The sequence below is a fragment of the Bradyrhizobium sp. in8p8 genome, from assembly GCF_000426845.1.
GTDB lineage: Bacteria > Pseudomonadota > Alphaproteobacteria > Rhizobiales > Xanthobacteraceae > Bradyrhizobium > Bradyrhizobium japonicum_C.
This window is the reverse complement of the sequence record NZ_AUGD01000003.1, coordinates 1-56306: the sequence shown is the minus strand read 5'-3', so window position 1 is coordinate 56306 and position 56306 is coordinate 1. Positions and strand designations below refer to the sequence as shown.

The following is a 56306-nucleotide window of genomic DNA, read 5'->3' as shown; positions in this document are numbered from 1 at the left end:
ACCACCGCGGTCGGCATCGGCGGCGACCCGGTCAAGGGCACGGAATTCATCGACGTGCTGGAAATGCTGCTTGCCGATCCCAAGACCGAATCGATCATCATGATCGGCGAAATCGGCGGCTCCGCCGAGGAGGACGCCGCCCAGTTCCTCAAGGACGAGGCCAAGCGCGGGCGCAAGAAGCCGATGGTCGGCTTCATTGCCGGTGTGACCGCCCCTCCCGGCCGCCGCATGGGCCATGCCGGCGCGATCATCTCGGGCGGCAAGGGTGATGCCGGCTCCAAGACCGAGGCGATGAAATCGGCAGGGATTACAGTGTCCCCGTCGCCCGCGCGGCTCGGCCACACGCTTGCCGAAAAGTTGAAAGGCTAATTCAGTTCTTCGTGCTTTTCCGGGCGAAGTTTCGCAGCAAATAGGGTAAAGGGTGCCTGTCGCGCCGAGCCTCTGCCGGGGAGCTCGGCGCCAGCGCCGTTTGTTATGCGCGAACCTAAATCGCCAGGAACTCCATATGTCTCGCCAGGACGCGAACGCAGCCTTTGCCTTGTCATCCTTTTTGCAGGGCACAAACGCCACCTACATTGACGAAATCTACGCCCGCTACGAGAAGAACCCGTCTTCGGTCGATCCCGAGTGGCAGGAGTTCTTCAAGAGCCTGAACGACGCGCCCGCCGACATCAGCAAGAACGCGGAAGGTCCGTCCTGGGAGCGCGACAACTGGCCCCTGACGCCGCAGGATGATCTGACCTCCGCCCTCGACGGCAATTGGGCCGAGGTCGAGAAGGCGGTCGGTGCCAAGATCGCCGCCAGGGCGCAGGCGAAGGGAAGCGAGAAGGGCGCCGACTTCTCCTCTGCCGACCTGCTCCAGGCCACGCGCGACTCCGTCCGCGCCCTGATGCTGATCCGCTCCTACCGCATGCGCGGCCACTTCCATGCCAAGCTCGATCCGCTCGGCATCGAAGCCCCACGCAACCGCGAAGAGCTCGATCCGCGCACCTACGGCTTCACCGAGGCCGATTTCGACCGCAAGATCTTCCTCGATCACGTGCTCGGTCTCGAATACGGCACGCTGCGCGAGATCACCGCGATCTGCGAGCGCACCTACTGCCAGACGCTCGGCGTCGAGTTCATGCATATCAGCAACGCCGCGCAAAAGGCCTGGATCCAGGAGCGCATCGAGGGACCGGACAAGGAGATCTCGTTCACCCGCGAAGGGCGCCGCGCGATCCTGCAGAAGTTGGTCGAAGCCGAGGGCTTCGAAAAGTTCTGCGACACCAAGTTCACCGGCACCAAGCGCTTCGGCCTCGACGGCGGCGAAGCCCTGATCCCCGCGCTGGAGCAGATTATCAAGCGCGGCGGCAATCTCGGCGTGAAGGAGATCGTGCTGGGCATGCCGCATCGCGGCCGCCTCAACGTGCTGACGCAGGTGATGGGTAAGGCGCACCGCGCCCTGTTCCACGAGTTCAAGGGCGGCTCGGCCAATCCAGACGCGGTCGAAGGCTCGGGCGACGTCAAATATCACCTCGGCGCCTCCTCGGACCGGGAGTTCGACGGCAACCGCATCCATCTGTCGCTGACCGCCAACCCCTCGCATCTCGAGATCGTCGATCCCGTGGTGCTCGGCAAGGTGCGTGCGAAGCAGGACCAGCACGGCGATCCTCCGGACATGCGCATCTCCGTGATGCCGCTGCTGATGCACGGCGACGCCGCGTTCGCAGGCCAGGGCGTGGTCGCCGAATGCTTCGGCCTGTCCGACCTGAAGGGCTACCGCACCGGCGGCTCGGTGCACTTCATCGTCAACAACCAGATCGGCTTCACCACCTATCCGCGTTACTCGCGCTCCTCGCCCTATCCGTCGGATGTGGCGAAGATGATCGACGCGCCGATCTTCCACGTCAACGGCGACGACCCGGAGGCCGTCGTGTTCGCGGCCAAGGTCGCGACCGAATTCCGACAGAAGTTCCACAAGCCAGTCGTCATCGACATGTGGTGCTATCGCCGCTACGGCCACAACGAGGGCGACGAGCCCGCGTTCACCCAACCGGTGATGTACAAGCGCATCGCGGCCCATCCCTCGACCCTCACGCTCTACTCCAAGCGCCTGATCGCCGAAGGCGTCGTCACCGAGGGCGAGGTCGACAAGCTGAAGGCCGACTGGCGCGCCCGGCTCGATGCCGAGTTCGAGGCCGGCACCTCCTACAAGCCCAACAAGGCCGACTGGCTCGACGGCAAGTGGGCGGGCTTCAAGATCGCCGACCAGGAAGAGGATGCGCGCCGCGGGGTCACCGGCGTCGACCTGCCGATCCTGAAAGACATCGGCCGCAAGATCACCAAGGTGCCGGACGGCTTCCGCGTCCACCGCACCATTCAGCGCTTCCTCGATAACCGCGCCAAGGCGATCGAGAGCGGCAACGGCATCGACTGGGCGACCGGCGAGGCACTGGCGTTCTGCTCGCTGCTCAACGAAAACCACCACGTCCGCCTGTCCGGACAGGATTCGGAACGCGGCACGTTCTCGCAGCGCCATTCGGTCTTGATCGACCAGGAGGACGAGAGCCGCTACACGCCCTTCAACCATCTCGGCAACGAGCAGGGCCATTACGAGGTCATCAACTCGCTGCTGTCGGAAGAAGCCGTGCTCGGCTTCGAATACGGCTATTCGCTCGCCGAGCCGAACACGCTGACGCTGTGGGAAGCCCAGTTCGGCGACTTCGCCAACGGCGCGCAGGTCGTGTTCGACCAGTTCATCTCCTCGGGCGAGCGCAAATGGCTGCGCATGTCCGGCCTCGTCTGCCTCCTGCCGCACGGCTACGAGGGCCAGGGACCGGAGCACTCCTCGGCGCGCCTCGAGCGCTTCCTGCAGATGTGCGCGGAAGACAACATCCAGGTGGTCTACCCGACCACGCCGGCCAACTACTTCCATGTGCTGCGCCGGCAGCTGCACCGCGAGATCCGCAAGCCGCTGATCATGATGACGCCGAAGTCGCTGCTGCGTCACAAGCGGGCGGTGTCGCGTCTCGAGGAGCTGGCGAAGGGCACGACCTTCCACCGCATCCTCTATGATGACGCCCAGATGCTGCCGAACGAGGCGATCAAGCTCGTCCCCGACGAGAAGATCCGCCGCATCGTGCTGTGCTCCGGCAAGGTCTATTACGACCTCTACGAGGAGCGCGAGAAGCGTGGCATCGACGACATCTATCTGATGCGCATCGAGCAGCTTTACCCCGTGCCGCTGAAGGCGCTGGTGGCCGAGCTGTCGCGCTTCAAGAAGGCCGAAGTGGTGTGGTGCCAGGAGGAGCCCCGCAACATGGGCGCCTGGCACTTCATCGAGCCTTATCTGGAATGGGTGCTCAACCAGGTGAACGGTGCGAGCCGGCGTCCGCGTTATGTCGGCCGCGCTGCCTCCGCCGCGACCGCAACGGGTCTGATGTCCAAGCATCAGGCGCAGTTGAAGGCGTTCCTGGACGAAGCACTGAGCTGAACTTTTTGGACTGCGTCATGCCCCGCCTCGTGCGCGCCGCGCACCGGAGCGGGGCATCCGGTAGGTCGTGGCGTTCTCGTGATGCGAACGCCCCGCTCGCTGGATGGCCTGCCTTTTTCGCCGGCCGATGACACCTGAAATTCACGACCGCATTGGCGATCCCTTAAGGAAAAGACCATGACTGAAATTCGTGTGCCGACGCTCGGCGAATCCGTCACCGAGGCCACCATCGGCCGCTGGTTCAAGAAGGCCGGCGATCCCGTCGCCGTCGACGAGCCCCTGGTGGAGCTCGAGACCGACAAGGTCACCATCGAAGTCCCCGCGCCCTCCGCGGGCACGCTGAGCGAGATCATCGCTGCCGATGGCGCGACCGTTGCGGTCGGTGCACTGCTCGGCCAGATCACCGAGGGTGCCGGTGCAGCCAAGCCCGCCGCCGCGCCTGCCAAGCCTGCCGCCGCGCCGGCGCCCGCCGCTGCAGCACCGGCTGTTGCCGCCGCTGCGCCGAAGGCGCCGCCCGCCGATGCGCCGCTCGCCCCGTCCGTGCGCAAGCTCTCGGCCGAGACCGGCATCGACGCTTCGACAGTTCCCGGCTCCGGCAAGGACGGCCGCGTCACCAAGGGCGACATGCTGGCTGCGATCGAGCGCGCCGCCTCTGCGCCGACCCCGGTCAACCAGCCCGCCGCCGCCGTGCAGGTCCGCGCGCCGTCGCCGGCCGATGACGCCGCCCGCGAAGAGCGCGTCAAGATGACCCGCCTGCGCCAGACCATCGCGCGCCGCCTCAAGGACGTGCAGAACACCGCCGCCATGCTCACGACCTTCAACGAGGTCGACATGACCAACGTCATGGCGCTGCGCGCGCACTACAAGGACGCGTTCGAGAAGAAGCACGGCGCCAAGCTCGGCTTCATGGGCTTCTTCACCAAGGCCGTCGTGCAGGCGCTCAAGGACATTCCGGCTGTCAACGCCGAGATCGACGGCACCGACCTGATCTACAAGAACTATTACCACATCGGCGTCGCCGTCGGCACCGACAAGGGCCTCGTGGTCCCCGTCGTGCGCGATTGCGACCACAAGTCGATCTCCGACATCGAGAAGAGCATCGCCGATTTCGGCCGCCGCGCCCGTGACGGCCAGCTCAAGATCGACGAGATGCAGGGCGGCACCTTCACCCTCACCAATGGCGGCATCTACGGCTCGCTGATGTCCACCCCGATCCTGAACGCGCCGCAATCCGGCATCCTCGGCATGCACAAGATCCAGGAGCGGCCGATGGTCGTCGGCGGCAAGATCGAGGTGCGCCCGATGATGTATCTGGCGCTGTCCTACGATCACCGCGTCATCGACGGCAAGGAAGCCGTCACCTTCCTGGTCCGCGTCAAGGAGAGCCTGGAAGATCCGGCGCGGCTGGTGCTCGATCTCTGATCCCTAGAGCTCTGCAAGCGCCGTCGCCATTCGCGACGGCGCGGGTCGAACCATGGAGGCGCGCGTGACGGATAAAGTCGTTGTCATCACCGGCGGCAGCCGCGGCATCGGGCGGGCGACCGCGATTGCGGCGGCCGCGCGCGGCTACCGCGTCGTGGTCGGCTACGCCAGCAACAAGCAGGCCGCCGACGAGGTGGTCGCGCAGATCGCGGCCAGCAACGGCAAGGCCATCGCGGTGAAATGCGATGTCGCCGAGGAAAGCGATATCCTCAACCTGTTCAAGGAAGCCGACAAGTTCGGCACGCTCGGGGCGCTCGTCAACAATGGCGGCATCGTCGGCAAGAGCGGCGTGCGGGTCGACGAGATGTCGGCCGAGCGCATCCAGCGCGTGATGGCAGTCAACGTCACCGGCTCTATCCTCTGCGCGCGCGAGGCCATCAAGCGGATGTCGACCAGGCACGGTGGCAAGGGCGGCGTCATCGTCAACCTCTCGTCTGTCGCAGCCCGCCTCGGCGCCCCCAACACCTATGTCGATTACGCCGCATCCAAGGGCGCGGTGGATTCCTTCACCGTCGGCCTCGGTCATGAGGTCGCGAACGAAGGCATTCGCGTCGCCGCGATCCGTCCCGGCCTGATCGACACCGAGATCCACGCCGCCGGCGGCGAGCCCGACCGCGCCCATCGCCTGGCCCACATGGTGCCGATGAAGCGCGTCGGCACCGCCGACGAGATCGCCAATGCCATCGTCTGGCTGATCTCGGACGAGGCCTCCTACGTCACCTCGGCCATTCTCGATGTGTCCGGCGGACGCTGATGCGCCGGCGGACGCTGACACATCCTCATCACGCCTAACCTTACGGGACTTTCTCTCATGGCTACCTACGATCTCGTCGTCATCGGCACCGGACCGGGCGGTTATGTTTGCGCGGTGCGTGCAGCTCAGCTCGGCATGAAAGTCGCCGTGGTCGAAAAGAATGCAACGCTGGGCGGCACCTGCCTCAATGTCGGCTGCATGCCCTCCAAGGCGCTGCTGCACGCATCCGAGATGTTCGAGGAAGCCGGCCATTCCTTCGCCAAGATGGGCGTGAGCGTTTCCGCGCCGAAGCTCGATCTGCCGGCGATGATGAACTTCAAGCAGCAGGGCATCGACGGCAACGTCAAGGGCGTCGAGTTCCTGATGAAGAAGAACAAGATCGACGTGCTCAAGGGCACCGGCAAGATCTTGGGCACCGGCAAGGTGGAAGTCTCCGCCGACGGCAAGTCGCAGGCGATCGAAACGAAGAACATCGTCATTGCCACCGGTTCGGACATCGCGCGCCTCAAGGGGATCGATATCGACGAGAAGCGCATCGTGTCCTCGACCGGCGCGCTGTCGCTGGACAAGGTCCCCGGCAAGCTGCTGATCGTCGGCGCCGGCGTGATCGGTCTCGAGCTCGGCTCGGTCTGGCATCGCCTGGGCGCCGAGGTCGTCGTGGTCGAATTCCTCGACCGCATCCTGCCCGGCATGGACGGCGAGATCGCCAAGCAGTTCCAGCGCATTTTGGAAAAGCAGGGCTTTGCGTTCAAGCTCGGCGCCAAGGTCACCGCGGTCGACACCTCCGGCAAGACGCTGAAGGCGACGGTCGAGCCCGCCGCCGGCGGTAACGCCGAGACTCTGGAAGCCGACGTCGTGCTCGTCTGCATCGGCCGCGTACCCTACACCGAGGGTCTCGGCCTGAAGGAAGCCGGCGTCGCGCTCGATGCGCGCGGCCGCGTGCAGATCGACGCGCATTTCGCCACCAGCGTGAAGGGCATCTATGCCATCGGCGACGTCGTCGCAGGCCCGATGCTGGCGCACAAGGCCGAGGACGAGGGCGTTGCGGTGGCGGAGATCATCGCAGGGCAGGCCGGTCACGTGAACTACGACGTCATTCCCGGCGTCGTGTACACGACGCCGGAAGTGTCCTCCGTCGGCAAGACCGAAGAAGAGCTGAAGCAGGCAGGCGTGGCCTATACGGTCGGCAAGTTTCCGTTCACCGCCAACGGCCGCTCCAAGGTCAACCAGACCACTGACGGCTTTGTGAAGATCCTCGCAGATGCGAAGACCGATCGCGTGCTCGGCGTGCACATTATCGGTCGCGAAGCCGGCGAAATGATCCATGAAGCCTGTGTTCTCATGGAGTTTGGCGGCAGTGCGGAAGATCTCGCACGCACCTGTCATGCGCACCCGACCCGCTCGGAAGCCGTCAAGGAAGCCGCGCTTGCAGTCGGCAAGCGGGCCATCCATATGTAACCGCGCGCCCAGCACCGAACCGGGCGGGAAACATATGCTGCGCCGCCTGCTTCAACCGGTCTGGGTTCTGCTTGCGATCATCTTCCTGATCGAAGCTTGGCTGTGGGACCATCTCGAGCCGATCGTCGCCCGGGTCGTCGCAGCGATCCCGCTGGCGCGCTTCAAGCAATGGCTGACGGAGCGCGTCAATGCATTGTCGCCAGCCATGACGCTGATCGTGTTCGCGGTCCCCGTCGTTCCGCTGTTTCCGCTCAAGCTGGTCGGCCTCTGGCTGCTTGCCCACGAATACTGGACCAGCGCGTTCTTCATGATCGTGTTCGCAAAGCTGGTCGGTGTCGGCGTCACCGCCTTCGTGTTCGACGTGACCCGCGCCAAGCTTCTGGAGATGCACTGGTTCGAGCGAATCTACGTTCTGGTGCTGAAGGTGCGTGCCAAGGCTGCCGAGCTGGTTGACCCGATCAAGCGGCGCATCCGCGAGCTGATCGCCGGCAACGGCGAGGGGTGGTCCTATCGCACGCTGCGCATGGTCCAGCGTTTCCGCAGGAGCGTGCACCAGGCGCGGTGAGCTTATTGAGTGGGCTTATCTGGTTCTTCCGTCATTGCGAGCGAAGCGAAGCAATCCAGAAACTTGCTTCGTCGCTTCGCTCCTCGCAATGACGCCGAGAGGACAGCGATCTCCGCTCCCTAGTGCAAGTGCAACAGATGCGGCCACCACAGGCCGAGCGCGGTCATGATCAGGCCGGCGATCGTCAGCACCCCGCTGACATAGGCCAGCGCCAGCATGCCGGTGATGATGGTGGCCGACGCCAGCACGATTCCGATCTGGAAGGCTGCCGATGCCAGCTCGAAATGGTGGTATTTGGCTGTCGCCTCGTCGCGCGCGTGCTCGGCGTGCTTGGCCTTCGCGGCGAGCTGCTCGGTGCCTTCGCCGGTCTCGGGCTCGGAGCGGTAGCGCTGCGCGGTCTTGGTCCAGTCATCGATCTGTTTCTGCACCGTCGCCTTCATGGCATCGTCGGCCGTGCCCGCCAGCGTCAGCCTGCCCTGCTCGGCAGCAGTCAGCATCACGGTGCGGCGGATGCTCTTGGCCTGGAAGAACGCCCACAGGTTGGCGGCTTCGACGTTCTTGCTGATCGATTCGGTCTGGGCGCCTTTGCCGAGCGTCTCCGAGATCGCCAGAAACAGCGCCAGCACGGCGATCAGGAGCGCGATCTTCTTGTTCGAGCCGGACGCGTGTTCGGCGTGCTCGGCGTGCTCCATGCTTTCGTGTGCGCCCATAAATCCCTCCTGCCTCGGTTCCCCACGATTGAACCAACCGCGCGGCCTTCGCAAGAGGCAAGGAAGTTATGACGTCAGTGTGTCAGCGCCGCGGATGTGCGCTCGCATAGACTTCGAGCAGCCGCTCGGAATCGATGCCGGTGTAGATCTGCGTGGTGGAGAGCGAGGAATGGCCGAGCAGTTCCTGGATGGCGCGCAAGTCGCCGCCGCGCGAGAGCAGATGTGTGGCGAAGGAGTGCCGGAGTGCGTGCGGCGTGGCGCTGTCGGGAAGTCCAAGCGCGCCGCGCAGCCGCTCCATCGCAAGCTGGATGATGCGCGGGCTCAAGGGGCCGCCACGCGCGCCGACGAAGATCGGGCCTTCCGCCGGCAGCGGGTAAGGGCACATCGAAACGTACTCCTGCACCAGTGCGAGCACGTTCTGCAGCACCGGCACCATGCGGGTCTTGTTGCCTTTCCCGGTGACGACCAGCACGTCGCCTTCGCCGGGGCGCGGCACCTCGCGGCGCTTCAGGCCGAGCGCTTCGGAGATGCGCAGGCCCGAGCCGTACAGCAGCGCCATCACCGCAGCATCGCGCGCCAGGATCCAGGTCTCGCGTTCCTCGCCGGCGCGCTCGTCGGCATCGGCAAGACGTTTGGCCGAGGCCATCGGCAGCGGCTTTGGCAGGCTCTTTGCGACTTTTGGCGCGCGGATCGCAGACAACGCGCCGACCTTGCCCTTGCCTTCGCGCTCCAGGAAACGTCCGAACGAGCGCAGGCCCGCCAGCGCGCGCATCAGCGAGCGGCCGGCAATGTCGTCGGCCCTGCGCATCGCCATGAAGGCACGCACGTCGGTGGCTTCCAGCCTCGCGAAGCGCTCGAGGGTGACGCGCTCGCCCCAATGATTGCTGAGAAAATCCAGGCACTGCCGCAGGTCGCGGCCATAGGCCTCCAGCGTCTTCGGCGACAGCCGCCGCTCGGCACCGAGATGCGAGAGCCAGCGCGCCATCTCCTGCGCGATCGAGGGATCGGCGCTGGCGAGCTCGATCTGTGGGGCGGCCGCTTTGCTCATGCGCTCTGGACGTGGTGATTCCGTACAGTATATCGCATCCCACTCGTTTATCGTTCGCTAAGGCCGGCTCAGGGCGCTAGCCTCAAGACCCCGAGTTCCGATTCTCCATCCATGGATCACACACCGCGCAGCCCCACCTCCGCCAACGCGACCCGCATGGTCGACGTGCTGGTGCCGGTCGCGCTCGACCAGACCTATTCCTACAAGGTGCCGCGCGGGATGGAGCTGAAGGCGGGCGACCTCGTCGGCGTGCCGCTCGGGCCGCGCGAGGTGCTGGCGGTGGTCTGGGGAGAAAACGCCAATCCCGATCCGCGCCTGCACAACCGCCTCAAGGAGGTCAGCGAGAAGCTCGATATCCCGCCGCTCAAGCCCGAGCTGCGCTCGGTGGTCGACTGGGTCGCCAATTACACGCTGAGCCCGCGCGGCATGGTGCTGCGCATGTGCCTGCGCATGGGCGAGAACCTCGGCCCTGAGCGGGCGCGCGCCGGCGTACGCCTCACCGGCGATCCCCCGAAGCGGCTGACGCCTGCACGGCAGCGCGTGATCGCGCTGCTGTCGGACCGGCTGCTGCACGCAAAGTCCGAGGCGGCGAGGGAGGCGGGCGTGTCCGCTGGCGTCATCGACGGCCTCGTCGATGAAGGCACGCTCACGGTCGAGCCGATGCCGCCGCCTCCGCCGCCTCCGGCGCCCGATCCGGAATTCGGCCGGCCGGATTTCACGCCGCTCCAGCGCACTGCCGTCGACACGATGCGCGCGCTCGCGGCCAACGGCACGTTCCACGTCGCGCTGCTCGATGGCGTGACCGGGTCGGGCAAGACCGAGGTCTACTTCGAAGCCGTGGCCGAGGTGATCCGTCGCGGCAAGCAAGCGCTGATCCTGATGCCGGAGATCGCCCTCACCGGCCAGTTCCTCGATCGCTTCGCGCAGCGTTTCGGCGTGCGCCCGATCGAATGGCATTCGGAGCTGACGCCGCGCACCCGCGCGCGCAATTGGGCGGCGATCTCCGGCGGGACTGCGCCGGTCGTGGTCGGCGCGCGCTCGGCACTGTTCCTGCCCTATGCCGATCTCGGGCTCATCGTCGTCGACGAGGAGCACGACCAGGCCTACAAGCAGGACGAGGGCGTGCATTACCACGCTCGCGATATGGCGGTGGTGCGCGGGCATATCGCCAGGATTCCGGTCGTGCTGGCGTCAGCGACGCCATCGGTCGAGTCCGAGGTCAACGCGCGCAAGAACCGCTATCAGCGCATCGCGCTGCCCTCGCGCTTCGGCGGCCAGCACATGCCGCATATCGAGGCCATCGATCTGCGCCGCGAGCCGCCCGCGCGCGGCCGCTTCATCTCGCCGCGGCTCGCCGGGGAGATGAGAGTTGCGATCGAGCGCCGCGAGCAGGCGCTGCTCTTCCTGAATCGCCGCGGCTATGCGCCGCTGACGCTGTGCCGTGCCTGCGGCCATCGCTTCGCCTGTACCATCTGCGACGCCTGGCTGGTCGATCATCGCTTTCGCCAGCGCTTGGTCTGTCACCACTGCGGCTTCTCGATGCCGCGCCCGCATATCTGCCCGAACTGCTCGGCCGAGGAATCGCTGGTTGCGGTCGGGCCCGGCGTCGAGCGCCTGCAGGAGGAGGCGGCAGCGCTGTTCCCGGAAGCGCGCACCATGCTGCTGTCGAGCGATCTCATCACCTCGATCGAGACGATGCGCTCGGAGCTCACCGAGATCGCGGAGGGCCGCGTCGACATCATCATCGGCACCCAGCTCGTGGCAAAGGGTCACAATTTCCCGCGGCTCAATCTGGTCGGCGTCGTCGATGCGGATCTCGGTCTCAGCAACGGCGATCCCCGCGCGGCGGAGCGGACCTGGCAATTGCTGAACCAGGTGATTGGCCGCGCCGGACGCGAGCAGGGCCGCGGCGTCGGCTATCTCCAGACCCATCAGCCCGATCATCCCGTGATGAAGGCGCTGGTCGCCTGCGACCGCGAGGCCTTCTACGACAGCGAGATCGAGCTGCGCGAGAAGACGCTCTATCCGCCGTTCGGCCGGCTCGCGAGCCTCATCATCTCGGCCGGCGACCGCCCGAGCGCGGAAGGCTTTGGCCGCAAGCTCGTGACGCTCGCCCCGCGCGACGAGCGCGTCGTGGTGCTCGGTCCGGCAGAGGCCCCGCTCGCGGTGATCAAGGGCCGCTATCGCTTTCGCATCCTGTTGAAGTCGGCGCGCGGGTTCGATTTGTCCGACTACCTGCGGACCTGGCTGGCGGTCTGCCCGAAGCCGACGGGCAATCTGAAGCTCGAAGTGGACGTCGATCCGCAGAGCTTCTTGTAAAGGCTGCGCACTCTCTCTCCACGTCAGTGCGAGGGCGAAGCGACGAAGCAGTCCAGGGTCCCTCCGCGGAACCAGCCTGGATTGCTTCGCGGAGCCTGTCATCGGGCCGCGCCCTGCGCGGACCGTTGGCTCGCAATGACGAGGTGGAGAGAGTGCATCATGACCAAACAAAAAAGCCCGCGGTCCCCCAAGACCGCGGGCTTGTTCGTGCGCGCAACAAACTGATGAAAACTGCGCGTGTGAGATGAGCGCTCTAACGCGCCGTCAGGAGATGACTTCCGCCGTGACGCGGCCCACGCCGCGGCTGGTGAGGCCGATGGCACGGGCGGCGCCCGTGGAGAGGTCGAGCACGCGGCCGCGAATGAACGGGCCACGATCATTGATGGTCACGATGACGCTCTGGCTGCCATGGGTGACACGCAGCTTGGTGCCGAACGGCAGCGAACGGTGTGCCGCCGTCATGGCGTTCTGGTTGAAGCGCTGGCCCGACGCGGTCCGGCTGCCGGATTCGTTTCCATAATAGGAAGCCACGCCGGAGAAGCTGCGGCCGGTGCCGGAGGTCGGCGTCATCGACGCATTGGCGTTGCGCCAGTCGGAGGTCGCATTGGTATGGGTCTGGGCGTGGTGGCGGTGATGGTGACGCCGAGATTTGGCGGAAGCTTCGGTGGCAGTTCCACCGACGAGGAGAGTTGCGGCAACGAAAGCAATAGCCGTACGCGGCCGGGTCACAGAGCCCAGCGTCTTCAAAGACAGCATTTAGTGGTCCCTAAGCTAGTATTGCCACATATGTGGCTAGTGGAGCCCCCATCAGTTTGTGAGCGGGTTCGCGTTTCGATTCCCAATGCGGCGTGAATTGGGCAGTAAATCCGCTATGTGTCACCACGAAACATCTTGTTACTCGGAGCCGATATTCAGCCGATGTTCCGTAATCTTTCGCTTTAACGAATTATTAACCTAGCGATTACTTATTCTTACTGTAGAGCGAAGTCATCGTCGCCGCTGTTCAGAAATTGGTAAGTATTCGGCGCGCGGAACCAACGTGCTCGGATTCACGGCTCAGCGATCCGTGTTCATGGCCGCTATGCGCTGGAGGCAGGAACCAATGCAGGAGATTGGGGCGTGGGCCGATCGAAATTTCCGCGCCGTGAGATGTAATCGGTCACGTCTCGCAGCGTCGCCTTCGGATGCGGCATTGGCTGCGACGAACTGACGACAGAACCTCGTGCCTTTAATCTGGCGTCATGTTGCACCTGCGCACCTGCTATGTTAGCAAAGCCGCGATTTTAACGAGCCCGGCACCTCCCGTGCCGGTCGAAAATCGAAGTCCCGCTTGAATTCCAAGGGCTTGGATCGCTAGGCGCCGCTTCGTGGCGACGGTTTTTCCCTTGCGAGTTTGACAGCAAAAAGAGCGCGTCTGTGGCTGCAGAAGATACGTCCGTTTCAGGTGTGTCCGGCCGTTATGCAACGGCCTTGTTCGAATTGGCGCGCGACCAGAAAGTGGTCGACGAGGTCAAGGCCGATCTCGACAAATTCGGTGCCTTGCTGAACGAGAGTGCTGATCTCAAGCGCCTCGTCCGCAGCCCGGTTTTCGCGGCCGACACCCAGTCCAGGGCCCTGTCGGCCGTACTGGCCAAGGCAGGTATCGCCGGCATCTCCGCCAACTTCCTCAAGGTGCTGACCGCCAATCGCCGTCTGTTCGCGGTGGCCGACATCATCCGCGACTACCGCGCGCTCGTCGCCAAGTTCAAAGGCGAGACGACGGCCGACGTCACCGTGGCGGAAGCGCTCTCTGACAAGAATCTCGATGCCCTCAAGGTTGCCCTGAAGTCGGTGACCGGCAAGGACGTCGCGCTGAACGTGAAAGTCGATCCCTCGATCATCGGTGGCCTCGTCGTCAAGCTGGGCAGCCGCATGGTGGATGGTTCGCTTCGCACCAAACTCAATTCGATCAAGCACGCGATGAAAGAGGCAGGCTGATGGACATCCGCGCCGCGGAAATTTCCGCGATCCTCAAGGACCAGATCAAGAATTTCGGCCAGGAAGCTGAAGTCTCCGAAGTCGGACAGGTGCTGTCCGTCGGCGACGGTATCGCCCGCGTCTACGGTCTGGACAACGTCCAGGCCGGTGAAATGGTCGAGTTCGAGAACGGCACCCGCGGCATGGCGCTGAACCTCGAAACCGACAACGTCGGCGTCGTCATTTTCGGTGCCGACCGCGAGATCAAGGAAGGCCAGACCGTCAAGCGCACCCGCGCCATCGTGGACGCGCCGGTCGGCAAGGGCCTGCTCGGCCGTGTCGTCGACGCGCTCGGCAACCCGATCGACGGCAAGGGTCCGATCCAGGCCGAGAAGCGCATGCGCGTCGACGTCAAGGCGCCCGGCATCATCCCGCGCAAGTCGGTGAACGAGCCGATGGCCACCGGCCTCAAGGCGATCGATGCCCTGATCCCGATCGGCCGCGGCCAGCGCGAGTTGATCATCGGCGACCGCCAGACCGGCAAGACCGCGATCGCGCTCGACACCATCCTGAACCAGAAGCCGCTCAACGCGCAGCCCGACGAGAACATCAAGCTGTACTGCGTCTATGTCGCGGTCGGCCAGAAGCGTTCGACCGTCGCCCAGTTCGTGAAGGTGCTGGAAGAGCAGGGTGCGCTCGAATACTCGATCGTCGTCGCCGCCACCGCCTCGGATCCGGCGCCGATGCAGTACATCGCGCCCTTCACCGGCTGCACCATGGGCGAGTATTTCCGCGACAACGGCATGCACGCGGTCATCATCTATGACGATCTCTCCAAGCAGGCCGTCGCATACCGCCAGATGTCGCTGCTGCTGCGCCGCCCGCCGGGCCGCGAAGCCTATCCCGGCGACGTGTTCTATCTGCACTCCCGCCTGCTCGAGCGCGCGGCGAAGCTGAACAAGGACATGGGCTCGGGCTCGCTGACGGCGCTGCCGGTCATCGAAACCCAGGCCAACGACGTGTCGGCCTACATTCCGACCAACGTCATCTCGATCACCGATGGCCAGATCTTCCTGGAAACCGACTTGTTCTTCCAGGGTATCCGTCCCGCGGTGAACGTCGGTCTGTCGGTGTCGCGCGTCGGCTCCTCGGCGCAGACCAAGGCCACCAAGAAGGTCGCCGGCAAGATCAAGGGCGAACTCGCACAATATCGCGAAATGGCGGCGTTCGCGCAGTTCGGTTCCGACCTCGACGCCTCGACCCAGCGCCTGCTCAATCGCGGTTCTCGCCTCACCGAGCTCCTGAAGCAGCCGCAGTTCTCGCCGCTGAAGATGGAAGAGCAGGTCTGCGTGATCTGGGCCGGCACCAACGGCTATCTCGATCCGCTCCCGATCAACAAGGTGCGCGCGTTCGAAGACGGCCTGCTCTCGCTGCTGCGCGGCAAGCATGTCGACATCCTCAACGCGATCCGCGACACCCGCGATCTTACCGACGAAACCGCCGCCAAGCTGAAGTCGGTGGTCGAAGGTTTTGCGAAGAGCTTCGCGTAAGAGTCTTCGTGCCCGGGCTTGTCCCGGGCATCAAACTATTCCTCTCCACGCGGCAGCGCGTGGACGGCCGGGACGAGCCCGGCCATGTATCGACTGGGATTGGCTAGCGGCTTGATCGCGAGGATCGAACCGCCGGGGTGAACGAAGAATGGCGTCACTTAAAGACATGCGCGTCCGCATCGCCTCCACCAAGGCGACGCAAAAGATCACCAAGGCCATGCAGATGGTCGCAGCATCGAAGCTGCGCCGTGCACAGACCGCTGCGGAAGCGGCGCGTCCCTATGCCGACAAGATGAGCGCGGTGATCTCGAATATCGCCAGCGCCGCTGTCGGCTCGCCCGGCGCGCCAGTCCTGCTGGCCGGCACCGGCCGGGACCAGGTCCACCTGCTGCTGGTCTGCACCGGCGAGCGCGGCCTCTCCGGAGCCTTCAACTCATCGATCGTGCGTCTCGCCCGCGAGCGCGCTCTGGCGCTGATGGCGCAGGGCAAGGACGTGAAGTTCTTCTGCGTCGGCCGCAAGGGCTACGAGCAGCTGCGTCGCCAGTTCGATAAGCAGATCGTCGAGCACATGGACCTGCGCAGCGTCCGCCAGCTCGGCTTCGTCAATGCCGAGGAGATCGCCAAGAAGGTGCTGGCCCGTTTCGAGGCCGGCGAGTTCGACGTCTGCACGCTGTTCTATTCGCGCTTCAAGTCGGTGATCGCGCAGATTCCGACCGCGCAGCAGGTGATCCCGCTGGTGGTCGAGGAGGGCGCTGCCGCCAATACCACCTCCTACGAATACGAGCCGGAAGAGGACGAGATCCTCACCCGCCTCTTGCCGCGCAACCTCGCAGTACAGATCTTCCGCGCGCTGCTCGAGAACAACGCCTCGTTCTACGGCGCGCAGATGAGCGCGATGGACAACGCGACGCGCAACGCCGGCGAAATGATCCGCAAGCAGACGCTGGTCTACAACCGCACGCGTCAGGCGCAGATCACCAAGGAACTGATCGAAATCATCTCGGGTGCCGAAGCCGTCTGACCAAGGCGCTTCAGTACCACCACACGCAACATCCCGGTCACGCTGACCGTGGTCTAGAAGTTCGGATCGAAGGAGACATTCAATGGCAGCCCAGGTCGGTCGCGTCACCCAGGTCATCGGCGCCGTCGTCGACGTGCAGTTCGAAGGCCACCTCCCGGCCATTCTCAATTCGCTCGAGACCAAGAACGGCGGCAATCGCCTGGTGCTCGAAGTCGCCCAGCATCTCGGCGAATCTACCGTGCGTACGATCGCGATGGACACCACCGAGGGCCTCGTCCGCGGCCAGGAAGTGACCGACACCGGCGCTCCGATCCGCGTTCCCGTCGGCGAGGGCACGCTCGGCCGCATCATCAACGTCATCGGCGAGCCGATCGACGAAGCCGGTCCGGTCAAGTCGGAAGGCCTGCGCGCCATCCACCAGGAAGCGCCGAGCTACACCGACCAGTCGACCGAAGCCGAAATTCTCGTCACCGGCATCAAGGTGGTCGACCTTCTCGCGCCCTATGCCAAGGGCGGCAAGATCGGCCTGTTCGGCGGCGCCGGCGTCGGCAAGACTGTGCTGATTCAGGAGCTGATCAACAACGTCGCGAAGGCGCACGGCGGCTACTCGGTGTTCGCCGGCGTCGGCGAGCGTACCCGCGAGGGCAACGACCTCTATCACGAGTTCATCGAGTCCAAGGTCAACGCCGATCCGCACAACCCGGATCCGAACGTGAAGTCGAAGTGCGCGCTGGTGTTCGGCCAGATGAACGAGCCCCCGGGCGCCCGCGCCCGCGTCGCGCTCACCGGCCTGACCATCGCGGAAGATTTCCGCGACAAGGGCCAGGACGTGCTGTTCTTCGTCGACAACATCTTCCGCTTCACCCAGGCCGGCTCGGAAGTGTCGGCGCTGCTGGGCCGTATTCCTTCGGCGGTGGGTTATCAGCCGACGCTCGCGACCGACATGGGCGCGCTGCAGGAGCGCATCACCACCACGCAGAAGGGTTCGATCACCTCGGTGCAGGCCATCTACGTCCCGGCCGACGACTTGACCGACCCGGCGCCGGCGACCTCGTTCGCGCATCTTGACGCGACCACGACGCTGTCGCGCTCGATCGCCGAAAAGGGCATCTATCCGGCGGTGGACCCGCTCGACTCGACCTCGCGCATGCTCTCCCCGCTGGTCGTCGGCGAGGAGCACTACGCGGTCGCCCGTCAGGTCCAGCAGGTGCTGCAGCGCTACAAGGCGCTGCAGGACATCATCGCCATTCTCGGCATGGACGAGCTTTCGGAAGAGGACAAGCTGACCGTGGCCCGCGCCCGCAAGGTCGAGCGCTTCATGTCGCAGCCGTTCCACGTCGCCGAAATCTTCACGGGTTCGCCGGGCAAGTTCGTCGACCTCGCCGACACCATCAAGGGCTTCAAGGGCCTGGTGGAAGGCAAGTACGACCACCTGCCGGAAGCCGCCTTCTACATGGTCGGCACCATCGAAGAGGCGGTCGAGAAGGGCAAGAAGCTGGCCGCTGAAGCGGCTTAAGAGGCGAATGGCGAACAGGGAGCCGCGAATCATACGCTGCTCCTGCCCGCCACTCGCTATTCGCCATTCGTATTCGCAGGTTCTCCATGGCCACCTTCCACTTCGATCTCGTCTCTCCGGAAAAGCTCGCCTTCTCGGGTGAGGTCGATCAGGTCGACATCCCCGGCGTCGAAGGTGATTTCGGCGTGCTGGCGGGACATGCGCCGCTCGTGGCTGCGATCCGGCCCGGCATTCTCACCGTCACCACCGGCGGCAAGCACGAGAAGATCATCGTGCTCGGCGGCATCGCCGAAGTCTCCGAGAGCGGCCTGACCGTGCTTGCCGACGTCGCGACGTCGCTCGCCGAGCTCGACCGTGCGCAGTTCGCAGAGACGATCGCGGAGATGGAAGAAAGCCTCAAGGAGCACGAGGGCGACGAGCTCGATCAGGCCATCGAGCGGCTCGACCACTTCAAGAGCATCCAGCACCAGCTCAACGCGACGGCTATGCACTAAGCCCCGGGGCACTGCTCCGGGGCTCAAGCTACAGATTCCTGACCTGGTTCAGCGCTCGTCACGGAAGTGGCGGGCGCTGAAATCTTGCCAGGCGATCGACGCAGCTGCGACGCTTACGCCGCGCCGTCCATTTGTCTCGTCCTGCCAAACACTTCGCTACTGTGCATGGGGATGTTTTCGCGAGTTAGTCTGCGAAGGCTGCAAACTGCTGCGCCACGGCCTGATAGACCTCGCGGCGGAACGGCACCACGATGTCGGCGACGCGATCCAGGCGCTCCCAGCGCCAGTCGTCGAATTCCGCCGGCTGGCCGTTGCGCGGCGTCAGCGGATCGATCTCGTCGTCCTTGCCGGTGAAGCGCAGTGCGAACCACTTTTGACGCTGCCCGCGGAACTTCGCCAGCCGGTGCGTCTGCGGTCCGTCGTAAGGCGGGAACTCGTAGGTGAGCCAGCCGGTCTCGCCGAGGTAGTCCGCGCTGACCACGCTGGTCTCCTCCCAGAGCTCGCGCATCGCGGCGTCGCGCAGATTCTCGCCCTCGTCGACGCCGCCTTGCGGCATCTGCCAGTCGAGGCCCGGCAGGATGATTTCCGGCCCGTCGCCCTTGAAGCGATGGCCGATCAGCACGCGGCCCTCGGTATTGAACAGCGCGATGCCCACGTTGGGGCGGTAGGGCTTTTCGTTGGTCACTTGCTAGTGTCTCTCGTCGTCATTCCGAGGCGATGCTTCGCATCTTGCCGGGACGACCATAGAGACTATTGACCTGCCAGCGCAGAAAATTCCTTCACCACGCGCTCATAGACCGGACGCTTGAACGGAATGATCAGTTCCGGGAGATTTTTCATCGGCTCCCAGCGCCAGCTCACGAATTCGGCCTTGTGGCCGCCGCCGGGATGCTCGACGTTGATCTCGCTGTCCTCGCCGGTGAAGCGCACCGCGTACCATTTCTGGCGCTGGCCGCGATAGCGGCCCTTCCAGGCGCGTCCGGCGACCGTGCGGGGGATGTCGTAGATGAGCCAGTCGGGGACCTCGCCGAGCCGCTCGACCGAGCGTACGCTCGTCTCCTCATAAAGCTCGCGCTTGGCGGCTTCCCAGGTGTCCTCGCCAGGATCGACGCCGCCTTGCGGCATCTGCCAGACATGGGTGTCGTCGACATGCTCGATGCCGCCGGCGCGGCGGCCGATGAACACCAGTCCCTTTGGATTGATCAGCATCACGCCGACGCAGGTCCGGTAGGGCAGATCCTCGTAACGCGCCATTCCGCCAGACCTCTCGCATGCCTGAGGTCCGGCGGCCCGCGGGGAGCCGTACCGTACCAATTCGTTGATTTAGCTGGATTTTGATTTCAGCATCGCGGTTGTCAATGGCACCAAAAGGATACCTCGGTCGCTCAGTGTCTTGGTCCAGGCGCCGATGCGCTCGATTGAGACGGGCAGGGCGGAGGCCGTGCCGACGGCGATGCCCCGCTCGCGCGCGGTCGATTCGAGCTTGTTCAGAGCGCGGTCGATCTCGGTCGGGGTCGGCACCACGTCGATCGCGATATCGCCCTTGCCGAACGGCATGGCCTGGTTCGCCGCGGCTTGGGAGGCGATGCTGCGGGGCGAGGAGCCGTCGTCGAAGAAGCCGAGGCCCCGTTTGGCGGCCTCGCGCATGATCGGCTGCATTGCCGGTTCGGTCGCGATGAAGCGGGCGCCCATGAAATTGGCGAGACCGGCATAGCCCTGCAACCGGCTCAGGTGCCAGTGCAGGCGGTCCATGTTCTGGTCGGCGCTGAGCGAGGTCAGCAGCGTCTGCGGCCCCGGATCGTTGTCGGGGAAGTCGTAGGGCTCCATCGGGATCTGGAGGAAGATCTCATGACGCTGCGCGCGGGCGCGCTCGGCGAGCTTGCCGGGGTCGGCGCCATAAGGCGTGAAGGCCAGCGTCACCGCGGGCGGCAGCCTCATGATGGCATCATTGGTCTTGGCCGCGCCGACCCCGAGGCCGCCAATCACGATCGCGACCACCGGCATGGTGGCAGCCTTGGCGCGGTCGGCGTCGGCTGCATAGACGTTGTACGGCTTCAGCCCGTCAGCCACGACGGGGATCATGCCGTAGCGAGACTTCTCCAGCAGCTTCGGGTTGATCCCGGCCATGACGGGCGGCGGTGCGGAAGCCGTACCACCCTTGTCGCTGCCGCTCTCGCCGGCTCCAATCACCACGTCGTGGCGGGCGCCGGTCGAGCCGTCGATCATGGTGATGGTCTTTTGCTCGCCGGCCTGCTTCGGCACCTCCTTGGTGTCGGGCTTGCCGTCGTGTTTGGCATCCGAACCATGGCTTGCGGCTGCGGGCCTCTCGTCGGCAGCCTTGTCCGTCGGCTTGATCGCGATCCGGGTCATCGGCTCGCCGCCGAGCGGATCCTTGTTGAAGATGGCGAAGCCGGCGAAGGTAACCAGGAACAGGCCGAGCAGGACGGCAAGCAACTGCATGGCCGTGAACGGCAGCCGCAGCCGGCGCTTCCGGCGCGGCTTGTCCTGTCCGAGCGGGGCGCTCAGATCATCGGCCGTTTCAGTCATGTGAGATCCCGAATCACTCCAGCCGACGATACCACGCCAAGGTCAAGCGGCGGCAGGCCGGGATAGGCCGGAGGCTTCAGGAGTTCCCAAGCAAAAAGGGCGGCTTCAGCAAGCCGCCCTCTGCCAGATCGTATCAATGCGCCGATTTAGTTGGCCGCTTTGGGCTTGTCGGTCGTCGCCTTGTTGTCGCTGCCGGGCGCGGGCGCCGCCGAGGCGCTGTTCTTGATGCCGTGGAGCAGGTCGCCGGCGAGCTTGAGCGCCTTGTCGTCCTTGGCATCCGGCGGGACGTAGGACTGCGAACCGGTCTTCTCGTCGCCGTCGTTCTTGAGATGGCCGCGCAGCGAAGCCTCGCCCTTGGTGTCGGTGCGGGACTTCAGCTCGTCCGGCACGTCCTGCAGCACTTCGATGTCGGGCACGATGCCCTTGGCCTGGATCGACTTGCCCGACGGCGTGTAGTAGCGCGCCGTGGTCAGCCGCAGCGCGCCGTTGCCGCTTCCGAGCGGGATGATGGTCTGAACCGAGCCCTTGCCGAACGAGCGCGTGCCGACGATGGTCGCGCGCTTGTGGTCCTGCAGTGCGCCGGCGACGATTTCCGACGCCGAGGCCGAGCCGCCGTTGACCAGCACGATGACCGGCTTGCCCTTGGTCAGGTCGCCCGCATGCGCGGTGCGGCGCTGGGTCTCCTCGGCGTTGCGGCCGCGGGTCGAGACGATCTCACCTTTCTCCAGGAAGGAATCGGAAACGGTGACCGCTTCCTCCAGCAGGCCGCCCGGATTGTTGCGCAGGTCGATGATGAAGCCCTTGAGCTTGTCGCCGCCGATCTGGTTCGTGAGGTTGCCGATCTCCCGCTTCAGGCCTTCGGTGGTCTGCTCGTTGAAGGTGGTGATACGGATGTAGCCGATATCGTCCTGCTCGACGCGCGCGCGCACCGACCGGACGCGGATGTTGTCGCGCACGAGCGTGACGTCGATCGGATTGTCCTGGCCCTTGCGGATGATCTTGAGCTTGATCTTTGTGTTGACCGGACCGCGCATCTTCTCGACCGCCTGGTTCAGGGTCAGGCCCTGCACCGCCTCGTCGTCGAGGTTGGTGATGATGTCGTTGGCCATGACGCCGGCGCGCGATGCCGGTGTATCGTCGATGGGCGAGACCACCTTGATCAGGCCATCCTCCATCGTGACCTCGATGCCGAGGCCGCCGAACTCACCGCGGGTCTGCACCTGCATGTCACGGAAGCTCTTGGCGTCCATGTAGCTCGAATGCGGATCGAGGCCGGTGAGCATGCCGCTGATGGCGGATTCGATCAGCTTGGTGTCGTCGGGCTTCTCGACATAGTCGGAGCGCACCCGCTCGAAGACGTCGCCGAACAGGTTGAGCTGGCGATAAGTGTCGGCAGTGGCGGCTCGCGCGCTGGAGCCCATGAACACCGCGCGGGGCTGGGTCACGAACAGCGTCAGCGCTGCACCGGTGGCGGCGCTGAGGAGGATTACTGAAGTCTTGCGCATCATCCGCGAACCTTCTCGCCTTCATTTGTGGCCCACCATGGGCCTGGATCGATTGGAGTGCCGTCCTTGCGGAACTCGACATACAGCACAGGTTGACTCGCGTTCGTGGCGAGAATGGAGGCGACTTGCGAAGTCGACCCCATGGTCGCGACCGGCTCCCCCGTGAGCACAAACTGTCCGATGTTGACCGAAATGCGCTCCATCCCAGCGATCAGGACATGATACCCGCCACCGGCATTGAGGATCAAGAGTTGTCCATAGCTGCGGAAGGGCCCGGCATAGACAACCCAGCCGTCACACGGCGTCGTGACCTGGGAGCCGGGCCTGGTGGCCAGCGAAATTCCCTTCTGGACCCCACCGACCCCGTCGGAACCGCCAAAATCCCTGATCTTGTTACCGTTAACCGGAAGCGGCAGCAGGCCCTTGGCGGAGGCGAAGGCGATCGCCGGGGTGGTGCGGGAGCGGTCCTTGAAAGCGGCCGGACCGGACTTGGCGCTGGCGGCCGCTTTTGCCTCGGCCTGCCTGGCGGCCTCAGCCGCCTTCTCAGCGGCCTTGGCGGCGCTTTGCAGGTCCTGCTCCATCCTGGTGATCAGTCCCTGGAGATCACCGACCTGTTTTGAAAGCATGATGGCGCGCGACTTCTCGGCATCGAGATCCTTTTCGCGTGCCGCCTGCTGGCGCTGCCGTTCGTCGACCAGAGCCGTGAGCCGGGTCTGGTCGTTGCGGACCTTGTCGCGATCGGAGGCGAGCTGGTCGCGCTCGGTGGCAATGGTCTTGCGCAAGGCGACGAGCTCCCCGAGCTCGGCCGCGATCTTCTCGGCTCGCCCTCGCAATTCCGGCACGACGGCGCCGAGCAGCATCGCCGTGCGCAGCGATTGCAGCGCATCTTCGGGGCGCACCAGCAGCGCCGGCGGCGTGCGCCTTCCGGCGCGCTGCAGGGCCGCCAGCACCTCGACGATGTCGGCGCGGCGCGAATCGAGCGAGGCGCGCATCTGTTGCTCCCGGGCATTCAGCGCGCCCAATCGCGCTTCGGCCTCATCGATCTTGGTTTCCACAGCGCGAACATTGGCGGCGGTCTCGATCAGCTGCTGATTGAGCTGGCTGCGGTCCTGGCCGAGCGCGGCGATCTCTGCCTTGAGCTTGGCCTGCGCTTCTTCCGCGCTCTTCTGCCTGGCGCGCGCGGCCTCGAGCTCCTGCTCGCGCTGCTTGATCGCTTCGGGCGAAATCGCCGCGGTCTGCGGGGGCGCCGCCGTCTGAGCTTGCGCCAGGCTTGCGCCGGCAAGGCTTGTGATCAGCAACAGGTTGAGGAGCGGCGCTCGCATCGTCTCGGCAAAGGTGCTCGTCGTGGCGCGTGTCACGCGCGGTGATAGGGGTGGCCGGCCAGAATGGTGGCGGCCCGATAAAGCTGTTCCAGAAGCATGACGCGGACCATTTGGTGCGGCCAGGTCGCAGAGCCGAACGCGATCGCGAGCTTGGCCTTACGGCGCAATTCGGGCGAAAGTCCGTCCGCCCCTCCGATCATGAAGATAGTATGTCCGGCACCCTCGTCGCGCCAGCGCGACAGATGCCGTGCGAATACGGTGGATTCGAGGTTCTGGCCGCGCTCGTCCAGCGCCACCAGGATCGATTTCTCCGGAATATGCGCCGAGATCGCCGCGGCCTCTTCGGCCATCCGTGTCGCGGTGTCGCGCGCGCGGCTTTCGGGGATCTCGTGGATGCTGAGCTCGCGGAATCCGAGCTTGCGGCCGGCGTCGTCGAACCGCTCGAAATAGCGGTCGGCAAGCTCCCGTTCGGGGCCCTGCTTCAGCCGGCCCACCGCAATGACAGCAACACGCATGACGTCTTCTAAAGGCGACGCTTTCAGCGTCGTGTTTTCAAGGTCGCGCGCATCGGGCGCGCGCACGACGCTAGCATGCGCGTCAGCCGATTCGAAATCGGCTCGATGAGCCTAGATCGCCTTCGCCGCCCCTGGGCCCTGCGTGTACAATCGCTCGAGATTGTAGAATTCGCGGACCTCGGGTCTGAACACGTGCACGATCACGTCGCCGGAATCGATCAGCACCCAGTCGCAATTGGGCAAGCCCTCGACATGGATGTTCTTGATGCCGTTTTCCTTGAGGCTCTTGGTGACGTTTTCCGCGATCGCGCCGACGTGCCGGTTCACCCGGCCGGTGGTGACGATCATGTAGTCGGAGTACGCCGATTTGCCGCGAAGGTCGATGGTGACCGTCTCTTCCGCCTTCATGTCCTCGAGGCGGGAGAGGATCAGGCTCAGCGTCTTGTCGGCGTCGGGTTGCGCCTTCAAGGCCGCAGCTTTGGTCGATGTTTTACGCGTCGGCTTGGCAACCTTGGGTAAAACAGACTTCGTCGAAGCTGGCTTCGTGGAAGTCGACTTGGACAATACAGATGCGGTCAGGGACCATTCCTTTCACTGTATCGCGAACGCCGAATCCGGCGCTCACTGGTTACACTACATCATGTGGGGTTAAGGGTTTCAATATGCCAGAGCGCCCCAGCCCGCACACTTCGTCTCACTTCGTACCTTTCCAACTCCCGTCCGGGTTCCGTAGGCCTGTCGAGGAGAGGTTCAGCTTCAATCCGGTCAGGAACACCCAGGCCGGCGCCGGCCGGTCTGCAAGCAGTGCTGCCTTGCCTTCGGGTAGGCGGTAGCGCGCTAGCGCCTGGGCGGCGGGCGAGCCGAGCGCGCGAAAACTCTGCGGGGGGCGGTCGATGACTGCGATCGGCACCTGGCCAGCGATGCGCCGCCAGTCCTGCCAACGGTGGAATTGAGCGAGATTGTCGGCGCCCATGATCCAGACAAAGCGCAGAGCCGGAAGGCGGCGGCGCAGGGTGTTGATCGTGTCGATAGTGTAGCGCGTGCGAATGACGGATTCGAGACAGCTCACCGCGATGCGGGGATCGTCCGCGACCTCGCGCGCGGCTTGCATGCGCGCGCCGAGCTCATGAAGCGTGCCGTTCTCCTTCAGCGGATTGCCCGGTGTGACCAGCCACCACACACGGTCGAGCTGCAGGCGCTTGAGCGCGAACTGGCTGATGGCGCGATGGGCCTGATGCGGCGGATTGAACGATCCGCCGAGCAGGCCGATGCGCATGCCCGGCATGTGGGGCGGGATCGCTTGCGCCGCGAAACGCGGCACGAGGAATGTGTTGCTCAATGCGCGCGCCTCGCGACGTCTACGGCCGGGTCTGCCCGGTGCCGTGGACGCGATACTTGAAGCTCGTCAGCTGCTCGGCGCCGACCGGACCGCGGGCGTGGAAACGGCCGGTGGCGATGCCGATCTCGGCACCGAAACCGAACTCGCCGCCATCGGCGAACTGCGTCGAAGCGTTGTGCAGCACGATCGCGGAATCGACCTCGCTGAGGAATTTCTTCGCGGCGACCTCATCCTGGCTCACGATGGCGTCAGTGTGATGGGAGCCGTGATTTTGGATGTGCGCGATGGCGCCGTCGACGCCGTCCACCACCTTCGCCGCGATGATGGCGTCGAGATATTCGGTGTCCCAATCCTGTTCGCTGGCAGGCTTCACGCGCGCGTCGGCCTTCTGCACGGCCTCGTCGCCGCGCACCTCGCAGCCGGCATCCAGCAGCATCTCGACCAGCGGCTTCAAGGTCTTGCCGGCCGCGGCGCGATCGACCAGCAGCGTCTCGGCCGCGCCGCAGACGCCGGTGCGACGCATCTTGGCATTGAGCACGATCGACTTTGCCATCGCGAGGTCGGCGCTGCCGTCGACATAAACGTGGTTGACGCCCTCGAGATGCGCGAACACGGGCACCCGCGCTTCCTGCTCGACGCGCGCAACGAGGCTTTTCCCCCCGCGCGGCACGATGACGTCGATGGCGCCATCGAGGCCGGACAGCATCATGCCGACCGCGGCGCGATCGCGCGTCGGTACCAGCGTGATCGCAGCTTCGGGCAGGCCGGCCTCGCGCAGGCCCTGCACTAGGCAGTCATGGATCGCGCGGCAGGAGCGAAAGCTGTCGGAGCCGCCGCGCAGGATCACGGCATTGCCCGCCTTCAGGCACAGCACGCCGGCGTCGGCCGCGACGTTGGGACGGCTCTCGAAGATCACGCCGACGACACCGAGCGGCACGCGCACGCGCTCGATGCTCATGCCGTTCGGCCGCTGCCATCTCTCGGTGACGACCCCGATGGGATCGGCGATGCCGCGCACGATTCCGATGCCCTCGGCCATGCCCTCGACCCGCGCCGGCGTCAGCGTCAGGCGGTCGATGAAGGCGGAGGTGGCATTGCCGGAGGCGCGGGCCTCGGCGACGTCCTCGGCATTGGCGGCGAGAATGGCCGTCGCATTGGCGCGGATGGCCCGCTCCATGGCTTCCAGCGCCCGGTTCTTCTGCTCCGGCGGCGCCAGCGCCAGCACGCGCGCGGCAGCGCGGGCACGGGTTCCGAGATCGGACATCAGCGCCTGAAGATCGGCATTGCCGTCGACGGCTTTGAGGGGAGCGGCCATGGGGGTTCAACCTTCTGCTAAGGCGGTGTCCTAGCACGGAAATCCCGCGTCTGCGAAGGGTAGGCAGGGTATGGCTGGTTCCCCGGCGGCGGGCTGGCTCGGTCAGTGCGCCGTCATTCCGGGGGATGCGGAGCATCAAACCTGGAATCTCGGGATCCGGGTCTGGTCCTTCGGACCATCCCGGAATGACGGGGCAAAGGCCTTATCCGCCCACCACCAGATCATCCCGGTGGATCATCTCCGATCGCCCGCTGATGCCGAGGATGGCCATGACGTCCGGGGAGGAGCGGCCTTTGATCCGCTCGGCGTCGTCGGCGTCGTAGGCGATCAGGCCGCGGCCGATCTCGCTGGTGTCGGGGCCGCGCACGACCACGGCGTCGCCGCGGGCAAACTGGCCCTCGACCTTGATCACGCCCGCCGGCAGCAGGCTCGCCCCCGCGCGCAGCGCGGCAACCGCGCCGGCGTCGATCGTCAGCGTGCCCTTTGGCTCCAGCGAGCCCGCGATCCACCGCTTTCGCGAGGTGATGGGATTCGCCGGCGTCAGGAACCAGGTGCAGCGGCCGCCATCGGCGATCGCCTGCAAGGGATGCTCGATCTTGCCGGAGGCGATCAGCATATGCGTGCCGCCTGTGGTCGCGATCTTGGCCGCCTCGACCTTGGTCCGCATGCCGCCGCGAGACAGCTCGGACTCGGCGTCTCCGGCCACCGCCTCGATCTCCGAGGAAATGCTCTCGACCACCGGAATGAGCTTGGCATTCGGGTTGTTCTTCGGCGGCGCGTCGTAGAGGCCGTCGATATCGGACAGCAGCACCAGGAGATCGGCGCTCGCCATGGTGGCCACGCGCGCGGCGAGACGGTCATTGTCGCCGTAGCGGATCTCAGTGGTCGCGACGGTGTCGTTCTCGTTGATCACGGGGATGGCGCGCCATTCCAGCAGCTTGCCGATGGTGGAACGCGCATTGAGATAGCGGCGGCGCTCCTCGGTGTCCTGCAGCGTCACCAGGATCTGGCCGGCGCCGATGCCGTGCGCCCCGAGCACCTCCGACCAGATCCGCGCCAGCGCGATCTGGCCGACCGCGGCCGCGGCCTGGCTCTCCTCCAGCTTCAGCGGGCCACGCGGCAGCTTGAGCCGGCTGCGGCCGAGCGCGATCGAGCCGGAGGAGACCACGAGGACGTCGCGCCCTTCCTTGTGCAGCTTGGCCATATCGTCGGCGAGCGCGGCGAGCCAGGATGCCCGCACCTCACCCCTGTCGGAATCCACCAGCAGCGCAGAGCCGACCTTGACGACGATGCGGCGGAATTGACTGAGTTCGGGGCTGGCCATGGCGCTAACAGGACGGGACTGCTCTGGAAACGGCGGAGCGATGGGCGGCGCCGATGAGCCCTGCTTTTGCAGCAGGACGACGACCGGCGCAAGGCGGCAGGCCAGGTAACCGCCCCCAATGCCGGCCTTGTGTCGGGCGTCTCGCGAGGCTCTAATTGCCGTCAATCAAAACGAGCCGGAGAGGGAACGATGGATCGCCGCAAATTCATGGCCGGATGTCTTGGTCTGCCGCTGCTGGCGCGGGCGAGTGAGGCGCAGGCGCAGGCGGGGCTGACGAAGATCATCTTCCCGTTTGCAGCGGGAGCCGGCGGCGACACGCTGTGCCGGCTGATCGCGCAGGAGATGGCGCCGTTGCTGCAGCGGACCGTCGTGGTCGAGAACCGCACCGGCGGCGATGGCCTGATCGGCATCAAGGCCGTGAAAGGGGCGAGCCCCGACGGCAGCATGGTGCTGGTGACGACCGGGCCGACCATGTACCTGCTGCCGATGGTGGAGAAGACACCGAGCTTCGATACGGCCAAGGACTTCATGCCGGTGTCGCTGCTGGCGCGGTTCGAATTCGCCGTCGTGATCGGCCCGGGCGTCGATGCCCCGGATTTCAAGAGCTTCGTCGCCTGGCTGAAGGCACATCCGGACAAGACCTCGTTCGGGGTGCCGAGCAACGGCACCATTCCGCATTTCATGGGCTCCAAGCTCGAGAAGGATCTGGGCATTCCCCTGACTCGCGTGCCCTATCGCGGTAGCGCGCCCATTCTCAACGATCTCGTCGGCGGTCATATCTCGTTCGGCATCACGACATTGGCCGATGCGTTGCCGCAGCATCGCGCCAAGGGCGTGAAGATCATCGCGGTGTCGAGCGCGGAGCGTTCACCCTTTGCGCCCGACGTGCCGACCCTGAGGCAGAGCGGCATCGATCTCGTTGCCGACGCCTGGTACGGCATGTGGCTTCCCGCCGGCAGCCCGCCGGAGTTCGCCGGCAAGATCGGCGCCGCCGCAAGCGCCGCACTCGCCAAGCCCGAGGTGAAGGAGAAGCTCACGGCAATCGGTCTCATCCCGGTCGGCTCGGCGCCGGAGGGATTGACCAAGGAGCTCGCAGCGAACATCGCGCTGTGGCAGCCGATCGTGAAGGCGACCGGATACAAGATCGAGAATTGAGTCTCACGCGGCGCCACACACTCAGGCGTCGTGCCCTGGTCAAGCCCGGGCATGACGATGGAGAGAGCCTTCCTCCGCTCACATCTTCGCGCGCTGTGCGATGCCGTCCTTGATCGCGGCGAGCTCTTTCTCGTCCCAGATGCCGATCAAGATGCCGCCCTTCACCTGCAGCTGGTTATCCGCATAAGCTGCGATCTTCTCGCGCGGTGTCGTGATGTGGCCGCTCGGATGCAGCGCCCAGTCGAACAGTTCGGCCTGAAGCCGCGCGATGACGCCGGCGCATTCCGGGTCGTCGCCGCGATCGACATATTCCTGCGGATCGGTATCGAGATCGTACAGCATCGGGCGGAAGCCGGAGGCGTGGATGTATTTCCAGCGGCCGTCGAACACCATGAACAGGCGGCAGCGCTCGATCGGCTGGTTCAGCTTCAGCCGCACGTCCTGCATGGCGTAGTCGTATTCGGAGAACGCGACCTTGCGCCAATCGCTCGGGGTCGGACCACGCAGCAGCGGCAATAGCGAATGTCCTTCGAGGATGTGGCCGGGCACCTTGCCGCCGAAATAATCGACGAAGGTCGGCGCGAGATCGATCGCCTCGACCAGCGCATCGCTGCGCGTGCCGCGCGTGGCGTCAGCCTCTTGCGAGGGATCGACGATGATCAGCGGAATCTTCGCCGACTGCTCGTGGAAAAGGTCCTTCTCACCCATCCAGTGATCGCCGAGATAATCGCCGTGGTCGGAGGTGAACACGATCATGGTGGTTTCCAGCAGGCCATGCGCCTCCAGGAATTTCATCAGCACGCCCATCTGGTCGTCGATCTGGGTGATCAGTCCCATATAGGTCGGGATCACCTTCTCGCGGGCATCATCGCGCGCCATGTTGCGGGAATAGCGCATGTCCATGTACGCCCCGAACACCGGATGCGGATTCTGCCGCTCGCGCTCGGAGCGGATCGCCGGAATCACGTCACCAGTCGAATACATGCTCGCATAGGGCTCCGGCGCGATGTAGGGCCAGTGCGGCTTGATGTAGGACAGATGCAGGCACCACGGCCGGCCATCGGCCTCGGCCTCGCTGATGAAGTCCATCGCGCGCCGCGTCATGTAGGGCGTTTCGGAGTGCTCGTCCGGCACGCGCGCGGCCTTGTCGGCATGCACCAGCAGCCAGCCGTTCTGCAGCGAACCATCTTCCGCCGCTCCTGAATTGGCCCAATGCTCCCAGGGATTGGTGGCCTCGAATCCCTGGCTGCGCAGATACTCATCGTATTTCGGACGCGGTCGTCCCGTGGGATGCAGGCCGTCGTCACGCTCATACGGCTCGAAGCCGCATTCGGCGACGTGCACGCCGATGATCGACTCCGGTGGGATGCCGAGCGCCTTCATGCCTTCGAGGTCGGGTGCCATGTGGGTCTTGCCGACCAGCACGTTGCGGACGCCGATCTTCTTGAGGTGATCGCCCAGCGTGGGCTCACCCACGCGCAGCGGCCAGCCGTTCCAGTGCGAGCCGTGCGAGCGCATGTAGCGCCCGGTGTAGAACGACATTCGCGATGGGCCGCAGATCGGCGATTGGACGTAAGCCTTGGTGAACAGCACGCCACGCTGGGCCATGGCGTCGATGTTCGGCGTCTTCAGCGTCGGGTGACCGGTGCAGCCGAGATAATCATAGCGAAGCTGGTCGCACATGATCCAGAGAACGTTCTTCGCGCGCGCCATGCGTCTATCTCCGCCCGATACTTATCTGCTGGATGCTGCTCTATCGATGGCACTAAGACAACCTCTCCCGGAGGGAGAGGTCGGCGCGTAGCGCCGGGTGAGGGTTTGCGGTGTCTCGCAGAGGAGCCAATCCCTCACCCGATTTGCTACCCAAATCGACCTCTCCCCGGTGGGGGGGGGAGATGTGGAGAGAGCGTCGCTCGACTAAGCCGACCACGGCTCCGCTTCCGCCGCGCTCCTGGCCTTGGCGGAGACCGGGCTTTCGCCGATCACCTCGGCCAATGCGCGCAAGGCTTCCTTCACGCCCTGGCCGGTGACGCCGGAGAGCAGCAGCGGCGTCTTTTTGGCGGCGCGCTTGAGGCGCTCCTTCTGCTTCTTCAGCTCCTCCGGTTCGACCGCGTCGATCTTGTTCAGCGCGACGATCTCGATCTTGTCGGTGAGCTGCCCGCCATAGGCGTCGAGCTCATTGCGCACGGTCTTGTAGGCCTTGCCGGCGTGCTCGCACGTCGCGTCGACGAGATGCAGCAGCACGCGGCAGCGTTCGACGTGGCCGAGGAAGCGGTCGCCGAGGCCGGCGCCTTCATGCGCGCCTTCGATCAGGCCGGGAATATCCGCCAGCACGAATTCGCGGCCGTCGGCATTCACGACGCCGAGCTGCGGATGCAGCGTGGTGAAGGGATAGTCGGCGATCTTCGGCTTCGCCGCGCTGACCTTGGAGAGGAAGGTCGACTTGCCGGCATTGGGCAGGCCGACGAGGCCGGCATCGGCGATCAGCTTCAGCCGCAACCAGATCCAGCGCTCCTCGCCGGGTTGGCCGGGATTGGCATTGCGCGGCGCGCGGTTGGTCGACGACTTGAAATGTGCGTTGCCGAAGCCGCCATTGCCGCCCTCGGCCAGCACGAACTTCTCCCCGACCTTGGTGAAGTCGTGGATCAGCGTTTCGCGGTCCTCGTCGAAGATCTGCGTGCCGACCGGCACCTTGAGCACGATGTTCTTGCCGTTGGCGCCGTGGCGGTCCGAGCCCGAGCCGTTCTCGCCCTTCTGGGCCTTGAAATGCTGCTGGTAGCGGTAGTCGATCAGCGTGTTGAGGCCGTCGGCGACCTCGACGATGACGTTGCCGCCGCGCCCGCCATTGCCGCCGGAGGGACCGCCGAATTCGATGAACTTCTCGCGGCGGAACGCCACGCAGCCGTTCCCGCCGTCACCGGAGCGGATATAGACCTTTGCTTCGTCGAGGAATTTCATGGGCCATAGGTAGGCCAGCCAGTCCCGCGCGGCAACCCGAGCGCCCTGCCAATCGGCCGAATTTCTGGCGATTTCGCCGCTTGCTTAACCCGCCGGCCGCCGCCGGATCAGGAATTTCTGCATGCCTTCCAGCACCAGCTCCTTGCGCTGGTTGAACACGGTGCTGCGAAGCGTCACGGCGCCGGTCGTGCGTCCGGGCACCAGTTCGGTGACCTCGAGCGCCGGATAGATCGTATCGTCCGCGTAGACGGGCTTGAGGAACCGGCTCGACTGCTCGAGGAAGCCGACCAGGGAGTCTTCGACCATGAATGGAAACAGGCCGGCACCGGGCGCGGTGTGGATCAAGGTCTGGAAGCCGTGGGCGAGCAGATGCGGCATGCCGCGGCTGCGGCAATATTCGACGTCATAGTGCACCGGATGGGTGTCGCCGCTCGCGGTCTGGAATGCGGCGAACACCGCCGACGTCTGGGTGCGGCTCGGCAGCACGAAACGCTCGCCGAGGACGAAATCCTCGAACCAGCGCTGCGTGGGGATCATGCGATGCTGGGTGGGATCGAAGTCGGTCATGCGCTGCACCATCGTCGCGTTTTCGGATTGCGATCCGTATCGCGCCACGCGCAGTGCGACAATGCGTTCAATTCGGCGGAAGTGGGCTTGCCCCTGGTGCTTACGTCACTAAAACGATGGCAAGCACCACTACCAGCCGATTCCTGACGCGCTCTCCCCGTCATTGCGAGCGCAGCGAAGCAATCCAGACTGCCGCTGCGGAAGCAGTCTGGATTGCTTCGTCGCAAGAGCTCCTCGCAATGACGATCCCCGAATTCGTGTTTCGTCATGCCCCTGTTCAAATCACTCTCCGCCTATGACGACCGTTCCGCGCGGCTGGCCGGCATCGCACTGATGGTGCTGTCGATCTTCATGTTCTCGTTCGGCGACGCCATGGGCAAGTTCCTGGTCGGGACCTACTCGGTGGGGCAGCTCTTGTTTCTGCGTGCCTGCGCCGCGCTGCTCTTGCTGTCGCCGCTGATCTGGACGCAGCGTCACCAGTTCCTGCATCTGGAGCGGCCGGGCCTGCAGATGGTTCGCGTCGTGCTGTCGACGCTGGAGGTTGCCGCCTTCTTCCTTGCGACGGTTTACCTGCCGCTCGCGGACGTCATCACCTATTATCTCGCCGGCCCCATTTTCGTCACCGCGATGTCGGCGATCTTCCTGGGGGAGAAGGTGGGCTGGCGGCGCTGGACCGCGATCCTGATCGGTTTCTGCGGCGTGCTGATCGCGCTGCGGCCGTCGGCGCAGACCGTCAGCCTGCCGGCGCTGATCGCGCTCGGCGGCAGCCTGTCGTTTGCGACCCTGATGCTGATCACGCGCAGCCTGCGCAAGACGCCCGATATCGTGATGGCGTCCTCGCAATTCGTCGGCACGTTTTCGTTGGGCGCGGTCCTGTCGGCGTTCAACTGGGTGCCGCCGACGCCTGGCAGCCTCGTGATCTTCGCTGCCGCCGGGCTGGTTTCGGTGACGGCGCTGTTCTGCGTCAACCGCTCGCTCAAGCTCGCGCCCGCCAGCGTTGTCGTGCCCTACCAATATTCGATGATCGTCTGGGCCGTGATCTTCGGTTTCGTCGTGTTCGGCGACGTCCCGTCGATCGCGACACTCGTCGGCGCGGCGATCATCATCGGAGCCGGGTTCTACATCTTCTTGCGGGAGCGGGATCTGGGGCGGGAGACCGCGGACGTGAATCCGCCGGCGTAGCTCTTACCCTCCCCCGGAGGGGAGGGTGATTGGCGCCCTACCTCACCCGTCTTGCGCTGCTCCAGCTCTTCAGCGACGCCCACACCCCGCGTGACAGGCGGAAGCAGTCGACCGGCGTCGAGGAGCCCAGCGCCAGGAAGCGGTGCAGCTGCACGCCGCTCCACTGGAAGCCGCACTTCTCCAGCACCTTGCGCGAGGCCGGATTGGTGACGCGTGCGCCCGCATAGAGATGCTCGTCCTCGAACTCCTCGAAGAAGAAGTCGATCGCGCCGCGCGCGGCCTCGGTGGCAAAGCCCCGGCCCCAATGCTCGACGCCGAGCCAGTAGCCGAGCTCGGCATTGCCCGGTGTGGAGCAGTCGATGCCGACCATGCCGACCGGCCCGTTATCGTGCTCGATCAGGAACACGGTCTCGCTGCCGAGCTCGGCGGTGGCGCGGATGAAGTCGGCGGCGTCGTCCTGGGAATAGGGATGCGGCAGGCGGCGCGTGTTCTCGGCGACGCGGCGGTCGTTGGCGAGCCGGGCGATGGTCCTGACGTCGGCGAGAGTGGGCCGCCGCAAGGTCAGCCGCTCGGTGGCGACGACATCAGGTCTCGCCTCACGCAAGGTCACGCTCGAGAAATCCTGCAACATGTCCGGCTCCGTGAAAGTCACTAAGTCAATGTGAGCAATGAAAAGGGGAGGCCGGTTTCCCGCCTCCCCTGGAGCCTTCGATCTCTTGCGATCTCTAGGACTCCGCCGGTTCAGTCGGGACCGGCGGACTCCAATTTGATCCACCGTCTATTCAGCCGCCTCGGCGATCGGGAGCACCGATACGAAGGTGCGGCCGTTGGCTTTGGCCTGGAACGCAACACGACCCTCGATCTTGGCGAACAAAGTGTGGTCCGTGCCCATGCCGACATTAAGGCCGGGGTGCCAGGTCGTGCCGCGCTGACGCGCAATGATGTTGCCGGGAGTGACGACCTCCCCGCCGAACGCCTTGATACCGAGGCGCTTGCCCTTGGAATCGCGTCCGTTACGCGATGAACCGCCTGCTTTTTTGTGAGCCATGGCTCGTCTCCGAAATCCTGCGTATGTCTAGGTCAATTCCTTGACGGAATCATTTCAAAACGTCTCACGCATCAATTCGTGAATTGGCGTGATCAATTCTGTCTACTCGGCGGCTTCCGCTGCCGGCTCCTTGGCCACCTTTTCCTTCTTCGGACGCGGGCCCTTGGTGGGCTTGGCGCCGTCCGTCAGGATCTCGCTGACGCGCAGCACGGTGATCTCGTCGCGGTAGCCGCGCTTGCGGCGCGAATTCTTGCGGCGGCGCTTCTTGAACGCGATGACCTTGGGGCCGCGCTTGTGGTCGAGCACCTCGACCGCGACGGAGGCACCTTCGACCGTCGGAACGCCCAGCACCGGCGTGTCGCCGCCGACCACCAGAACTTCATTCAGCTGCACGATCGAGCCGACTTCGCCTTCGATCTTGCCTACTTCCAGGACATCATCCGGCACGACGCGGTATTGCTTGCCGCCGGTTTTGATGACTGCGAACATCGTTTTTTTCCTTCGTGTTCAATCCCGGCCTCGGGACGGGACTCGTCCGGGCCGGCTTTTTGTCAGTCGCTAAGGGTTTATGCGCGTTTGCGTGGGCGGGGCTTAGCCCATTGAAAACCCACGCAAAAGCAAGCGGCGCGAGAAACGCCCCGCGCCGGCTGTGGGACTTATAGCCGCTGGTCGCCGCGAGTCAAGGAAAACCCCGGGAAAAAGCCACGGATTAGAAGGATTTGCGCCGTTCGAGCGGCTGGAGCGGAATCTCCGCCGGGGACGCAACCAACGGGTTCCCTCGCCGTTGTCCCGCAAATCTTCATGCGGGCAAGGGCTATCATGGCAACAGACGAGCTGGTCAAGACGACGGGCATCGCCCACCACGGGGCGGAGCGGCTGCCCTCGGTGGACGTCGACAGTTTCAACATCGAGATCAAGGACGAGGACGGCTTCCTCGGCGACCGCGCCAGCAGAGGCGCGTTCCGCGAGATCCTCGAGCGCTGGCGCAAGCCGTTGCGCAAGAGCGGCGAGGATCCGTTCGGCAAGGAGCAGACGGAGAACATCAGCAAGAAGACGCTGGACGACATCATGGTTGGCGACGACGTCGAGGCCTCCGCCGTGGTGCACAGCGCCATCGAGGACTTCGCGCAGGAGCTTGCCTACGTCACGCGCCGCTTCCTCAAGACCAAGGCCTGGGCCAAGACCGAGCGCATCGTGGTCGGCGGCGGTTTCCGCGATTCCCGGCTCGGGGAGCTCGCGATCGCGCGCACCGAGATCATCCTCAAATCGGAGGATTTCAAGATCGACCTGCAGCCGATCCGCCATCACCCCGACGAAGCCGGCCTCGTCGGCGCGTTGCATCTGGCGCCGTCCTGGATCTTCGAGGCCCATGACAGCATCATTGCCGTCGACATCGGCGGCACCAACATCCGCTGCGGCCTCGTCGAGACCGGCTGGAAGAAGGCCAAGGACCTGTCGAAGGCCAAGGTCGTGACATCCGAGCTGTGGCGTCACGCCGACGACGAGCCGACCCGCGAAGGCGCGGTGAAGCGGCTCACCAAGATGCTGAAGGGGCTGATCACCGAGGCCGAGACCGAGGGCTACAAGCTCGCGCCCTTCATCGGCATCGCCTGTCCCGGCGTGATCAACGCCGACGGCTCCATCGAGAAGGGCGCGCAGAATCTCCCCGGCAATTGGGAGAGCAGCAAGTTCAACCTGCCGGCGAGCCTGATCGAGGGCATCCCCGCCATCGGCGAGCACGACACCGCGATCCTGATGCACAATGACGGCGTGGTTCAGGGCCTGTCGGAGGTGCCGTTCATGCAGGACGTCGATCGCTGGGGCGTGCTCACCATCGGCACCGGTCTCGGCAACGCCCGATTCACCAACCGCCGCAAGGAGAACGGCAAGGACAAGGACCGGGATTCCGCGGAGAACGGCAAGAAAAAGACCAAGGACAGCAAGAAGGACGACTGAAGCGGCCAAGGTCGATGGGCCTACCGTTGCCCACCTCTCCCGGAGCGAGAGGTCGGATGCCATCGCAGATGCCGTTCGGGTGAGAGGTTTCGATCCGTCCAATGCGGCGCGAGGGATGCTCCGCCCGGTCTTGCCGGCGCGGGCGCCCAGGTAACCTTGACCGGTTAGGTTAAGGACCGGATTGCGTTGCGGCAGGCCCGCCGCACGTTAGGGTCGAATCGTCGCTTCCACTCGGCCGGCGAAGCCGCCCTTCACGGCCAGTATTTCAATGAGCGGCACCGGGACCGCCAGTATTTACCGCGTCTGGCGGTCCCACCCCGTTTTCCTCCTGCTTGAGCGGGCTCCTCAAATGAGGGCCCCATCGCGCCGGCAAAACAATCGCGCCACGACACGAGACCTCATCCTGAGGGCCCGCCGCGGGCAGGTGTCTCGAAGGATGGCCGCAGGCGAACTTCCCGCTTCGCGAGCTGTGGGCCCCTCCCGTTCACCCGACGGAGGGCAGCGATGATTCGTTCAGATGCACGGCGCGTCACCGCCCGTGCCGATCGACCCGATGCTCAGCACAAATCGCGCGAAATGCCGCCGAAACGCGCCGCCCCAACCGCTGGAGCCGGTCGCCCGGCCGAAACCGGTCCGATTTTCGTATCCCGCGCCTTGTCTGGCCCGCCATCCTCGCCTATTAACGCCCCCAACCACGGGGGCCGCTGCTCCTACATGGCGCCTTCAGGAGAGGTGGCAGAGTGGTTGAATGCACCGCACTCGAAATGCGGCATAGGTGCAAGCCTATCGGGGGTTCGAATCCCTCCCTCTCCGCCAGCAGTCCCGAAAACACCCGTAAAACGGCTGTCCTTTGATCTGAAAGGACTTTTCGCGTTTTTCCGGACGACCGACGGTACACAACGTCGGTACACAGATGGTTCATGCGCTCGGCACGCCCAAACGTCATCCGCAAAGCGGAATCTACCTGTTCAGGAAGCGCGTTCCCGAACGGCTGAAGGACTTCATCGGCAAGAGCGAGATCAAGTTCTCGCTGCAGACGCGCGATCCCGTCGTCGCGCGGATCCGCAACCTCGAAGAGATGGCGCGGCTCGCGCGCGCTTGGTCGGAAATCGGCGGGTCGGTCGTCGACGGCACGCGACATGCGGCAATCTGCGTCGATTGCAAGACGGCGGGATCCGGGGCAGCCGCCGCGGCCGCGCTTGCCGCCGGCGCGCTGCCGCCTCCGTCCGCTCCGGCCGCAACAGCCACCGCGAACACGCCGGTCGCACTGCGCCCGATCTTCGAATCCTACGCCAAGGAGGCCGAACTCGCGCCTTCGACCGTGAAGCGCTGGTCGCCGGTCCTCGACCGCCTGATCGGCCATCTTGGCCACGACGACGCCGCGGCGATCACGCGGGCCGACATCGTTGCGTGGAAGGACGCGCTGCTCGACGGCGACATGTCGAACGTCACCGTCCGCGACGTCTACGTGGCCGCGGTGAAGGCGACGTTGCAGTACGCCGTCGACCAGGGCCGGCTCGCCGAAAACCCTGCCGCCGGCGTCAAGGTGCGCGTGCGCGAGGCGCCGGTGGAGCGGGACAAGGGCTTCGACGGCAAGGAGGCCGAGACGATCCTGTCGGCGACGCTGCGCGAGCCCTCCGACAAGATCAGCGTCGAGATGGCGGCGGCCCGGCGCTGGGTGCCCTGGATCTGCGCCTACACCGGCGCGCGGGTCAACGAGATCACCCCGCTGACCAGGCGCGACTTCGTCCTGCGCGACGGCATCTGGATGATCCGCATCCGGGCGGAAAACAACAAGGGGCGCAAGTTTCGGGAGGTGCCGCTTCATAGCCATCTGATCGAACAGGGTCTGCTCGACTACGTGAAGACGCGCGGCTCGCGGCCACTGTTCTACGACCCGCGCCGTAGCCGTGGCGGCAAGGATTCCAATCCCCACCATAAGAAGGTCGGCGAGCGGTTGGCGGAATGGGTCCGCTCGCTCGGTATCGACGACCGCGTCGCCCCCAACCACGGCTGGCGTCATCGCTTCTCGTCGATCGCGCGCGTGGTCGCAATGCCAGAGGACGTCCGCAACATTGTCCAGGGCCATGCGGGCACAAAGGTCGCTGATCGCTACGGCGAGACCTGGCCGCTCGTCGCGCTGCGCGAGATCGAAAAGCTGCCGCGGTACGCAGTCGAAAGGGAGACCTAAACTGTCACGCTTAGGCTGACTGATGCGAACGGGTGGTCCGCGAGATGTCCCGGATCGTACGCAGCATCCTCCGCCAAGCCGCCGAGCCTCTTGCCAGTCGTCCACTTTTGGTAGAGCGTCTTTGGACAGAACGAACAGCGGCTTTCACGGCTTATGAGCAGACAGGTTTTGCGCATGTGCGGCCTGCCTAGCTCAGGACGGCGCAAGCAAAATATGGCTCGCAAGTTGCGGGCCTTATTTTTTGGTAGATTGCCAGTCGTCGCGATGAGCAAGATCCTTGGTCATCAGATCGGCAAATCGCGAGTCACCGTGCTCGTACTTTCGTCCACGAAAGAAAGTCTACGGCCTGTAGACCGGGATACAGGTGAGACTCGCCGTGCGTGATGGAAAGCGAATGCTCATGGGCGCAATGGCCGACTAGCCTCGTCTCTAGATAGCCATCGAACTTGTTCTTGGTTTGGAGTTCCTTGGTTCTGGCGTCGATAACGATCTCAAGGTCACCGACGAAATGATTCGGATAGATTACTTCTCTATTACGCACTGAATGAATTACATTTTTTTGACGATTCAACTGCTGACGGTGCGTTGCCAATAGCCCTTCCACTGTCGCGAAACGCGGTGCTGCAAGGCAGCGGGTGGGGCCTGAGTCGCCGGCGCGGATGCTAAGCTTTCGAAGCCGTTCACGAAATTCGAAGGATATGACTTAACCCTCGCCCGAAATCCTTACGGTCCCCCTGCATAAGGTAGTTCGATTCTGGGGGCGGAACAGGTGCGGGTCCGGGAGCCAATTCTCGATAAAAGCGGCGTTTATCACTACCGTCGTCGGATCCCCGATGACGTACGGCGGGCGCTCCGCGAGTTGGATGCTGCCGCCGGCGCAGGTAGCCGTCGTCAGGATAAGCGCGAGGAAAAGAAGCGACTCGGCCGCGACAAGGCCAGGGCCCAGGCCGCTTGGGCGAAATACGATCGTGAAGTCGAAGCCAGATGGGCCCAGCTCAGGCAGGGGCGGATCCGCGGTCTCTCTCTGGTCCAGATCCAGGCTTTGGCAGGGGACATCTACCGGCGCTGGCTGAACGGCTACCATCCAACACGCTTCCATGCCGGCATCAGCGCCGGTGTTGCGCTAGGACTCATGGAGGAAATCGACGGCGAGCAGCCCAGGCAGGTCACCAAGCCGATCGACGATGATGCGGCGCTCGAAAGCCTCCATGGCTACCATGTGGATGCCGTCTTGGCTGCGCGAGGTCTGATAGTGAACTCGCACGCCCGTTGGCATTTGATTCAAGCGGCTCAACGCGCCGCCAAACACGCATGTCGCGCCGCTCTAAAGAAGATCAATGGTGATCTCCGCCCCGATCCGGACGAGAATCTCTATCCGGCGTGGCCCGACCCCGAGACGACGACCCTGTCGGGTCTTTGCGCGTCCTGGGTACGCGCGCGGCCGACGGCCAAGCCCGACACACACGCCGCGTTCAAGGCGTGCATCGACAAATTCATAGCCTTCGTCGGCCACGATGAAGTCGCGAATGTCTCGCCAGACGACATACGGGGCTGGATCAGGTACCTGAAGGAAAAGCAAGGGCTAAGCGACGTTCGCATCAAGGACGGCTACTTCGCGGCCATAAAGACCGTATTCAACTCGGCGAGAAAACACGGACTGATCAGCACGAATCCTTGCAACACGGTCAATCCCGACGGCGAACCGTTGCCTCGCACGCGGGAAAAGGATCTTCGGGACAGCGAAATTTACGCGATCCTGAAGGCGAGTCTTACGCCTAACGCGCAGGTCTGCGAGGACGTGGCGAACACCCGCCGCTGGGTTCCGTGGCTGCTCGCATATAGCGGCGCGAGGGTTGCCGAGATAACGCGACTGGAGTCGAAACATATCATCTTCGAAGCCGGCGTATGGGGGATCGACATACAAACAAGCAAGAACGGTCGTCCGCGCATCGTTCCCGTTCACCGCCACCTCATCGAGCAGGGCTTCCTCGAATTCGTCCGCTCGCGCGAGGGATTGCCGCTCTTCTTCGGGAAGGAGAAGTTGAAAGAGGCAAAGCTTACGATCCACAAGACGCGCGCCGAAGGGCTCGCGGATTGGGCGCGGGAGGTGGCCGGCATCGAGCCGGGTACGGTGGCGCCCAATCACGGCTGGCGGCACCGCTTCAAAACCGAGTGTCGCCGCGTGGGGATGGACCGGGAAGTAAGGCTCTATATTCAAGGACATGCTTTCAAGATGGAAGGGGAGAAATATGGTTTCTTCCCGATTGACATCACCGCGGCCTGGATGGAGTTGTTTCCGAGCTACGTGGTTAGCGGGAAATCGCTCCACGTCGAACGTCCCGCCGGGAACGACGTCATCGCGCAAGCCGTCGCGCTCCTGCAGCGGGAGCGGACTCCACTCGACAAGCCGACGGCGGCTTAAAAAGGGTCCCAAGTTCTTAACGAGGAGACCGCGCAGCCCGAGCGCCAACCCTGCTGAATACTTCGTCGTTTGGCGATGTGTTCTTCCACGCGCCTTCGCGCGCCCTTCATCGACCGTCATACGAGCGCGCTGGCGAGCAATCTGCGTGTGATCCGGGTTTTAGTTTGCGATCTGATGGGCATTCTGCATCCCGGAAGCGGTCTTATCCGGCCCCGCGGCAGGATCGGCCCAGCCCAGAGTTGACGCGATGGAAGCCGGAATCGCGACTGTCTGTTCGGCGGGAGCATCATGGCTTCCGAGATGAAGCGCAATCCGCGAGTGAAACCAGAACGATGAGTGCACGCTGGCATCATGCTAGAAAATCGGGTGCTGTCCTAATTAGGACACGCGCCGTTTTGGATTAGGACAGCTCAAAATTGACCAGTGTTTAGGTCTCGCTAACCATGCCGAGAGCGATTCCTGTGATTTAACGGAACAGAATCCGGTTGTGCCTAACGATCCATTCCCGTTTGGGATGGGGATTGCAGCGTGGCTCGGGCAAAGATCGTAACCGGTAATCGTCTGTTCTTTGGCGACAACCTTCCCGTTCTACGGGACCGGATCGCACCAGAATCCGTGGATTTGGTCTATCTAGATCCACCGTTCAATTCTAACGCGACCTATAGCCTGCTGTTCAAGGAGCCTAAGGGCGAGGCTGCCAAGGCGCAGGCGGAAGCGTTTAGGGACACTTGGGAGTGGAGCGAGGCGGCGGCCGATTCCTATGACGACGTTATGCGCGCCCTCCGGTGATATCGCGCTGGCGCTGAAAGGCATGAAGTCTTACATCGGGCAAAACGCCATGATGGCGTACCTAGCCATGATGGCGGCGCGGCTGTTGGAGCTACACGATGTTTTGAAGGATTCAGGGTTGCTTTATCTTCATTGCGATCCAACGGCGAGCCACTACCTCAAGATACTCTTAGACGCGATATTCGGGCACGAAAATTTCCGCAACGAGATCGTTTGGAAGACAGGATCGCACAACTCTGCGAAAGGGTTCGGCCCTGTTCATGACGTGATCTTTTATACACGAAGTCTGCGGCAGCGACTTGGAACACATTGCGGCAGGATTATACCGACGAATACAAGAAGAAGTTCGGCAAGGTTGACGCGGCAACCGGCGAAGCCTTTCAAAACGTGGCACTTACCGGTCCAGGTACGCGAACAGGCCCTAGTGGCACCGCATGGCGCGGCTTCAATCCGCCAGAGCAGGGCCGACATTGGCAACCGGCCTCCTATCTCTACTCAAAATATGAGCAGGTCACAGGAGGCAACCTTGCTGATTTCGATTTCTTAGATCGCTTGGACGAGCTGGATCGTGTTGGCCTGATCTACTGGCCCAAAAATGATGGCTTTCCTCGTTATAAGCAATTTTGGTCGGACGCTCCCGGCGTTCCTCTCAAGGACGTTTGGACCGATATTGACGCCATCAATTCGCAAGCGCAGCAGCGACTAGGTTATCCGACACAGAAACCGCTATCACTACTTGAGCGCATTATCAGCGCATCATCGAATCCCGGCGATGTTGTTTTGGACCCTTTCTGTGGTTGCGGGACCACTGTTGAGGCCGCTGAGAGACTTGGCCGTCAATGGATTGGCATTGATGTGACCCACTACGCCATCACCCTGATTGAGGCGCGGCTTCGCGCGAAGCACGCTGAAGCAAAATTTAAGGTGTTCGGTCGGCCCGAGGATTTGGCGGGTGCTCGCGATCTTGCGCGACGTGATAAGCATCAATTCCAGTGGTGGGCAGCTTGGCGCAAACCTACCGCGAAGAAAAGATGGGCGCCGACCGCGGAATTGATGGGAACATACTATTCAAGAACGGCCCGTATGGTGACGGGCGCATCATCATCTCCGTTAAGGGCGGGGAAAATGTTGGAGTTCAAATGGTCCGCGACCTCCGTGGCGTAATCGAACGGGAGGAAGCCGAAATGGGTATTTTTGTCTGCTTGGCAGAACCAACCGCAGCAATGCTCAAAGAAGCTCGCGATTCCGGGTATGTGGCGAAGTCCGCGCATGGGCGCCTTCCCCGCATACAGATTTTGACAGTTGAAAACATGCTCGCGGGGCACATGCCGAAAATGCCGCCGCTGCCTGTGCCTGAAAGAAAGCTCACGCCTTCCCTCAAGCGCAAGGACAAGGATCAGCTTGAACTGCTGTTGCCCTTCGCCGGCGAGAAGATTGTCCCGGCAAAAGGCGTCATTGTTGATCCTCGATTTGTTGGATTAGCGGGCTAGTCTTTCCCGTCATCAACTACTCGGAAGCTACTCACAGTTCGCACTGGCGTGTTGGGCTCCAGCGGCAGCACCGCGTCAATCAGATCCCCGACCGTCCAGACCCGATCCGCAACGCCAACGGCAACCGCTGGTGTGGTCCGCAGGACTCGTGGAGGCGGCACAGATTGTAATGAGCCACGTACAGGCTGACTGCCGCAGCGTGATTGGTGAGCTTCTTTGAAAACCCGTTAGTGAGCCGGGCAACCTTTTCTGCGTCATGCGCAGTGTTAGGTTTTGCGCTCAACGTAGCTGGTCGAGATTTTGACCGGGAAGCCGCTTACTACGTCACGCTCTACTGCAATTACCTCTGCCGGGCTGTAGCGGCGCGCAGCGTCGTTTACAGCCAGGTTGGTTACGCCGTGGGTCTTTACGATCACGCCATGGTGGGCCTTGCCCCGGAAGGCATCGCGGATGGCGTTCTGGTACGGCAGGAAGCCATCGGTGCTGATCTCCGGCTCGCCTAGCACGCGCTCGCGCAAGTCCTGCGTAAGCAGGTCCGTATTCTTGCTGTCGCGCTTGCCAGTGCGGTAGCTGATGATGGCACGACTGGCGCGGAGCCAAGCGCAACGAACGTGTAGTGATCGTCCTTGTGGCCGATCTCGTGACGCTCGACGCGCTTCTGCTTCTTGCCGACGTAGCCCCAAATCTCGTCAAGCTCGATGCTGCCGATGCGGCGCCGCTCCAGCGTGCGTCGGATGTTCGGGTTGAGGTCGGGATGCCGTCGGTGCAGTTCGTCCAGCACGCCGATCACGCAGATGCCAGGCGCAGCCTTCAGGATCGGTATGATCTCAGCGTCCCAGTAGAGCGCGAGTGGATCTGACCGTCGCCGGCCCCTCGGCGCCTTCTTCTGAGATGGCAGGCGCAAATCGTCCTCGATCCGATATGCGCTTGCTTTCGAGAACCCCGCGTTGGCCGCAGCCGCCTCGGAGGACTATGTCAGTCGGCAGTTCATGTACAGCCTCATCTGGTGGTCGGTGATGTGAAGGCCAGGCAAGGCATCGATTTCCTCTTGGAGACGAATCAACAGCTTGCACCGGCCGCACCCAGCCGCCAGACGGGTCCGAAAAGCGCGACGCCGATGGGACGGTACGCCCTCCCTTCGGTCCGTCCCCATCGGCGCAGTCTCATCCTGATTGTCGCTGAGGTCTCACCTTGATCGCCGCGCCGCAAAGATCGCATACGAGTTCTTCGCATCCCTCTCGGAGGCCGGTTTCGAGGGGGGAACCGGAGAGTTCGGCGAGAACATCACCATTTGCGGGCCTGAACGGATGCCGCTCGGGACGCTCAGCGAGTTGGCCCCACGGCCATCAATCGAGGTGACCGGCCCGCGGAGCCCTGTGTCCTGATCGACCGCGTCAGGGCCGACCTTAAGCGACAGGTGCTCTCGTCGGCAGAAGCGGGGCCCGCATCGCGCGGGTTCGGCTCCCGTCCGCGTCCTTTCGGGCCTACCGGCCTGAAAGAGCGCGGTGCACAATTCCGCCGTTTGGCCCGCCGAATCGGAAAGCGGTCTGTAGATCTGCGGGCATGGCCGCAAGAAAAAGTACGCTTGGGAAGGCAATCGACGTCGGGCAAACCAAGCCGCCGGGCTTCGCTGGCGCTATTTTCCTACTAGGAGGCGTTTGCCTTGGCTCGTTCGCGGGCTCGCGACGACGTTCGCGGCGCTCTCTCCGGCGCTTGGCGCGGTCGGAGGGCTGCCGCAGGAGAGGAACCGGCGTTTGTTCGGCAACCGGCAGGGTAGTCTCGTTGGCTGCAGCCACCTGGATTGTCTCCGGCGACGGCCGGGCTTCCATGAACTCGAGCACCTCCCGACCCTTGGAAGTCAGCCTCCACCCGCCGCTTATGCGCTCAACCAGCCCTTGTGACCAGATGTCGAAACCCGGGACCCGTGCCGCGAGGCGTCTGGTCCGGTCCGCCCAGTCGCGTCCGCTGGTCGCCAGGATGGCCATGTCCGTCTTCAGGTCTGCAATGACGGCGAAGCCATCGGGGTAGGCCACCAGGATCTTCAGGACCGTAACCTGGAAGTTCATGCCCCGCTCCGGATCAGATCAAGGCCACATCGTGGGCGCGTGGGACAGGGCCTCGCGGCCAACCTGCCGAAGCTGTTCGGGAGACACCTCGCCTCTGGTGGCAGCCTCGAGAATCTTCGAAGCCACGTGCGTGCGCGCGCCGATCTCGCGGGCCGAGACACTTTCTCATACTTCATCGAGGACCGCGCGCAAAAGCGCGGTAGTTGCCGTGTCGAACATGAGATGCCCCCAGCAGGGAGAATCTCATTGTCGCCGATTTTGCCGACTTGGGATTCAGGCATGTTAAGATTCGGGTCTCCAGAGACGGCCCAACATGCCACCCCTTGTCGCGATGCTTCGCGTTGCGGTATAGGCGGGCAGCCCCGTGCGTCTCACTCGAATGGTTGGACGTGGCCTCTCAAGGCTGAAATAGGGGTTCGATTCCCCTACGGAGCGCCAAGTTACGAGCACGGTTTTGGGGGCATTTGCCAGAGCCGGAAAAATCGCTCGCGCAAGTTCAGATTTGCTAGCCGAGTTTCACTTTCGGCGGGCCAATATCCTGGCCTTGCTCCACAATCCCGTCATGCGCCGACCCTGCTTCATAGCCGAACAGGCAAGGAATGCTCGAGGACTCTTGGGTCGACTAATCGCGTTCATCATGGCTCGCAAAACCTGGCGGCAAAATCTGCGCGTGATGGATGCGCTCAGCATCGAGCAAGGCGACCGCACCCTCGATGTCGGTTGTGGACACGGACGCAGCCTGACCGAACTGGCCAGCCGCGCGGCAACCGGACGCATCGTTGGCGTGGGTCCCTCCGAGCTGATGGTGGAGATCGCAGCGCGGCGTAACTGGGCGCACGTGGAGGCCGATCGTGTCAGTGTAGTCCTTGCGAGCATGGAGTCCCTGCCGTTCCCCGACGATTCCTTCGACAAGGTGCTCTGCGTCCACGTGCTCTAAATCTGGAAGGATCTCGATAGGTGCCTGAGGGAGACCGCTCGCGTCTTAAAGCCAAGGCGGCCGTTTGGGATTGTCATTCCGGACCAACGCCGACTTCGCCGCCGTTGTTTCCGCCCGAGATCTACCGCTTTACGGCGCTCGCCGAAGTCGCGGCAGCTTTCGAACGGGCGGATCTCGATCTCGCGGCGGCGAGCGATTCCACGAACGAGCCTGTCCTGCTGCTGGCGGAGAAACGACGCGTTCAAGTCGCCAAATGATCTGCCTCCGCCGAGCGATCAGGCTGATACGATTTCAGCCAGACGCGTGACCACATGGTCGATCTCGTCCGATGTGGTGGTCCTTCCCAAGCTGAAACGGATCGCTCCCCTGCCGATCCTCTCCGGCACGCCCATCGCGGCGAGAACGGGCGAGAGCTCGATCCGTCCCGAGTGGCACGCGACCCCGTCGATGCCGCGACGTCGCCGAGCTGTGCCAGGATATCAGCGCTGATCTTGCCGAGGAATGACACGTTGAGGGTGTTGGCCAAACGATGCGCATGGCCATTGAGCACGACGCGATCGCCGAAGCGATCCTGCAGCGCCTGCCAGAATGCATGACGGAGAGCCTGGACATGCTCCATCGGAGCAAGGTCCTGCGCCTACGCGGCCGCTGCCCCGAGCCCAACGGCGAGCAACGCGCTCTCCGTCCCGGCACGGCGGCCCAGCTCATGACCGGCGCCGTGGATCAACGGCTCCAATTCCAGGCCGCCACGCACGTAGAGCGCGCCGACGCCTTTCGGGGCGTAGAGCTTGTGACCAGCGATCGACAAGAGGTCGACGCCGAGTTCGTTTACCTTGGTAGAGATCTTGCCGACCGACTGCGCTGCGTCGGTATGGAAAGGGATGCCGTGCTCCCGCGCGATTTCGCCGACCTCCTGGATGGTTGGATGGTGCCAATCTCGTTGTTGGCATGCATGATGCTGATCAGTGTCGTCTGCGGAGTGATAGCGCGACGCACGTCGTCCGGATCGACGCGGCCGGTCCGGTCCACCGGGACATGAGTAGTCGAGGCGCCGAACCGCTCGAGAAATCGGCAGGGAGCGAGAACAGCCGGAAGCTCGATGGCCGAGGTGACGATGTGCGCTCCTCGGCGGTTCGGCGCGAAGAACGTGCCCTTGATTGCGAGGTTGTTCGCTTCGCTGCCGCCGCTGGTGAACACGATCTCGCCAGATGCAGCGCCGATCAGCGCGGCGATCTGGCCGGGCGCGCTCCAGGGCGGCGTTGGCTGGCGTGCTCGCCCAATGCCCGCTCGACGGATTGCCGAAGGCTTGATCCAAGAATGGCCGCATCGCCGCCGCGACTGCCGGATCCCCAGGCGTGCTTGCGTTGTAGTCGAGATAGATCGGCGGCATGCCAGCTGCTCCTCTGCGACGGTTCAAAAGACCAACACCTTGTCGGCGGAAACGGTCGTCGTCGCGAGTTCGGCCATGGTGCTGCGTCTCATGCCACTGAGTATCTCGGCATCAGTGAGCCCGCGGGCGTCCATGCAGGTGCCGCAAAGCAGGACTTGTCCTTTACCCGCGAGCACGCCCTTCAGCATGCGCTCTACATTGTAGTAGCCGTCCGGCGTCTTTTGGCCGGACTTGGCGGCCACTACCGCGTCGGCCATCAAGAAGACCGTCACCGTAGTCGCTGGATCGCTCTTGGCGAGGGCGAGAGCGAGACGCAAGCCATTATAGGTCCGCTCGGTGCCGTAGGGCGGGTCGTTCAATATCAGCAAGACCTGCACAAGTGTTCCCTTTTCCAGCTACGCGAACTTGAGGCGTCGCGCCGAGTTACTCGCCGAGAACGCGCCGCCGGTCCTCGAATTCCGCCTTGTCGATCTCGCCGCGCGCAAATCGCTCCTTGAGGATATCGAGCGGCGTGCGTGCGGGCGGCAATTGATGCGGGGGATATGTCCCTGGCCATGGCGCGCCCAACCAGCGAACGACGATAACCGCGAGGGCGACCAGGACTGCGAGAAACAGGATCATGAACAACGGACCGAAAATCATGGCATACCATCCTCCGCCCCACCCCATGATGTGCGGCCCCCAACCGTAGTAGCGCTCGACATCTGATGGCGGCTGCGCCTGCGCATATACTGCCCCTGGCAGGAGGGAGAGAACGGCGACCGCGTGGACCAAGACTTTCTGCATCGGCTTGCTCCATCGTTGAGGAAACCCACTCTACTCGGCCGGTCGGCCCCTTTTTGCGCGAGGTCAACCGAACTCCGTCCCCGCATGAACACCGCCACGACGGCGCCGGAAATGAACGTCAGGGCGGCGATCGAAGCGATCGCCGCCGAAAGTCCGAATCTATCCGCGATGATGCCGGCCAACAGCGCCCCGATCGCGTAGCCGAGATCGCGCCAGAATCGGTAAACGCTGAGCGAGCGGGCGCGCCAGCTTGGATGCGAGGCATCGGATACGGCGGCGATCAAGCTCGGATACCCCATGGCGGTGCCAAGTCCGAGCAGCAGGCTGCCGACGAGCCACCACTCGAAATGATCGGTCGCCCCGGTCAGGAACAAACCCGCGGCCTGCACCCACATGCCGCCGACGATCAGGCCCTTGCGGCCCCAGCGGTCGGACAGAGGACCGGTGGCGACCTGGAGGATGCCCCACGTTGCCGGATAGACGGCCTTCAATATGCCGATCCGATCGACGGCTAAGCCGAAGGAGACGAAGAACAGCGGGAAGATCCCCCAGCTCATGCCGTCGTTGAGGTTGTTCACCAGCCCGGCCTGCGATGCGGCGAACAGATTCCGATCCCTGAACGAGGTGAGGACGAAGATCTCCCGGAAGCTGATCGGGGACGCTTGACGCGCATGCGCCGCAGTCTCCAGCCGGACGTGCTCGCGCGTATCGCGCACCAGCAGCATCGAGAGCCCAGCACCGACGATCGCATAGGCCACGCCGAGATAGATCGGTACCGGTCGCAGCCCATACTCCGCCGCAAGATATCCGGTGAGAAAGGCGGTCACGCCGACCGCGAGATAGCCTGCGAACTCGTTCAGGCCGACAGCAAGCCCGCGCGACTTCGGCCCGACGAGATCGATCTTCATGATCACTGTCATCGACCAGGCAAGGCCCTGATTGACGCCGAGAAGGGCGTTGGCGGCGATGACCCATCCCCAGCTCGGCGCCCACATGATCATGAACGGCACCGGAAGTCCGATCAGCCACCCAAGGACCAGAACCCGCTTGCGCCCCCACTTGTCGGCAAAATGGCCGGAGATCAGGTTGGCGCACGCCTTCACGACGCCGAAGCTGACGATGAAGGAGACGACGAGCGTCCTCGAGCCGACCTTAAACTCCTCGGTGCCGATCAGCGGCACGACGGTTCGCTCGATCCCGATCATCCCGCCGACGAAAGCGTTGATGAGGACAAGCAGAGCGAACTGCGGCCAGTTTTCCTTCAGCCCCAATCTGACCGAAGGCGAGCCTTGTGGAGCGGATGCCGCTTCGCTCATGGCATCAGGCCGCAGCGGCCGTGATGCCTGAATTGGCGGCTCTGATCTTCGCGGCTTCCGGCGGTGCCGGCGGAATCTCGGCGACCATGAACCGGACAAACTCGGCTTCATCCTCGATCATGAAGGCCTTGTTGTGCCGCTTCTCGGAGCCGATCGTGGACCAGGGCTTGCCGCTCAGCCGGCGGCCGCAGACCGAACCCGCATAGGCGCCGGGCAGCACTTCGACATAGTCCGGCAGGTCCTTCAGCTTGCTCACGCTGCGAAACAGTTGTTTGGCGCCTTCCTCGGCGCCGGCGGCGAGTTCGGTGCGGCCGAGATCGCCGACCATGAGGGTGTGACCGGTCAAGACGAACCAGGGCTCGTCGGCGCGCGTCCGGTCCGTCACCAGAATGCAGATGTGCTCGGGCGTGTGACCCGGCGTGTGGAGAACCGTCACCGTGACGTTGCCGAGCGGAAGGACCTCGCCATCGCCAACCGCCTTGAACGGAAACGACTCACCCACGTTCGACGAGAGCACGTAGGATGCTCCCGCAGCGTCCGCGAGAGCCCGTCCCGCCGAGAGGTGGTCGGCATGAACATGCGTGTCTATGACGAAGTGAATGCGCATGCCGGCATTATCGGCAGCTTGCAGATAGGGCTGGATATCTCCGACGGGATCGACGACCGCACAGGTGGCCTTGCCACCGCAGCCGAAGAGGTAGGAAATGCCGACGGGATCGTGATGCAAGAACTGGCGGAGGATCATTGACTTGCACTCCCCTCTGAGAGACGCTAGAAACACTCAACCGATCTGTTGAATGATATATCGAAGGATAGCCGTGTCAAGCTCGGGGCCGAAACAGGCGATCTATGAAAACCTTGCCGGGGTAGCGCAGGCGCTCGGCCACGCTCACCGGCTGGAGCTCTTGGAGCACCTTGCGCAGGGGATGCGCAGCGTCGAGGAGCTGTCGGCGCGGGCACACTTGACCTTCGCCAACACATCGCGCCACCTGCAGATTCTCAGGCGCGCGCGTCTCGTCGAGACGGAGCGTCGCGGGAAACACGTTCTCTATCGCCTAGCCGGCGAGGCCCAAGTGGTCGCGTTGACCAAGGCGCTGGGTCGCGTCGGCGAGCGCAACATCGCCGAGATCGGCCGTGTCGTGACCGACTACTTCCACGCCCGCGACGCGCTCGAACCGGTCTCGCGCGATGATCTGGTCGCCAGATTGCAGGACGATCTGGTCACGGTGCTTGATGTCCGGCCCGAGGATGAGTTCGCGCTTGGCCATCTGCCGGGCGCGCTCAACGTTCCGCTTGCCGAACTGGAACGACGCCTCGGCGAACTTCCCAAGGGACGCGAGGTGATCGCCTACTGTCGCGGTCCCTATTGCGTCCTTTCGTTCGAAGCCGTGTCGGCCTTGAGGGCGCGCGGTTATCGCGTTCGCCGTCTTGAGGACGGTTACCCCGAATGGAAAGCCGCCGGCCTGCCGGTCGAATCCGCGGCTTGAGACAGATCGATCAGGTGCACCATGGATGATAAGCCTCATCGCGCGGAATCCGCGTGGCCGATCGTCGGCATCAAGGATCACGAGGCACCCTCGGTGTTTCGGCCGGAGGCGCTGTTGAGGGAGGCTCGTCGGCAGAGACAGTTGCCGCTCGTCGCCGTCCCCGAGATCTGCGTTCTAGACCCGGACGGCGACGTCGTCCGTCACCTCAAGCGGACCGGCACCGGTCGCGTCCATGACGGCTGGGCCTGCTACCACACCGAACTCCTTGCCTTGAATCTCGACGGCATCGGCGAAGTCGGGATCGTGGGATGCGCGGTCGGCGCCCCCTTCGCCGTCCTGGTGGCCGAGCAGCTCTTCGCGTCCGGCTGCCGGCTGCTCGTCAGCGTCACTTCGGCGGGCCAGATCAATCCCATCGGACCGACGCCCTACTTCGTCCTGATCGACCGCGCGCTGCGCGACGAGGGGACAAGCTATCACTACCTGCCGGGCTCGATCTTCGCCGAAGCACCCGACGCACCGCTGCTCGCGCGGGTCGAGCAGGCGGGACGGGCTCTGCCAGGCATTACGCTGCACCGGGGCGCAACGTGGACGACCGATGCGCCTTACCGAGAAACCGAGGCCGCCATATCGCGTGCGCGGGATCTGGGCACGCTTGCCGTCGAGATGGAAGCCGCCGCTCTCTATGCCTTCAGCGCAGCGAGCGGCCGACCGATCGTCTGCTTCGCGCACGTCACGAATGCTATGGCACAGACGGAAGGCGACTTCGAGAAAGGCGAGGCCGACGGCGCGGAAGCGACACTTGCTGTCGTCGCCGCCGCTGCCCGCGGCTGGCGGAAGTAGCGCAGAAATTCTGGCGATCGAGGCTGCTGGCGCTCGCGGTCAAGGTCAGAACCGCGTGCGAATCCGTCACCCCTATTCAGGTGTTTCATAGCTCTTTGAGATCTTCCGGAGCGCCGAAAGGAAACCTGGATCGGCAACCGCATGGCCATGGATGGTGTGAACGCCGTGGGGGTATTTCAGTACAGCGTTCGAGCTGATCTATCTGAAAGGGTTTGGTGAGAAGCGGGCGGTCCTGAAGTCCGCCCGGCATTCCATCAGCCCCTAGCCACTCGCAAAGGCAAACGGGATCTTGCGTTCTGTGACCGCCGCGACCGGTTCGCTGCTGGTGTGGCCGAGCAAGACATCGACCACAGCGAATTAAAACTGGTGCTGTTGACGAGCTCCCGGGCGGGGGCCAGATCACTGGCTTCGGTCACAACGGTGTGGCCCAGCTCTGCGAGCTTGTGGGCTACCATCATCTGGATGAGTGCTTATCCTCAATAAGCAGCACCGAAGCCACAAGCCGTCTCCAACGCTCTCTATTGTCGAGTGATCTTTGCTGCGCTGGGGAATGCACGCAGCGCTGCGGCCCGCAGCTCATCCAAGGTGGTGTGCCCAGCCTCGGCAGCTGCCAAAAGCTGTTCAGCAATGACCTTCCGGATCTCATGGTCACCGCCGTTTGGAAGTTCCCGGCACGTCTCTTCCAACACGACTTCCATAGTCGACTTCACGCGATCCGACAGCGTCATCCGGCTTCTCAAGGGCTCGACAAACCATTTTCGACAATATGGAACTGAAGAGCCGGCACCGTCAACGGAGACTCATCTGCTCTAGCGGGGAGCGCCCACCAGCCTTACAACGCCCGTCACGGAACGCGATGGCGCTGTCTGGATCGCCGCTACCGGATGAGCGGGAGCCTGCTATCGCGGACTGCATGGATTCCGCTCCTGCCGGGCACTCTGCTCGGCTCAATACTGGATACCGGAACTCTGACTGTCGGATCGGTGTTTTGCGTCGAGAGGGAACGATGACGCTCGATATTATGGAGCCTTTGCTCAAGCGGCTGCGGCTCACGGCTAACATTTCGGACCAGGATGAGCAGGCGATTTTGCGCCTTCCGATAACCGCTAAGCGGGTAGCCGGCGGGCAGGCGGTGGTTGCAACCGCAGATAGGCCTTCTGTTTGTTGCCTGATCATTGACGGGTTTATGCAACGATCAAAAATCGTCGGAGATGCAAGGCGACAAATTCTCTCCTTTCATCGGCCCGGCGACATCCCTGATCTGCAAAGTCTGCACCTTCACGTTCTCGATCACGAACTCATCACTTTGGACGACTGCATCCTCGGGTTCATTCCTCATGATGCGCTCCGCTCGTTAACCCGGAGCAGCCCCCGGGTTGCTGAAGCGCTGTGGCGGGACACGCTGATCGATTCTGCGATATTCCGGGAGTGGATATGCAACGTGGGACAACGCGACGCCATAAGTCGGTTGGCTCACCTCATCCTGGAAATATATACACGAGGCTCACAACAATCGGCCGTGTTACAGACGTGTCCTTCAGGTTCCCAGTCACCCAGGTCGTTCTTGGGGAGGCAATAGGAACGAGCATCGTCCATACGAATAGAGTGATCAAAGAACTTCGATCGAAGGGTCTGCTGGAAATCGAACGATGAGAAATCAGCATTCTCGATCTGGAACGCCTCCGGCAAGTCGCGGACTTCGATCCACTCTACCTTCATTTAGACCCAGCACTTTGATGCGCTACTTCTTCGACATTCGCGGTGACTTTTATGCCGCTGACGACGATCATGGAGAGGAGTTTGCATCTTTTGATGCTGCGCACCTTGCAGCGCTCAGACCGCCACATCTATCGCCAGCGACATCTTCATTGCAAAGGGCTCTGCGATCTCAGTCAGGGTAAGAGACGAGGAACGGCCCCTCTTTGAGATCAGTGTCAGTGTCACGATGAAGCATTAGCGTTAAAGACGGCAAATTGCGCTGCGGCGGCGCTGCCAACGAAACAGAGTTTCATATGCCCCTTATCCCTGATTCGTCAGGCGAGTTCGAGGCGGCATAGCCTGAAGCGGTTTCGCCATGTTCAATGGCGTTGACCGCATCGTCTGCCGAGTGGAATGGCCCCCCTTGCGGGATCTTGCCGCAGCGGAAGGCGCTGATCCGAATGACATAGTCGGGACGTTCAGAAGGCAACGCTTTAGAATCGAGCAGATCGCAAGCGATCAGCATGATGCAGGCAAGGAGAGGCCGGTTGTCCGAGCCGAGCATCTTGCGCGGGCGACCGAGCGTCCATGAGCAGGTTCGAAGGGACCCAAGGCTAAGACCAACTGCATGCCCGCTTCTGGCCCGAGGCTGCCTAGCTCAATGCTCGGCCAAGCGTCCCCTGTCGAGCGAAGACCGGAAGCGGCTCGCAGTGGTGTCGACCCGCGATTTTGACCTTAAGCGGCCCACGTCGCATTCCGCGAGCGTTGATCAATCAGCGCAGGTCGATTAACGGTTGCAGCAGTGAACGGCATTGTGCCTGATAAGTCATTCGCGCCGATATCCGTGAAAAGGAAGCCCGCCGGCGTCTTAGTGAAGAGGAAGATGAGCTGGCCGCAGAAGACTGAGTAATAGTCATTGTTCTCTTGATCGCGGTCGTAAAGGCCTTGCCGCGCTGGATACACGCGCGTTTTTTCGCCGTGAACGAGGTCTGATAGGTTTTGGCACGGGATTGCGCGGTGTCGCGAATTGCGCTGTCATTCATAAACGGCAATTGTGTCATACCGGCAACGGCGGCGGAATCGTTTGCCTCAGTGCCGCGCGAAACTTCTCGATGAAGCCATCGAATTCCTTCTGTAGGGCAGGAGAAGCGACGGCGCTCTACGGCGCGGCGCGACGGCTGGACCAACGTTCAGGATAACGGTTGCAAGCATAATTCTCAGCAAAAACTTCACGGATCGACTCCGTCCGTCTACCAATCAAAGGTGTTCATGGTGTTCTGTCGCGTCAAGGACCTTCCGGTTCACCAGCGCACCGTTGACCCCGCTCAGGCGGATGGATCGCCTGCACCGTGCAGCGACGCGCGCAGACGTGACATTCGGCGGCGCATTCGCGGTAGCGCTTGAGCGATTCGAACATCCGCATGCGGGGGGAATCGCGAGCGCCGCCCCGAGCAGGCACAGATTGCGGCAGTAGAAGCGCTCACGAAGAGGCCGGCGCGCAGCAGCAATCCCGCATAGAGGTCGAACGGCCATTCCCGCAGGAACTTCATGTTTCGTGCCGGAGGCCTGCACGATCGCCCTCCAGGGGCACGGCTCGAAGCGCAATCCGGCGTCGCGCCAGGCAACCGAGCAGGTCGCGCGAACGATCGAGCAAAGCGCCGCCGTTGCGAAGGTCGCGGCGGCGTTCCTGGAGGAGCCGCCGTTTCTTGAGGAGACTGCGGCGGCGATCGTCGGGCCGACCGTCGTCCTAGGCCTGTTCTCCGGCGAAAGCCTGCACGGCGCCAAGGATGCGCCCATGCTCGTCGCAGGGCCC

General features: G+C 63.8%; 55 protein-coding genes, 1 tRNA gene and 5 pseudogenes (1 of these 61 running past the window's edge). 31 read left to right on the top strand and 30 right to left on the bottom strand.

Annotated elements, in window-relative coordinates:
- From sucD to K408_RS0110305, 6 genes are all read left to right on the top strand, one after another.
- Positions 1–369, top strand: partial view of a succinate--CoA ligase subunit alpha gene (gene sucD / locus K408_RS0110330; RefSeq protein ID WP_024338867.1) — the 3' portion only. Its footprint begins 516 nt before the window's first position; 369 of the gene's 885 nt are visible here — the last part of the coding sequence; its start codon lies beyond the left edge, outside the window; it ends in the stop codon at positions 367–369.
- A 136-nt stretch (positions 370–505) separates the two neighbouring features.
- Positions 506–3475, top strand: coding sequence for a 2-oxoglutarate dehydrogenase E1 component (locus tag K408_RS0110325; protein ID WP_024338868.1), 2970 nt, complete (start codon positions 506–508; stop codon positions 3473–3475).
- Between the two features lie 177 nt (positions 3476–3652).
- Positions 3653–4897 (top strand): 2-oxoglutarate dehydrogenase complex dihydrolipoyllysine-residue succinyltransferase, encoded by a 1245-nt coding sequence (odhB, locus tag K408_RS0110320; RefSeq protein WP_024338869.1) that lies wholly within the window; start codon positions 3653–3655, stop codon positions 4895–4897.
- Positions 4898–4949: 52 nt separating this feature from the next.
- Positions 4950–5711, top strand: coding sequence for an SDR family oxidoreductase (locus tag K408_RS0110315; protein ID WP_029674025.1), 762 nt, complete (start codon positions 4950–4952; stop codon positions 5709–5711).
- Positions 5712–5768: 57 nt separating this feature from the next.
- Positions 5769–7169, top strand: a complete 1401-nt coding sequence (gene lpdA / locus K408_RS0110310; RefSeq protein ID WP_024338871.1) for a dihydrolipoyl dehydrogenase — start codon at positions 5769–5771, stop codon at positions 7167–7169.
- A 34-nt stretch (positions 7170–7203) separates the two neighbouring features.
- The gene (locus K408_RS0110305; RefSeq protein WP_024338872.1) at positions 7204–7734 is read left to right on the top strand and encodes a hypothetical protein; all 531 of its coding nucleotides are present in this window, start codon (positions 7204–7206) and stop codon (positions 7732–7734) included.
- Between the two features lie 119 nt (positions 7735–7853).
- On the opposite strand, the gene K408_RS0110300 is transcribed toward K408_RS0110305, so the two are convergent.
- Both K408_RS0110300 and K408_RS0110295 read right to left on the bottom strand, forming a co-directional pair.
- Positions 7854–8444 (bottom strand): DUF4337 domain-containing protein, encoded by a 591-nt coding sequence (locus K408_RS0110300; RefSeq protein WP_024338873.1) that lies wholly within the window; start codon positions 8442–8444, stop codon positions 7854–7856.
- A gap of 82 nt (positions 8445–8526) precedes the next feature.
- Positions 8527–9492, bottom strand: coding sequence for a tyrosine recombinase XerC (locus K408_RS0110295; RefSeq protein WP_024338874.1), 966 nt, complete (start codon positions 9490–9492; stop codon positions 8527–8529).
- Between the two features lie 111 nt (positions 9493–9603).
- Between K408_RS0110295 and K408_RS0110290 the strand changes: the two genes are divergently transcribed.
- Positions 9604–11811 (top strand): primosomal protein N', encoded by a 2208-nt coding sequence (locus K408_RS0110290; RefSeq protein ID WP_024338875.1) that lies wholly within the window; start codon positions 9604–9606, stop codon positions 11809–11811.
- 264 nt (positions 11812–12075) lie between these two features.
- Here K408_RS0110290 and K408_RS0110285 read toward each other — a convergent pair whose 3' ends face one another.
- Positions 12076–12567 (bottom strand): septal ring lytic transglycosylase RlpA family protein, encoded by a 492-nt coding sequence (locus K408_RS0110285; RefSeq protein WP_024338876.1) that lies wholly within the window; start codon positions 12565–12567, stop codon positions 12076–12078.
- A gap of 660 nt (positions 12568–13227) precedes the next feature.
- Between K408_RS0110285 and K408_RS0110280 the strand changes: the two genes are divergently transcribed.
- From K408_RS0110280 to K408_RS0110260, 5 genes are all read left to right on the top strand, one after another.
- Positions 13228–13788, top strand: a complete 561-nt coding sequence (locus K408_RS0110280; protein WP_024338877.1) for a F0F1 ATP synthase subunit delta — start codon at positions 13228–13230, stop codon at positions 13786–13788.
- Entirely contained in the window at positions 13788–15317 is a 1530-nt protein-coding gene (gene atpA / locus K408_RS0110275) for a F0F1 ATP synthase subunit alpha (RefSeq protein WP_024338878.1), read from the top strand. The genes K408_RS0110280 and atpA overlap by 1 nt, the downstream gene beginning before the upstream one ends.
- Before the next feature lie 148 nt (positions 15318–15465).
- On the top strand, positions 15466–16338 hold the full coding sequence (locus K408_RS0110270) for a F0F1 ATP synthase subunit gamma (RefSeq protein WP_024338879.1): 873 nt from the start codon (positions 15466–15468) through the stop codon (positions 16336–16338).
- A gap of 82 nt (positions 16339–16420) precedes the next feature.
- Entirely contained in the window at positions 16421–17854 is a 1434-nt protein-coding gene (atpD, locus tag K408_RS0110265) for a F0F1 ATP synthase subunit beta (protein ID WP_024338880.1), read from the top strand.
- Between the two features lie 86 nt (positions 17855–17940).
- On the top strand, positions 17941–18348 hold the full coding sequence (locus tag K408_RS0110260; protein ID WP_024338881.1) for a F0F1 ATP synthase subunit epsilon: 408 nt from the start codon (positions 17941–17943) through the stop codon (positions 18346–18348).
- A 184-nt stretch (positions 18349–18532) separates the two neighbouring features.
- Here K408_RS0110260 and K408_RS0110255 read toward each other — a convergent pair whose 3' ends face one another.
- From K408_RS0110255 to proB, 10 genes are all read right to left on the bottom strand, one after another.
- Positions 18533–19033: an RNA pyrophosphohydrolase gene (locus K408_RS0110255; protein ID WP_024338882.1), complete on the bottom strand. Its 501-nt coding sequence runs from the start codon at positions 19031–19033 to the stop codon at positions 18533–18535.
- Positions 19034–19098: 65 nt separating this feature from the next.
- Positions 19099–19602, bottom strand: a complete 504-nt coding sequence (locus tag K408_RS0110250; RefSeq protein WP_024338883.1) for an RNA pyrophosphohydrolase — start codon at positions 19600–19602, stop codon at positions 19099–19101.
- Positions 19603–19671: 69 nt separating this feature from the next.
- On the bottom strand, positions 19672–20895 hold the full coding sequence (locus K408_RS0110245; RefSeq protein ID WP_024338884.1) for a divergent polysaccharide deacetylase family protein: 1224 nt from the start codon (positions 20893–20895) through the stop codon (positions 19672–19674).
- Positions 20896–21041: 146 nt separating this feature from the next.
- Positions 21042–22403: a S41 family peptidase gene (locus tag K408_RS0110240; RefSeq protein ID WP_024338885.1), complete on the bottom strand. Its 1362-nt coding sequence runs from the start codon at positions 22401–22403 to the stop codon at positions 21042–21044.
- Positions 22400–23722 (bottom strand): murein hydrolase activator EnvC family protein, encoded by a 1323-nt coding sequence (locus tag K408_RS0110235; RefSeq protein WP_024338886.1) that lies wholly within the window; start codon positions 23720–23722, stop codon positions 22400–22402. Before K408_RS0110235 ends, K408_RS0110240 begins: the two co-directional genes overlap by 4 nt.
- Positions 23723–23754: 32 nt before the next feature.
- Positions 23755–24237 (bottom strand): 23S rRNA (pseudouridine(1915)-N(3))-methyltransferase RlmH, encoded by a 483-nt coding sequence (gene rlmH, locus K408_RS0110230; protein WP_024338887.1) that lies wholly within the window; start codon positions 24235–24237, stop codon positions 23755–23757.
- Between the two features lie 111 nt (positions 24238–24348).
- Positions 24349–24705 (bottom strand): ribosome silencing factor, encoded by a 357-nt coding sequence (gene rsfS, locus K408_RS0110225; RefSeq protein WP_024338888.1) that lies wholly within the window; start codon positions 24703–24705, stop codon positions 24349–24351.
- Between the two features lie 226 nt (positions 24706–24931).
- On the bottom strand, positions 24932–25576 hold the full coding sequence (locus K408_RS0110220; RefSeq protein WP_024338889.1) for a nicotinate-nucleotide adenylyltransferase: 645 nt from the start codon (positions 25574–25576) through the stop codon (positions 24932–24934).
- Positions 25577–25595: 19 nt separating this feature from the next.
- The gene (locus K408_RS0110215) at positions 25596–26891 is read right to left on the bottom strand and encodes a glutamate-5-semialdehyde dehydrogenase (protein ID WP_024338890.1); all 1296 of its coding nucleotides are present in this window, start codon (positions 26889–26891) and stop codon (positions 25596–25598) included.
- Between the two features lie 202 nt (positions 26892–27093).
- Complete coding sequence (gene proB, locus K408_RS0110210) at positions 27094–28215, bottom strand: glutamate 5-kinase (protein WP_024338891.1); 1122 nt, start codon at positions 28213–28215, stop codon at positions 27094–27096.
- A 189-nt stretch (positions 28216–28404) separates the two neighbouring features.
- On the opposite strand from proB, the gene K408_RS0110205 reads away from it, so the two are divergent.
- Positions 28405–29370: a Bug family tripartite tricarboxylate transporter substrate binding protein gene (locus K408_RS0110205; RefSeq protein ID WP_024338892.1), complete on the top strand. Its 966-nt coding sequence runs from the start codon at positions 28405–28407 to the stop codon at positions 29368–29370.
- Positions 29371–29448: 78 nt separating this feature from the next.
- Here K408_RS0110205 and K408_RS0110200 read toward each other — a convergent pair whose 3' ends face one another.
- The 3 genes from K408_RS0110200 to K408_RS0110190 all read right to left on the bottom strand — a co-directional run bounded on the left by K408_RS0110200 (position 29449) and on the right by K408_RS0110190 (position 32895).
- On the bottom strand, positions 29449–31083 hold the full coding sequence (locus K408_RS0110200; protein ID WP_024338893.1) for an alkaline phosphatase family protein: 1635 nt from the start codon (positions 31081–31083) through the stop codon (positions 29449–29451).
- Positions 31084–31287: 204 nt separating this feature from the next.
- A complete protein-coding gene (gene obgE, locus K408_RS0110195) occupies positions 31288–32328 on the bottom strand; it encodes a GTPase ObgE (protein ID WP_024338894.1) in 1041 nt (346 codons plus the stop codon).
- A gap of 84 nt (positions 32329–32412) precedes the next feature.
- Complete coding sequence (locus tag K408_RS0110190; RefSeq protein ID WP_024338895.1) at positions 32413–32895, bottom strand: MaoC family dehydratase; 483 nt, start codon at positions 32893–32895, stop codon at positions 32413–32415.
- Positions 32896–33162: 267 nt separating this feature from the next.
- Between K408_RS0110190 and K408_RS0110185 the strand changes: the two genes are divergently transcribed.
- Positions 33163–34077 (top strand): DMT family transporter, encoded by a 915-nt coding sequence (locus tag K408_RS0110185; RefSeq protein WP_024338896.1) that lies wholly within the window; start codon positions 33163–33165, stop codon positions 34075–34077.
- A gap of 37 nt (positions 34078–34114) precedes the next feature.
- On the opposite strand, the gene K408_RS0110180 is transcribed toward K408_RS0110185, so the two are convergent.
- The 3 genes from K408_RS0110180 to rplU all read right to left on the bottom strand — a co-directional run bounded on the left by K408_RS0110180 (position 34115) and on the right by rplU (position 35614).
- Positions 34115–34708 carry a GNAT family N-acetyltransferase gene (locus K408_RS0110180; RefSeq protein WP_024338897.1) on the bottom strand — a complete coding sequence of 198 codons (594 nt, stop codon included), beginning with the start codon at positions 34706–34708 and terminating at the stop codon, positions 34115–34117.
- A gap of 147 nt (positions 34709–34855) precedes the next feature.
- Positions 34856–35125 (bottom strand): 50S ribosomal protein L27, encoded by a 270-nt coding sequence (gene rpmA, locus K408_RS0110175; protein ID WP_024338898.1) that lies wholly within the window; start codon positions 35123–35125, stop codon positions 34856–34858.
- Positions 35126–35227: 102 nt separating this feature from the next.
- On the bottom strand, positions 35228–35614 hold the full coding sequence (gene rplU / locus K408_RS0110170; protein ID WP_024338899.1) for a 50S ribosomal protein L21: 387 nt from the start codon (positions 35612–35614) through the stop codon (positions 35228–35230).
- 330 nt (positions 35615–35944) lie between these two features.
- Here rplU and K408_RS0110165 point away from each other — a divergent pair, with 330 nt between their 5' ends.
- The 3 genes from K408_RS0110165 (at position 35945) to K408_RS37920 (ending at position 39272) form a co-directional block, all read left to right on the top strand.
- The gene (locus tag K408_RS0110165) at positions 35945–37081 is read left to right on the top strand and encodes an ROK family protein (RefSeq protein WP_024338900.1); all 1137 of its coding nucleotides are present in this window, start codon (positions 35945–35947) and stop codon (positions 37079–37081) included.
- Positions 37082–37807: 726 nt separating this feature from the next.
- A tRNA-Ser gene (locus tag K408_RS0110160) sits at positions 37808–37897 on the top strand.
- A gap of 97 nt (positions 37898–37994) precedes the next feature.
- Positions 37995–39272 carry a DUF6538 domain-containing protein gene (locus K408_RS37920; protein ID WP_024338901.1) on the top strand — a complete coding sequence of 426 codons (1278 nt, stop codon included), beginning with the start codon at positions 37995–37997 and terminating at the stop codon, positions 39270–39272.
- Between the two features lie 304 nt (positions 39273–39576).
- Here the strand turns inward: K408_RS37920 and K408_RS44285 are convergent, their stop codons facing one another.
- Positions 39577–39813, bottom strand: a complete 237-nt coding sequence (locus K408_RS44285; protein ID WP_433994134.1) for a DUF3800 domain-containing protein — start codon at positions 39811–39813, stop codon at positions 39577–39579.
- A 318-nt stretch (positions 39814–40131) separates the two neighbouring features.
- Here K408_RS44285 and K408_RS0110145 point away from each other — a divergent pair, with 318 nt between their 5' ends.
- The 6 genes and pseudogenes from K408_RS0110145 (at position 40132) to K408_RS42715 (ending at position 44476) form a co-directional block, all read left to right on the top strand.
- Positions 40132–41694 carry a phage integrase SAM-like domain-containing protein gene (locus K408_RS0110145; protein WP_155251390.1) on the top strand — a complete coding sequence of 521 codons (1563 nt, stop codon included), beginning with the start codon at positions 40132–40134 and terminating at the stop codon, positions 41692–41694.
- Between the two features lie 528 nt (positions 41695–42222).
- A complete protein-coding gene (locus tag K408_RS43385) occupies positions 42223–42483 on the top strand; it encodes a class I SAM-dependent methyltransferase (protein ID WP_024338904.1) in 261 nt (86 codons plus the stop codon).
- Positions 42455–42721, top strand: a pseudogene (locus K408_RS44095) (DNA methyltransferase); the annotation flags it as partial. The gene K408_RS43385 and the pseudogene K408_RS44095, both read left to right, overlap by 29 nt.
- A gap of 71 nt (positions 42722–42792) precedes the next feature.
- Positions 42793–43647 carry a DNA methyltransferase gene (locus K408_RS43375; RefSeq protein WP_245265889.1) on the top strand — a complete coding sequence of 285 codons (855 nt, stop codon included), beginning with the start codon at positions 42793–42795 and terminating at the stop codon, positions 43645–43647.
- Entirely contained in the window at positions 43533–43973 is a 441-nt protein-coding gene (locus K408_RS43370; protein ID WP_245269070.1) for a restriction endonuclease, read from the top strand. Before K408_RS43375 ends, K408_RS43370 begins: the two co-directional genes overlap by 115 nt.
- Before the next feature lie 206 nt (positions 43974–44179).
- A complete protein-coding gene (locus K408_RS42715) occupies positions 44180–44476 on the top strand; it encodes a hypothetical protein (RefSeq protein ID WP_196232365.1) in 297 nt (98 codons plus the stop codon).
- A gap of 209 nt (positions 44477–44685) precedes the next feature.
- Here K408_RS42715 and K408_RS44280 read toward each other — a convergent pair.
- From K408_RS44280 to K408_RS43360, 3 pseudogenes are all read right to left on the bottom strand, one after another.
- Positions 44686–45006: pseudogene (locus tag K408_RS44280) on the bottom strand (IS21 family transposase); the annotation flags it as partial.
- A 614-nt stretch (positions 45007–45620) separates the two neighbouring features.
- Positions 45621–46039, bottom strand: a pseudogene (locus tag K408_RS43365) (hypothetical protein).
- Between the two features lie 18 nt (positions 46040–46057).
- Positions 46058–46258 (bottom strand): annotated as a pseudogene (locus K408_RS43360) (hypothetical protein).
- A 418-nt stretch (positions 46259–46676) separates the two neighbouring features.
- On the opposite strand from K408_RS43360, the gene K408_RS42705 reads away from it, so the two are divergent.
- Together K408_RS42705 and K408_RS42020 are read left to right on the top strand one after the other, a co-directional pair.
- On the top strand, positions 46677–46976 hold the full coding sequence (locus tag K408_RS42705) for a class I SAM-dependent methyltransferase (protein ID WP_051160662.1): 300 nt from the start codon (positions 46677–46679) through the stop codon (positions 46974–46976).
- Positions 46977–46996: 20 nt separating this feature from the next.
- Entirely contained in the window at positions 46997–47233 is a 237-nt protein-coding gene (locus tag K408_RS42020; RefSeq protein WP_155248380.1) for a hypothetical protein, read from the top strand.
- Positions 47234–47613: 380 nt separating this feature from the next.
- Here K408_RS42020 and K408_RS43355 read toward each other — a convergent pair.
- The 5 genes and pseudogenes from K408_RS43355 to K408_RS0110080 all read right to left on the bottom strand — a co-directional run bounded on the left by K408_RS43355 (position 47614) and on the right by K408_RS0110080 (position 51213).
- A pseudogene (locus K408_RS43355) lies at positions 47614–48173 on the bottom strand (cysteine desulfurase family protein).
- 216 nt (positions 48174–48389) lie between these two features.
- Positions 48390–48743, bottom strand: coding sequence for a DsrE/DsrF/TusD sulfur relay family protein (locus K408_RS0110095; RefSeq protein WP_024338910.1), 354 nt, complete (start codon positions 48741–48743; stop codon positions 48390–48392).
- A gap of 46 nt (positions 48744–48789) precedes the next feature.
- Positions 48790–49008 (bottom strand): SHOCT domain-containing protein, encoded by a 219-nt coding sequence (locus K408_RS43105; protein ID WP_210163708.1) that lies wholly within the window; start codon positions 49006–49008, stop codon positions 48790–48792.
- On the bottom strand, positions 49005–50468 hold the full coding sequence (locus K408_RS37885) for an MFS transporter (RefSeq protein WP_024338912.1): 1464 nt from the start codon (positions 50466–50468) through the stop codon (positions 49005–49007). The genes K408_RS43105 and K408_RS37885 overlap by 4 nt, the downstream gene beginning before the upstream one ends.
- 4 nt (positions 50469–50472) lie before the next feature.
- Positions 50473–51213, bottom strand: a complete 741-nt coding sequence (locus K408_RS0110080) for an MBL fold metallo-hydrolase (RefSeq protein ID WP_024338913.1) — start codon at positions 51211–51213, stop codon at positions 50473–50475.
- 73 nt (positions 51214–51286) lie between these two features.
- On the opposite strand from K408_RS0110080, the gene K408_RS0110075 reads away from it, so the two are divergent.
- Positions 51287–51955, top strand: coding sequence for an ArsR/SmtB family transcription factor (locus K408_RS0110075; protein WP_024338914.1), 669 nt, complete (start codon positions 51287–51289; stop codon positions 51953–51955).
- Positions 51956–51976: 21 nt separating this feature from the next.
- Positions 51977–52795 (top strand): nucleoside phosphorylase, encoded by an 819-nt coding sequence (locus K408_RS0110070; RefSeq protein WP_024338915.1) that lies wholly within the window; start codon positions 51977–51979, stop codon positions 52793–52795.
- Positions 52796–53313: 518 nt separating this feature from the next.
- Here K408_RS0110070 and K408_RS0110060 read toward each other — a convergent pair.
- Entirely contained in the window at positions 53314–53523 is a 210-nt protein-coding gene (locus tag K408_RS0110060) for a hypothetical protein (RefSeq protein WP_024338916.1), read from the bottom strand.
- A gap of 38 nt (positions 53524–53561) precedes the next feature.
- On the opposite strand from K408_RS0110060, the gene K408_RS44090 reads away from it, so the two are divergent.
- The 3 genes from K408_RS44090 (at position 53562) to K408_RS44275 (ending at position 55085) form a co-directional block, all read left to right on the top strand.
- Positions 53562–54374 carry a Crp/Fnr family transcriptional regulator gene (locus tag K408_RS44090; protein WP_349509758.1) on the top strand — a complete coding sequence of 271 codons (813 nt, stop codon included), beginning with the start codon at positions 53562–53564 and terminating at the stop codon, positions 54372–54374.
- Positions 54326–54448, top strand: a complete 123-nt coding sequence (locus K408_RS44085) for a helix-turn-helix domain-containing protein (protein WP_349509757.1) — start codon at positions 54326–54328, stop codon at positions 54446–54448. The genes K408_RS44090 and K408_RS44085 overlap by 49 nt, the downstream gene beginning before the upstream one ends.
- Before the next feature lie 421 nt (positions 54449–54869).
- Positions 54870–55085, top strand: a complete 216-nt coding sequence (locus K408_RS44275) for a DUF1488 family protein (protein ID WP_080654862.1) — start codon at positions 54870–54872, stop codon at positions 55083–55085.
- Positions 55086–55266: 181 nt separating this feature from the next.
- Here K408_RS44275 and K408_RS43335 read toward each other — a convergent pair whose 3' ends face one another.
- Positions 55267–55536: a hypothetical protein gene (locus K408_RS43335; protein WP_245269068.1), complete on the bottom strand. Its 270-nt coding sequence runs from the start codon at positions 55534–55536 to the stop codon at positions 55267–55269.
- Between the two features lie 512 nt (positions 55537–56048).
- Here K408_RS43335 and K408_RS0110045 point away from each other — a divergent pair.
- The coding region (locus K408_RS0110045) for a CbiX/SirB N-terminal domain-containing protein (protein ID WP_028145853.1) at positions 56049–56306 on the top strand (258 nt) is incomplete at its 3' end.

Bases quoted from the DNA above. Each gene is read 5' to 3' on its own strand.
- K408_RS0110325 (WP_024338868.1), top strand. From the start codon at position 506: ATGTCTCGCCAGGACGCGAACGCAGCCTTTGCCTTGTCATCCTTTTTG.
- odhB (WP_024338869.1), top strand. From the start codon at position 3,653: ATGACTGAAATTCGTGTGCCGACGCTCGGCGAATCCGTCACCGAGGCC.
- K408_RS0110315 (WP_029674025.1), top strand. From the start codon at position 4,950: ATGGAGGCGCGCGTGACGGATAAAGTCGTTGTCATCACCGGCGGCAGC.
- lpdA (WP_024338871.1), top strand. From the start codon at position 5,769: ATGGCTACCTACGATCTCGTCGTCATCGGCACCGGACCGGGCGGTTAT.
- K408_RS0110305 (WP_024338872.1), top strand. From the start codon at position 7,204: ATGCTGCGCCGCCTGCTTCAACCGGTCTGGGTTCTGCTTGCGATCATC.
- K408_RS0110300 (WP_024338873.1), bottom strand. From the start codon at position 8,444: ATGGGCGCACACGAAAGCATGGAGCACGCCGAGCACGCCGAACACGCG.
- K408_RS0110295 (WP_024338874.1), bottom strand. From the start codon at position 9,492: ATGAGCAAAGCGGCCGCCCCACAGATCGAGCTCGCCAGCGCCGATCCC.
- K408_RS0110290 (WP_024338875.1), top strand. From the start codon at position 9,604: ATGGATCACACACCGCGCAGCCCCACCTCCGCCAACGCGACCCGCATG.
- K408_RS0110285 (WP_024338876.1), bottom strand. From the start codon at position 12,567: ATGCTGTCTTTGAAGACGCTGGGCTCTGTGACCCGGCCGCGTACGGCT.
- atpA (WP_024338878.1), top strand. From the start codon at position 13,788: ATGGACATCCGCGCCGCGGAAATTTCCGCGATCCTCAAGGACCAGATC.
- K408_RS0110270 (WP_024338879.1), top strand. From the start codon at position 15,466: ATGGCGTCACTTAAAGACATGCGCGTCCGCATCGCCTCCACCAAGGCG.
- atpD (WP_024338880.1), top strand. From the start codon at position 16,421: ATGGCAGCCCAGGTCGGTCGCGTCACCCAGGTCATCGGCGCCGTCGTC.
- K408_RS0110260 (WP_024338881.1), top strand. From the start codon at position 17,941: ATGGCCACCTTCCACTTCGATCTCGTCTCTCCGGAAAAGCTCGCCTTC.
- K408_RS0110250 (WP_024338883.1), bottom strand. From the start codon at position 19,602: ATGGCGCGTTACGAGGATCTGCCCTACCGGACCTGCGTCGGCGTGATG.
- K408_RS0110245 (WP_024338884.1), bottom strand. From the start codon at position 20,895: ATGACTGAAACGGCCGATGATCTGAGCGCCCCGCTCGGACAGGACAAG.
- K408_RS0110240 (WP_024338885.1), bottom strand. From the start codon at position 22,403: ATGATGCGCAAGACTTCAGTAATCCTCCTCAGCGCCGCCACCGGTGCA.
- K408_RS0110235 (WP_024338886.1), bottom strand. From the start codon at position 23,722: ATGCGAGCGCCGCTCCTCAACCTGTTGCTGATCACAAGCCTTGCCGGC.
- rlmH (WP_024338887.1), bottom strand. From the start codon at position 24,237: ATGCGTGTTGCTGTCATTGCGGTGGGCCGGCTGAAGCAGGGCCCCGAA.
- K408_RS0110215 (WP_024338890.1), bottom strand. From the start codon at position 26,891: ATGGCCGCTCCCCTCAAAGCCGTCGACGGCAATGCCGATCTTCAGGCG.
- proB (WP_024338891.1), bottom strand. From the start codon at position 28,215: ATGGCCAGCCCCGAACTCAGTCAATTCCGCCGCATCGTCGTCAAGGTC.
- K408_RS0110205 (WP_024338892.1), top strand. From the start codon at position 28,405: ATGGATCGCCGCAAATTCATGGCCGGATGTCTTGGTCTGCCGCTGCTG.
- K408_RS0110200 (WP_024338893.1), bottom strand. From the start codon at position 31,083: ATGGCGCGCGCGAAGAACGTTCTCTGGATCATGTGCGACCAGCTTCGC.
- obgE (WP_024338894.1), bottom strand. From the start codon at position 32,328: ATGAAATTCCTCGACGAAGCAAAGGTCTATATCCGCTCCGGTGACGGC.
- K408_RS0110190 (WP_024338895.1), bottom strand. From the start codon at position 32,895: ATGACCGACTTCGATCCCACCCAGCATCGCATGATCCCCACGCAGCGC.
- K408_RS0110185 (WP_024338896.1), top strand. From the start codon at position 33,163: ATGCCCCTGTTCAAATCACTCTCCGCCTATGACGACCGTTCCGCGCGG.
- K408_RS0110180 (WP_024338897.1), bottom strand. From the start codon at position 34,708: ATGTTGCAGGATTTCTCGAGCGTGACCTTGCGTGAGGCGAGACCTGAT.
- rpmA (WP_024338898.1), bottom strand. From the start codon at position 35,125: ATGGCTCACAAAAAAGCAGGCGGTTCATCGCGTAACGGACGCGATTCC.
- rplU (WP_024338899.1), bottom strand. From the start codon at position 35,614: ATGTTCGCAGTCATCAAAACCGGCGGCAAGCAATACCGCGTCGTGCCG.
- K408_RS0110165 (WP_024338900.1), top strand. From the start codon at position 35,945: ATGGCAACAGACGAGCTGGTCAAGACGACGGGCATCGCCCACCACGGG.
- K408_RS37920 (WP_024338901.1), top strand. From the start codon at position 37,995: ATGGTTCATGCGCTCGGCACGCCCAAACGTCATCCGCAAAGCGGAATC.
- K408_RS42705 (WP_051160662.1), top strand. From the start codon at position 46,677: ATGGCTCGCAAAACCTGGCGGCAAAATCTGCGCGTGATGGATGCGCTC.
- K408_RS43105 (WP_210163708.1), bottom strand. From the start codon at position 49,008: ATGATTTTCGGTCCGTTGTTCATGATCCTGTTTCTCGCAGTCCTGGTC.
- K408_RS37885 (WP_024338912.1), bottom strand. From the start codon at position 50,468: ATGAGCGAAGCGGCATCCGCTCCACAAGGCTCGCCTTCGGTCAGATTG.
- K408_RS0110080 (WP_024338913.1), bottom strand. From the start codon at position 51,213: ATGATCCTCCGCCAGTTCTTGCATCACGATCCCGTCGGCATTTCCTAC.
- K408_RS0110070 (WP_024338915.1), top strand. From the start codon at position 51,977: ATGGATGATAAGCCTCATCGCGCGGAATCCGCGTGGCCGATCGTCGGC.
- K408_RS0110060 (WP_024338916.1), bottom strand. From the start codon at position 53,523: ATGACGCTGTCGGATCGCGTGAAGTCGACTATGGAAGTCGTGTTGGAA.
- K408_RS44090 (WP_349509758.1), top strand. From the start codon at position 53,562: ATGGAACTGAAGAGCCGGCACCGTCAACGGAGACTCATCTGCTCTAGC.
- K408_RS44275 (WP_080654862.1), top strand. From the start codon at position 54,870: ATGTTCAATGGCGTTGACCGCATCGTCTGCCGAGTGGAATGGCCCCCC.
- K408_RS43335 (WP_245269068.1), bottom strand. From the start codon at position 55,536: ATGAATGACAGCGCAATTCGCGACACCGCGCAATCCCGTGCCAAAACC.